Origin of the sequence: Burkholderia sp. 22313, assembly GCF_052045245.1 — a bacterium.
In the GTDB taxonomy this organism is placed as follows: Bacteria; Pseudomonadota; Gammaproteobacteria; order Burkholderiales; family Burkholderiaceae; genus Burkholderia.
The window spans coordinates 1-57671 of record NZ_JBQEON010000029.1; the positions used below are offsets into that span (position 1 = coordinate 1).

The window sequence follows — 57671 nt, forward strand, 5'->3', positions numbered from 1 at the left end:
GCAATACGGCCCGCGCGAATCGATGGAATACGACGTCGTGATCGTCGGCGGCGGCCCCGCCGGGCTGTCGGCCGCGATCCGGCTCAAGCAGCTGGCTGCCGAGAAAGGCACCGAGATCGGCGTGTGCGTGCTCGAGAAGGGTTCCGAGATCGGCGCGCACATCCTGTCGGGCGCGGTGATGGATCCGCGCGCGATCAACGAACTGTTCCCCGACTGGAAGGAACGCGGCGCACCGCTCGACGTCGAGGTGACCGAAGACCGCTTCCTGTTCCTGTCCGAGAAGAGCGCGGTCACGACGCCCAACTGGGCGCTGCCCGCCAACTTCCAGAATCACGGCAACTACGTGATTTCGTTGGGCAATGTCACGCGCTGGCTTGGCCAGCAGGCTGAGGCGCTCGGTGTGGAAATATTCCCGGGCTTCCCGGCCGCGGAGATTCTCTACAACGACGACGGCTCGGTCAAAGGCGTCGCCACCGGCAACATGGGCGTGGGCAAGGACGGCGAGCCGACCGAGAACTTCCAGCTCGGCATGGAGCTGCACGCGAAGTACACGCTGTTCGCCGAAGGCTGCCGCGGCCACCTGGGCCGCCAGTTGATCTCGAAGTTCAAGCTCGACGCGAACGCGGATCCGCAGGCGTACGGGATCGGCATCAAGGAACTGTGGGAAATCGATCCGGCCAAGCACAAGCCGGGCCTCGTGATCCACACGGCCGGCTGGCCGCTGAAGTCCGATACGTACGGCGGCTCGTTCCTGTATCACATGGACAACAATCAGGTGGTGGTCGGCTTCGTGGTGGGCCTGGGCTATACGAACCCGTACCTGTCGCCGTTCGAGGAATTCCAGCGCTACAAGACGCACCCGTCGATCCGCGCGTTCCTGGAAGGTGGCAAGCGCGTGTCGTACGGCGCGCGCGCGATCACCGCGGGCGGCCTGCTGTCGCTGCCGAAGACGGTGTTCCCGGGCGGCGCGCTGATCGGCGACGATGCGGGCTTCCTGAACGCATCGCGGATCAAGGGCAGCCACGCGGCGATCAAGACCGGCATGCTGGCGGCCGACGCCGCGTTCGACGCGGTGCAGGCCGGCCGTCAGAGCGATGAACTCAATGCCTACCCGGACGCGTTCAAGCAATCGTGGCTGTACACGGAGCTGTACCGCGCACGTAACTTCAAGCAGTGGATGGCCAAGGGTCTGTACCTGGGCACGCTGATGGTCGGGCTCGAGCAGAAGGTGATGGGCGGCAATGTGCCGTGGACGCTGCACCACAAGCATGCGGACCACGAGACGCTGAAGCCGGCGTCGCAATGCACGCCGATCGAGTATCCGAAGCCGGACGGCAAGCTGACGTTCGACCGGCTGTCGTCGGTGTTCATCTCGAACACGAACCATGAGGAGAACCAGCCGGCGCACCTGACGCTGAAGGATGCGAACGTGCCGGTGAACGTGAACCTGCGGACCTACGCGGGCCCCGAGGGGCGCTTCTGCCCGGCGGCGGTGTATGAGTTCGTGAAGAACGACGACGGCAGCGATCGCCTCGTGATCAACGCGCAGAACTGCGTGCACTGCAAGACCTGCGACATCAAGGACCCGACGCAAAACATCGTGTGGGTCACGCCGGAAGGCGGCGGCGGGCCGAATTACCCGAACATGTAACCTGCGGAAAACGCCGCCTCGCGCGGCGTTTTTTTTCGTCCGTTCGACGCTCGATGCCGCCCTGCTCGTGATCCGGCGTGCGACTCACGCACGGCACGCCGGCCCCGCCTCGTCAGCGCGCCGCGATCCGCCGACGGAAGTGCTCGGTACCGGACACGATCTTGTCGAGCACCGCGTCGAGCGCCCAGAACCGCTCGCGTACGTCGTAGTCGATCGCGCGGCAGCGAATCGACGCGAACGTGCCGATCCGCTGGTGATAGATCTTCGCAAGCGCGGGGTAGCCCAGGACTTCCGACACCGCCGAGACCACCAGGAAGGTCGACAACTCGTCAGCGAGCGCCGGATCCGAGTCGCCCTGCGTGCGCAACCATCGATACAGATCCGGATGGAAGTTGGTGAACACGCCGTTGAAGCCGGCGGAGCCCGCCTTCATCGCCTCCCACGCGATCGCGGCGTTCGCATTCAGGATCTTCAGCGGCGATCCCGCGGCGAGCGCAACGCGCCGCTTCACCGTCTCCAGGTCGCAACTCACGTCCTTGAGCATCACGAAGCGGCCGGTGTCGATGCACGCCCGAAGTTCGTCATCGGACAGCAATCGGCGGTAAGGTGCCGGACATTCGTACAAGCCGAGCGGCAGATCCGACGGCAGTCGCGCGAGCAGCTTGTGAAGATGGTCGAGCAACGCGGCGCTGCCTTTGCGCTGCGGGTCGAGGCGGTTGGTCACGAGCACGACGCCCTGCGCCCCCGATTCCGCCGCCGCGCGCAGCTCGGCGACCTGCGCATCGAGATCGTCGCTGATGTGGCCGGACGCGACGACGGGCACGCGCCCGGCCACGCGTTCGACCACGAAACGCGCGAGCTCCGCCCGTTCGGCCAGACTCAGGAATTGCATCTCGCTCGATTGCGCGACCGCGAACAGCGCATCCGAGCCGTGCGCCAGATACCATTCGATGAGCCGTTCGAGGCCCGCGTAATCGATCGCGCCGGCGTCGTCGAACGGCGTCAGCATCACCGGTACGATCCCCTCGACGGTCGCGCTCGACTGCTGATGGTGTTGCATCTGTTTCTCCTTCCTTCAGTAAATGCGTGATGCCGGCACGGCGCTCAGGCCGGCAGCACGCCGGACGCGGCACTCGCGGCCTGCTCGGGAATCGGCTTGCGAACCAGCAGCAGGTAGGCCATCGCACCGGCAAATGCGATTGCCGCCGCCGTCAGCAGCGCCGGCACGAACGACCACTTCTGCGCGATGACACCCGTCAGGATCGGCGCGAGCGCCCCGCCGATGAAACCGCCGAAATTCTGGATCGCGCCGAGCGATGCGATCCGGCTCGGCGGCGCGGCCGCCGTCGCGAGCGCCCACGAACACGCCGATGCCGCATTGGCGAGAAAGATCACGACCGAAATGCACGCGAGCGCGACCGTGTTGCTCTGCACGAGCGCGGCCGGAATCGTGAACGCGACCATTCCGAGCATCGCGACGACGACCGCGTTGCGTCGACTCACGACCGGCGAGCGGCTGCGGCGCGTGACCAGATCCGACAGCCAGCCGGCGACCAGCGAGCCGACGAACCCGCACAGGAACGGCACCGACGCCGCAAATCCGGTGCGAATGAGGCTCATGTGACGCTCCATCGTCAGGTACCCCGGCAACCAGGTCAGGTAGACCCAGTTCAGATACACGGAACCGAAGAATCCGATCAGCATGCCCCAGGTCGTCCCGTGCGAGAACAGGCTGCGCCAGTCGGCGAAGGTCAGCTTCGGCGCCGCGACGGCAGTCTGCGCGTCGGCATCGAGATACGCGCGTTCCGTCGCAGTCAATTGCGCACGCGCCGGGTCGCGGTACAAGGCAAACCAGACGACGGCGACGACGAGGCCGAGCGCCCCCGTCGCGACAAATGCCCAGCGCCAGTCGAACGAGGCAACGAGCACCGCCAGCAGCAACGGCGCGAGCGCGGTGCCGAGCGGCGATGCCGCGTTGAAGATGCCGGTCGGCGTACCGCGCGCGCGCAGCGGAAACCAGTTGCTCACCACCCGCGCCGCCGACGGGAACTGAGGCGCCTCACCGATGCCGAGCACGATACGCGCGACGATGAACCAGCCGAAGGTGGCGACGATCCCGCCCGCCGCCTGCGCGAGCGACCAGACGATCAGCCCGACGCCCAGCAACCGGCGCGGTCCGATGCGATCGACGAGTCCGCCGACCGGGAACTGGCACAGCGCGTAGCTCCACGAAAACGCCGACAACAGCAAGCCCATCTCGGAGAGCGACAGACCGAGGTCGTTGCGGATGGCCGAACTCGCGACGGCCAGCGTGCCGCGGTCGAGATAGTTGACGATCCCGCTCACCATCAGCAGCGCGAGCGCGATACGTTGTCCGCGCCGAATGCGTGGGGGCGCGGTCGGAACAGCCTGATTCTCGTTCATTGCGATTGTCTCCGTTGTCCTGAATGGTTGCCGGGCTCCGGCCCGTTCCGTCGTCGCGGAATCTATACGGCCGCACGCTCCACTTCTTCGCGTGTCGGAATCGAGGTCTGTGCGCCGTGACGCGTCACGCTGACCGCGGCCGCGCGCTGGCCGAACGCGATTGCGTCGTCCATCGACGCACCGCTCGCCCGGGCCGCCGCGAACCCGCCGACGAAGGTGTCGCCGGCTGCGGTCGTATCGACGGCGACCACCGCCATCGCCCGATGGCGGCCGTGCCCGGCCGCCCCACGCCAGCAGACACCGCGCGCACCGAGCGTGACCAGCACGTTGCCGACGCCCTTCGCGCACAGCGCATCGGCGGCCTGCACCGCCGATGCGTCGTCGCCGACGGCGATGCCGGTCAGCGCCTCCGCTTCCGTCTCGTTGACGACGAGGTAGTCGATTCGGGCCAGCAACGCGTCGAACAGCGGCCGGGCAGGCGCCGGATTGAGCAGCACGGGCGTCCGATGCGCGATGGCACTCCCGATGGCGCGCGCAACGGTCTCGATCGGCACCTCGAGCTGGCACACCATCAGCGCCGCGCCGGCGATCACGTCGCGCGACGCGTCGATCAATGCGGCATCGAGGCATGCGTTCGCACCGGGCACGACGACGATGCTGTTCGCCCCGTGTGCGTCGACCGTGATCGTGGCGACGCCGGTTGCCTCGCCGTCAATCCGGTGCAGGTGCGTCACGTCGATGCGCTCCGCCGCAAGCGCGTCGTGCAGGCGTGCCCCGAACGCGTCGTTGCCGACGCAGCCGATCATCGCGACCGACGCACCGAGGCGCGCGGCGGCCACCGCCTGGTTCGCCCCCTTGCCGCCGTGGACGGTCTGGAACGACGTGCCGAGCAGCGTTTCTCCCGGGACGGGCAGACGCGGCGCGCGTGTGACGAGATCGACGTTGACGCTGCCGACGACGGCGATTCGGGGTGGCTTTGCGTGATTCATCATCGAATGTAACCGCTTACATTTGCGACCGACAAAATGGCCGGAAAGGCCGACGTCGACGAAAACTTCACAATGCAGCTGCAATCTGTGTCTGACATAATACGGATTGGCATCAAGATAGCGCTTACATTCTCACAGGCGAGAATCGAAATGCAAGCGGAACCACGCCGAATCGAGGGTAAACGATGGCGCTTTTGAACATGGGCGGCGTCCGCGCGACAGCCGCAGCCGGGGATCGCCGATGAGCACGCCTTCCTCCAGCGGCGGCGCGGCGCGCGCACGCCGCGGCAGCGGCCGGTCGGTGCTCGGCGATGTCGCGAAGCTTGCCGGCGTGTCGACCGCGACCGTCTCGCGCGTGTACAACGACCCCGGCAAGGTATCGGCCGACGTGCAGCAGCGCGTGCGCGACGCCGCGCGCGCGCTGAACTGGATTCCGAACGCCGCCGGCCGTGCACTCGCCTCCACGCGCACCCACATCACGGGGGCGATCATCCCGACGCTCGACGATCAAGTGTTCGCGTCCCAGGTAGCGGGGATGCAGGCGGTCATGGCCGAACACGGCATCACCCTCTTCCTCGGCTGCTCGAACTACGATCCGGCGCAAGCGCTGGCGCAGGTGCGCGCGATGCTGTCGCGCGGCGTGGAAGCCGTGTCGCTGGTCGGTGAAGCGTATCCGCCGGAAGTATTCGAACTGCTCGACCAGCATCGCGTGCCGTATGTCGTGACCTACGCGTATCGCGACGACAGCCCGCACTGCTGCATCGGCTTCGACAACCGCGCGGCATTCGCGCGGCTGACCACGCACCTGCTCGACCTCGGCCATCGCGATTTCGCGGTCATCATGCAGCCTTGCGCGGACAACGACCGCGTGCAGGCCCGCCTGCGCGGCATTCACGACACGCTTGCCGCGCGCGGTCTCGCGGTTCGCCCGGTCCACCAGCACGAGGGCGCGGCCACGATCGCGTTCGGGCGAGCGAGCCTGCGCGCGATCGCCGACAGCGGCGCCCCGCGCCCGACGGCCGTGATGTGCGGCAACGACGCCCTCGCGCTCGGCGCATTGCTCGAGGCGCAGGCCCTGGGCCTCGAGGTGCCGTCGCAACTGTCGATCACCGGATTCGACGACGTCGCACTGGCTCGCGAAATCCGGCCGTCACTGACGACGATGTGGGTCGACACCGCCGCGATCGGGCGCAAGGCCGCCCACGCGTTGCTCGGCGCGCTCGAGAACGGCGAAGCCGGGCCCGGTTGCGCGGTACTGCCCGAACTGCGGGTGCGTGAATCGGCTGCGCCGCCGCTGCCCGCAGCCCAATGAAACGGGGCGCCCCAGGCGCCCCGTTTCGCATCGCATCGGTCGAGCCGGCAAGTGCCGGCCCGCTCGCATCAGGTCGCGCTGCCGGCGATCTTCGGCGTCGAAGTCTCGACGTCGCCGCATTGCGCGCGATGGCGCAGCGCATGGTCGATCAGCACCAGCGCGAGCATCGACTCGGCGATCGGCGTCGCGCGGATGCCGACGCACGGGTCGTGGCGACCGAAGGTTTCGACGGTCGCCTCTTCGCCGGCCCGCGTGATCGAACGGCGCGGCGTGCGGATGCTCGACGTCGGCTTGATCGCCATCGACACGGTGATGTCCTGCCCGGTCGAAATCCCGCCGAGCACGCCGCCCGCATGATTGCCGACGAAGCCGGCCGGCGTCAGTTCGTCGCCGTGCACCGAGCCGCGCTGCGCGACGCTGTCGAAGCCCGCGCCGATCTCGACGCCCTTCACCGCGTTGATGCTCATCATCGCCTTCGCGATGTCCGCGTCGAGCCGGTCGAACACCGGCTCGCCCCAGCCGACCGGCACGCCCGACGCGACGACGTCGATGCGCGCGCCGATCGAATCGCCGTCCTTGCGCAACGCGTCCATGTAGGCTTCCAGCTGCGGAACGATCGCCGCGTTCGGCGCGAAGAACGGGTTTTCGCGCACGTGCGACCAGTCGACGAACGGCACGTCGATTTCGCCGAGGCCGCTCATGTAACCGCGCACCTCGACACCGAAGCGCTCGCGCAGCCACTTCTTCGCGACCGCGCCCGCCCCGACGATCGGCGCGGTCAGGCGAGCCGACGAGCGGCCGCCGCCACGATAGTCGCGGATGCCGTACTTCTGCCAGTAGGTATAGTCGGCATGGCCGGGACGGAACGTCTCGACGATGTTGCCGTAATCCTTGCTGCGTTGATCGGTGTTGCGGATCAGCAGCGCGATCGGTGTGCCGGTCGTCATGCCTTCGAACACGCCGGACAGGATCTCGACCTCGTCGGCCTCCTGGCGCTGCGTCACGTGCCGCGACGTGCCGGGCTTGCGGCGATCGAGCTCGACCTGGATGTCGGCTTCGGTCAGCCCCATCCCCGGCGGGCAGCCGTCGATCACGCAGCCGATCGCGGGGCCGTGCGATTCGCCGAAGGTCGTGACAGTGAAAAGCGTGCCAAGGGTATTGCCGGACATGATGGAACCGCCCAAAGAGAAATGGACAAACCGATGCGCTGCCAGGCCACAGGCAGGCCGATCGTTTGCCGGTCGAGAAAATGAGGTAAACCGCTATTATGCCAGCCGTCCCGGGCCCGCGGGCCGCGTGAACCGTTCGGACCACACGGACCGGCGACGGATCCGGCTCGGCGCGGCGCCTCGCGACCCGCGCCGTCGCGCTCGCGGCCGGCCGATGCGCGGTCGTCATCGCGGCCCGGCGTGGCGATCGTCAACCCGCGCCGGGGCCGCCCCCGTTTACTTCCGCGCGCCGCGCAGTTCCGTCACCGCGGCCTGCAGCACGTCGGGCGTTGCGACCGAGGCCGCGATCGGCTCGCCGACCGCGAGCGTCAGCCGGCTCATCACGCCGCGCTTGATGGGCCGCGGCATCCGCGCATCGGCATGACGGGAGAAATAGCTGCCCCACAGCCCGCGCAGCGCCATCGGGATCACGGGGGCCGGCGTGCGGCCGAGGATCTCCGTGATGCCGTGGTGGAACGTGTTGATGTCGCCCGTCTTGGTCAGCTTGCCCTCGGGGAAGATGCATACCAGCTCGCCGTCCTTCAGCGCGGCCTCGCACGCGTCGTAGGCGCGCGCGAGCATCTCGGGATCCTCATGGCGCGGCGCGATCGGGATCGCCTTCGCATGCCGGAACACCCAGCTCGCGAAGCGCGTCTTGAAGATCCGGTGATCCATCACGAACCGGATCGGCCGGGGGCTCGCGGCGGCCAGCACGAGCGCATCGACGTAGCTCACGTGGTTGCACACGAGCACGGCCGCGCCCTCTTCCGGAATTCGCTCCGCATGCACGAGTCGAATCCGGTAGAACGTGTGCACCAGCACCCACGCGACGAAGCGCAGCAGGAATTCGGGGACGAGCAGATAGATATACGTCGCGACGACGACATTCAGCAGCGCGGTGACGAGGAACAGGCCCGGGATGCCGACGCCGGCCTTGGTCAGTCCCATCGCCATCAGCGCCGACAGGATCATGAACAGCGCGTTCAGGATGTTGTTCGCGGCGATGATCCGCGCACGGTGGGTCGGCGCGCTGCGGCTCTGGATCAGCGCATACAGCGGCACGCTGTAGAAGCCGCCGAACATCGCGAGCAGGAACAGGTCGGCCAGGATCCGCCAGTGCCGCGCACTGGCCAGGAACTCCCCGACCGACAGCAGATGGCCGGGCGACGGCAGCGAACGGCTCGCGAAATACAGCTCGATCGCGAACACGCTGATGCCGATCGAGCCGAGCGGCACAAGACCGATCTCGACGCGCCGCTGCGACAGGCGCTCGCACAGCAGCGAGCCGAGGCCGATCCCGACCGAGAATGTCGCGAGCAGGACGGTGACGACGTCGGGGCTGGCGGACAGCACGTCCTTCGCGAAATTGAAGAACGACGTGAGGAACGTCGCGCCAACGAACCACAGCCACGAGATGCCGAGCAGGCTCAGGAACACGGTGCGGTTCTGCCGCGCGAGCCCGAGGTTGCGCCAGGTCTCGCTGAACGGGTTCCAGTTGATCACGAGATCGGGCTGCGGCGCCGGCGTCGACGGCACGCGCTGCGCGACGAGCCGCCCGGCGAGCGCGACGACGACGACGCTGACGGCCAGCACGCGCTCGCCGCTGCCCTCGATGCCCGCGGCCGCGCCGCCGATGATCGTCCCGATCAGGATCGCGATGAACGTGCCCATCTCGACGAGGCCGTTGCCGCCGACCAGTTCATGATCGTCGAGATGCTGCGGCAGGTACGAATACTTGACGGGGCCGAACAGCGTCGAGTGCATGCCCATCATGAACGTGCACAGATACAGCAGCGTCGCGCCGTGCGTGACGAAACCGGCCGCGCCGACCAGCATCAGCGCGATCTCGAAGGTCTTCACGAAACGCGTGAGCGTCGCCTTGTCGTATTTGTCGGCGATCTGGCCGGAGGTAGCCGAGAACAGCACGAACGGCAGGATGAAGATCGCGGAAATCAGGAACGCGGCCGTCTTCGCATCGACGCCGGAGAAGCGCGCGGTGTGATAGGTGACGAGCGACGTGAAACCGATCTTGAACACGTTGTCGTTCAGCGCGCCCAGGAACTGGGTCGTGAAGAACGGCGCAAAACGACGCTGGCGCAGCAGGTCGAACTGCGACGCGTGGGCGCGCCGTTCGCCGCGCGACGCGGAAGAGACTTGCGTGTGATCGCTCATGCGGAATACGCGCGCGTCGTCTGGGCGACGCTGCGCGGGCCTTGGGTTGTTGTTGAAAAAAAGGCGGCGCAGGCCGAGCCTGCGCCGCCGTGCGCCGAGTGGCAGCGCCCGCGCGTCATCGCAACGGGCGCGACACGTTTCACGGCTTGTGCGTTTCGGTTTCGGCTTCCGGCCAGTCGCGGATATATGCCTTCAGCATCCGGTTCTCGAAGCTCTGCGCCTCGACGACCGTCTTCGCGACGTCGTAGAACGAGATGACGCCCATCAGCACCTTCTTGTCCAGCACCGGCATGTAGCGCGCGTGGCGCTCGAGCATCATCCGGCGCACTTCGTTGACGTCGGTTTCGGGCGTGCACGTGAGCGGCTCGTCCATCACCTTGCGCACCTGCACGTCGCCGATCGCGCCGCCGTTCACGTGCAGGCGCAGGATGATCTCGCGGAACGTCAGCATCCCGACGAGATCGCCGTACTCCATCACGACGAGCGAACCGATATCGTGCTCGGCCATCGTATCGACCGCTTCGCGCAGCGGCTTATCGGGCGTCACTGTAAACAGCGTGTTGCCCTTCACTTTCAGAATATCGCTGACGCGCATCGTAGTCCCCTCATGCTTGAATGCAAATCCGCTTTCGATCCTATCGGAAAGCCCGTCAAAAGGAAAGCGCGGGCCCGCGCGGCGCGGCCGCCCCCGCTTGCGGACGCGGGCCGCCCGCCGCACAATGACCGTATGGACGGCGGCCCGAGGAGACGGCCATGGCGCATACGCATACGGAGCAATTCGCCAGCTTCGCTGATTTCTATCCGTACTACCTGAACGAACACCAGAACCTCACGTCGCGGCGCCTGCATTTCATCGGCTCGCTCGGCGTGATCGGCTGCGTCGCGATGGCGATCGCGACGGGCTACTGGCTGTGGCTGCCGGCTGCCATCGTGTGCGGCTACGGCTTCGCGTGGGTCGGACACTTCTTCTTCGAGAAGAACCGCCCCGCCACGTTCCGGCACCCGATCTACAGCCTGATGGGCGACTGGGTGATGTTCAAGGACATCTGCACCGGCAAGATTCCGCTGTAACGCCCGCCCGGCCGCGCGTCACGCCGTCTTCGGCGGCCGCGCGTGCGGATCGGGCGCCCCGCCCGTCGCGGGCCCGTGCCCGGGTAACGCCGGCTGCGCGCCCGCCAGCCGGTGTGCGGCGATCAGCGACGCCAGCGATACGTCGAAGCGGTCGTTCGACAGCACGTCGAGCAGTGCCGCGCCGTCGACGTGGCTACGGCGCCGCTGCAGCTGGTAGGTCAGCTCCGTGCGGTCGATCACCAGCACGTCGAACAACTGCGCCAGCGTCAGGTGCTCCGGGTTCGCCAGCAGGATGTAGCGCGGCGCCGGTTCGCCGCTATCGAGCCGCGCGATCCATTCCCGCTCCTCCAGCGTCAGCAGCAGCCGCTGCGCGGTTTCCATGTCGCAGCGCAGCATGGTCGCGAGCCGCATCGCCGTATAGCCGGCCTTGCCGACCGCACGCGCCTCGGCCAGCCGCGCGAGCAATTCGAGCGCGTCGAGCAGGTCGCTGCCCGGATAGTGGATGCGATGGAACTGGCCGACGCGGATCGCCGGCAGCGCGGATGCGACCATCGCGCCGAGCAGCGCGATGAACCAGCTCAGGTACACCCACAGCAGGAACACCGGGAGCGCCGCGAACGCGCCATACACGGCCGTATAGGTCGGAATGCGCCGCACGTAATAGCCGAAGCCGCGCTTTGCGAGCTCGAACGCGATGGCCGCGAACAGCCCGCCGATCACCGCGTCGCGCCAGGCGACCGTGCAGTTCGGCAGATACACGTATAGCAGCGTGAACGCGAGCACGGTCAGCGGCAGCGACGCGAGCGCGAGCAGCCACTCGATGATCGACGTCGACGGCGCGGCGCCGGTGAACGCGAGCGACTGCGTAAACAGATACGACGAGATCGACAGGCTCACGCCGAACAGCAGCGGGCCGAGCGTGATCAGCGCCCAGTACGCGAGCACGCGCTGCGCGAACGGCCGCGGCTTGCGCACCCGCCAGATCAGGTTGAACGCGGACTCGATCGTCATCATCGTCATCACCGACGTGACGACGAGCACGATCAGGCCGGCCGTCGTCAGCCCCTTGGCCTTCGACGCGAACTGGTTCAGGTACTTGAAGATCTGGACGTTGAACTGCGCGGGCATCAGGTGGTCCGCGAGGAACCCCTGCAGCGAGATCTGGAACGACGCGAACATCGGGAACGCGGTGAACAGCGCGAACGCGACCGTCACGAGTGGCACGAGGGCCAGCATCGTCGTGAACGTGAGGCTGCCCGCCACTTGCGGGATGCGATCCTCGGCGCTGCGCCGGGCCGCGAATTGCGCGAGGCGCTTGAGGGTGTCGAGATCGACGCTCAACTTCGGCAAACGGCTTCTCCTTCTTGATGCCGCGCGCCCGATGGCGCGCCGCCGCCGCGCTGCGCGACGGCTCCAGCCCCTATAATAGCCGCTCGATCCAGCAGGGGCCGACTGCACCGGGCATGCGCGCGGCCGCATGCGGCTCCGCCGCCCATGAAAGACATTCTCGTCCTCTATTACAGCCGCCACGGCGCCACGCGCGATCTCGCGCTCGCGATCGCGAACGGCATCGACAGCGTGCCGGGCACGCAGGCGCGCATCCGCACCGTGCCGCCCGTCTCGACGGTCTGCGAAGCCACCGCCCCCGACATCCCCGCCGACGGCCCGCCCTACGCGGAACTGCGCGATCTCGAGGAATGCGCGGGCCTCGCGCTCGGCTCGCCGACCCGCTTCGGCAACATGGCCGCGGCACTCAAGTATTTCCTCGACGGCACGACCCCGCAATGGCTGTCGGGCGCACTGACCGGCAAGCCGGCCAGCGTGTTCACGTCGACCGGCAGCCTGCACGGCGGCCAGGAATCGACGCTGCTGTCGATGATGCTGCCGCTGCTGCATCACGGGATGATGATCGTCGGGATCCCGTATACGGAAGCCGCCCTCAGCACGACGCGCACCGGCGGCACGCCGTACGGCGCGTCGCACGTGTCGCAGCACGATCGCAGCGCGCCCGCGGGGCTGTCGGCGGACGAAAAGGCGCTCGCGGCCGCGCTCGGCGTGCGGCTCGCCCGCGCCGCCGCGGCACTGGCCGACGCCCAGGTCGCCGGGGCCGCATGAACGCCCCCGCCCGCCCCGCCGTCGCGGCCCGGCCGCGCCTTGCGCTGGCCGCCGTCGCGTGCCTGATCGCGCTGATCGCGCTGTCGCTCGCATGGGAACTGTGGCTCGCGCCGCTGCGCCCGGGCGGCTCGGCGCTGATGCTCAAGGCCGTGCCGCTGGCGCTCGCGCTGCCCGGCGTATGGCGGCGTAACATCTATACGATGCAGTGGGCGAGCATGCTGATCCTCGTCTATTTGGCCGAAGGCATCGTGCGCGGCATGTCCGACCGCGGGCTGTCCGCGACGCTCGGCTGGTGCGAGACCGCGCTCGCCGTCGGCTTCTTCGTGGCCGCGCTTGCGTACGTCGCGCCGTTCAAGCGCGCGGCGAAGCAGCGGCGCGCTGCGTCCTGACCCTTACGCGACCGAACCTGATGATTTCTTCCGAAGCCTTCGTATCCGCCTGCCGCGACGCCATCGGCGCCGCCCATGTGCTGACCGATCCGCACGACACCGAACCGTTCCTGACCGACTGGCGCCGCCGCTACAAAGGCAGCGCGTGCGCGGTGCTGAAGCCGGCCGATACGGCCGAAGTCGCCGCGCTCGTCCGGCTCGCGAACACGCACGGCGTCGCGCTCGTGCCGCAAGGCGGCAACACGGGCCTCGCCGGCGGCGCGACGCCCGACGGGAGCGGCGGCCAGGCCGTGCTGAGCCTCGCGCGCCTGAACCGCGTGCGCGCGCTCGATCCGCACAACAACACGATCACCGTCGAAGCCGGCGTGATCCTGGCCGACGTGCAGACGCGCGCCCGCGAAGGCGGCCGGCTGTTCGCGCTGAGCCTCGCGGCCGAAGGCAGCTGCACGATCGGCGGCAACCTGTCGACCAACGCGGGTGGCACCGCGGTGCTGCGCTATGGCAACGCGCGCGAGCTGTGCCTCGGGCTCGAGGTCGTGACGCCGCAGGGCGAAATCTGGGACGGCCTGCGCGGACTGCGCAAGGACAACACCGGCTACGATCTGCGCGACCTGTTCATCGGCGCGGAAGGCACGCTCGGGATCATCACGGCCGCCGTGATGAAGCTGCATCCGCTGCCGGCCGCGCAGGTCACCGCGCTGGCCGCGCTCGAGTCGCCGCACGCGGCGCTCGACTTTCTCGCGCTCGCGCAGCGCGCGGCCGGCCCGCTGCTGACCGGCTTCGAGCTGATGTCGGACTTCTGCATGCAGCTCGTCGGCAAGCACTATCCTCAATTGCGCTACCCGTTCGACCGCACGCACGCGCAGACGGTGCTGCTCGAGCTGTCGGACAACGAAAGCGAAACGCATGCGCGCGCGCTGTTCGAGAAGCTGATGGAAGAGGCGTTCGAGGCCGGGCTCGTGGTCGACGCGGTGGTCGCGGAAAATCTCGCGCAGTCCCGCGCATTCTGGGACCTGCGGGAACACATCCCGCTCGCGCAGGCCGACGAGGGGCTGAACATCAAGCACGATATCGCGGTGCCGATCTCGTCGATCGCGCGCTTCATCGACGAAACCGACGCGGCGATCCAGCAAGCCGCGCCGGGCGCGCGGATGGTCACGTTCGGCCATCTCGGCGACGGCAACCTGCACTACAACGTGCAGACGCCCGAAGGCGGCGACGCGAAGGCGTTCCTCGCGGCGTTCCAGGAGCCGGTGAACCGGATCGTCTACGACAACGTACACCGTCACCACGGCACGATCAGCGCCGAACACGGGATCGGCCAGTTGAAGATCGACGATGCGCAGCGCTACAAGTCGCCGGTCGAAACGGCGCTGATGCGCACGCTGAAGACCGCGCTCGACCCGCGCGGCCTGATGAATCCCGGCAAGGTCCTGCGCTGACGCCACCCACCGGAGCGATGTCCATGAGAGTTCGTGTCCTGTCCGACCTGCATCTCGAAAGCAACCAGCCCGACACGATCGCGCATGCCGACGCGGATCTCGTCGTGCTGGCCGGCGACATCCACAACCATGCGGAAGGCCTGCGCTGGGCCGCCGAGACGTTCGACCCCGGCGTGCCGGTGGTCTACGTGCCGGGCAACCACGAGTACTACGACGGGGAATTCGGCGCGCTCGAGACGGCGATGCGCGACGCCGCGCACACGATCGACCACGTGCATTACCTGAACAACGGCGTGTACGTCGATCCGGCGCAGCGCTTTCGCGTGCTGGGCACGACGCTGTGGACCGATTTCTCGCTGTTCGGCGCCGACGATGCGAGCGTCGCACGATCCATCGACGCCGGCTTGCGCGTGATGCTCGATTTCAAGGGATTGATCCAGGTGACGTGGCCGCATGAAGCCTTGCTGCATGCGGGCGGCACGCCGGAGCGGGATTTCACGCCCGCCGATGCGATCGCGCTGCACCGGCAAGGCCGCGCGTGGCTGGAAGCGCGGCTCGCCACGCCGTTCGCGGGCCGCACGATCGTCGTCACCCATCATGCGCCGCACCTGCGCTCGCTGGCGGAGCGCTACGCGGAAGACCTTGCGTCGGCGGGATTCGTCACGGACATGGCGGAACTCGTGCGGCCGCCCGTGGACCTGTGGATCCACGGCCACACGCATACGTCATTCGACTACGTGACCGATAGCGGCACGCACGTGGTGTGCAACCCGCGCGGCTACATCCACCGGCGCACCGGCGAACTGGAAAATCCTGCGTTTGCGTGGGACAAAGTGGTCGAACTCGGCTGAGCGCCGGGCCGACAGCCATCGAGCCGCGCGATGCGGCCCGCGCCGATCTGAAATGCCGCCCGATCAGCGATCGGCGCGGCGCGAACCGTTCGACGACGGGCGCACCCGGACCGGCACCGGCTTCATCCGTGCCTTCATCGCGCGCAGCAGATCGCGCGTCGCCGCGGCGGCGGCGGCCGCACCGAGCAGAACTCCAAGGCCGATCATCAGTTGCGTATCCATTGCGACTCCGGGTGTAGGCAGATCCATCTCTCTATGTTTCTACAGTATCAAACTGTCTGCCGTTCGATGGTAAAAAAATGTTGCGTGAACGACAAATCTCGTCAGATCGCACGCGGCCGCGCTGTCATGTCGCAGCCGTGAACTGCGCGAGCGCGGCTTCGTCAGCTTCCAGCGTGGCCGGCAACTCGTCGCGCAGGAAATCGACCCAGGTGCGGATTTTCGCGTCGAGGTATTGGCGCGACGGATACAGCGCGTAGATGTTCATCGGATGCGACCGGTATTCGGGCATCACACGCACGATGTGGCCGCTGCGCAGCCCGCCGATCGCCGAATAGAGCGGCAATCCGGCGATCCCCATCCCTTCCCGCACGGCCACCGCGAGCGCTTCGGCGACGTTCACGCGAAACGGCGGCGCCGTGATCGGGATCACCTCGTCACCGCGCGGCCCCGACAGCGACCATTCGTCGAAATGAAAACCGGGCGCGACCATTCCGAGACAGACGTGCTGCCCGAGATCCGCCGGCGACTGCGGCGCGCCGTGGGCCTCGACATAGGCGGGTGACGCGCACACGACGCTGTAGCTCCCGCCGAGCCGCTGCGACACGAGCCCCGAGTCGGGCAGGTCGCGGCCGACGACGATCGCGACGTCGTACCCCTCGTCGAGCAGGTCGGGCATCCGCTGCGCGAGCGTCAGCTCGACGTGGACGTCCGGATAGCGTTGCCGGTAGCGCGCGATGGCCGGCACCAGGTAGTGCTGCCCGAGGCTCGTGAAGCAATGAACCTTCAGCTTGCCCGACGGGCGCGCGTGCGCGTCGCCCGCTTCGGCTTCGGCCTGGTCGACGTACGCAAGGATCTGCTCGCAGCGCTGCAGGTAGCGCTCGCCCGCTTCGGTCAGTGCGATCCGGCGTGTCGTCCGGTTGAGGAGGCGCGTGCGCAGATGCGCTTCGAGATCCGACACGGCGCGCGACGCATAGGCGGTCGTCGAATTCATCTGCTGGGCGGCCGCGGTAAAGCTCCCCGCGTCGACCACGCGGACGAAGACCCGCATGTTTTGTAACGTATCCATCCCATTACCCGTTTGAATCCGGACGGATTGTTGCACAGAGGCGGCGCAATATTATCTCAGGATTCGTAAAAATGACTTGCACCGTTGTCCGTTTATTCAGGAATCACTGAAAAATATAATCGTATCCGACTCATCTATATCCGAAAGGGAGAAAATCGTGCAGTCTCCGGCAACAAAAGGGACGCTGGCACTGGCGGTTCTTGCAGTCTCATTAATAATGGCCGGGTGCGCGAGCATGGGCGACAACACAACCCAGTCCACCCGCATCGAGGCGAACACGCTCGACGCCGGTGCCGCGATCCGGGCAGCCGACCGCGATGCCGGCTGGCCCGCGTCCGACTGGTGGCGTGCCTACCGCGATCCGCAGCTCGACGCGTGGATCGCCGCCGCGCAAGCCGGCAATCCGACCCTCGCGGCCGCCGAAGCGCGCGTGCGCGAAGCGCAGGCGATGGCGCGCGTGGCCCGTTCGGCGGAGCTGCCGCAAATCAACGGCAACCTGTCGCTGATGCGCCAGCACTGGCCCGACAACGTGTACTACGGTCCGGGGCCGCTGGCCGACACCGACACGTGGAACAACACCGGCACGCTCGGCCTGTCGTACCACCTCGACCTGTGGGGCAAGGACAAGAACGCGACCGAGCGCGCGCTCGACACCGCGCATGCAACCGCGGCCGACGCCCGGGCGGCAAAGCTCGAGCTCGAGGTCAACGTCGTGCGCGCGTATGTCGGCATGTCGATGAACTACGCGCTGCTCGACCTCGCGCACGAAACGTTCGAACGCCAGCGCTCGCTGGCCGATCTCGCGCGCAAGCGGCTGCAGGCCGGCCTCGGCACGCAGCTCGAAGTCAGCCAGGCCGAATCGACGCTGCCCGACTACGAACGCCAGATCGACAGCTATGAAGAAGCGATCCAGCTCGCGCGCCACCAGCTCGCCGCGCTCGCGGGCAAGGGCCCAGGTGCCGGCGACGCGATCACGCGGCCGAGCCTGTCGCTCGATACGCCGGCCGGCCTGCCGTCCGCGATGCCGGCCGACCTGCTCGGCCGCCGCCCGGACGTCGTCGCGGCCCGCTGGACGGTCGACGCGCAGGCCCGCGGCATCGATGTCGCGAAAGCCGCGTTCTATCCGAACATCGACCTGCTTGCGACGGTCGGCGGCTTCGGCGTGACCGCGCCGTTCGCCGGCTTCCTGCGCGCGATGAACGGCGGCTGGACGGCCGGCCCCGCGCTGTCGCTGCCGATCTTCGAAGGCGGTCGCCTGCGCGCGCAACTCGGCGCGGCCAACGCCGGCTACGACCAGGCGGTCGAACGCTACAACCAGACGGTCGTCGGCGCGCTCAAGGACATCGCCGACCAGGTGGTGCGGATCCGCTCGCTCGATACGCAGAAGAAGGACGCCGCGCGTTCGGTGGCCGCCAACGACCGCAGCTACCAGCTGTCGCGCGAAGGCTTCCGCCGCGGGCTGACCGATTACGTGAACGTGCTGGTCGCGCAACAGCAGCTGCTGCGCGCACAGGAAACGGCCGCCCGGATCGACGCGGAACGCCTCGCCGCGCACGCGCAGCTGATGGCCGCGCTCGGCGGTGGCGTCGAGACGGGACAGGACGTGCCGAACGACAAATCCGCCGCCGGCGCAGCCGCGCCGGCCGCCGCCTCGGGTGCGAAGCCCGTCGCAGCCAGCGCCCGGCCCGCGCAGGTCGCGACGGCCGGGGCCGGGGCCGACGCCACGCCGGCCGCACGGTAACGCGGAGCGACCGCCATGTCAGCCTCCTCCCCCGCTTCCACGCACGCCGGCGGCCCGCTCGCGGCCTGGTACGCCGCGTTCGGCGACTGGGCCCGCAGCGACGGCGCCGCGTGGCTCTATCTGTTCAAGGCGCTGCTCGCCGCGTTCATCGCGACCGGCGTGTCGATGCGGCTCGACCTGCCGGCGCCGAAGACGGCGATGACCACGGTGTTCATCGTGATGCAGCCGCAAAGCGGCGCCGTGCTCGCGAAGAGCTTCTACCGGGTCGCCGGCACGATCTTCGGGCTGATCGCGACGCTCACGTTCGTCGGCCTGTTCCCGCAGCAGCCGCAGCTGTTCCTGCTGGCGGTCGCGCTGTGGGTCGCGCTGTGCACGGCCGGCGCCGCGCGCAACCGCAACTTCCGCAGCTACGGCTTCCTGCTCGCCGGCTACACGACCGCGCTGATCGGGCTGCCGGCGTCGCAACACCCGGACGGCGCGTTCATGAGCGCGATGACGCGGGTCGCCGAAATCATGGTCGGCATCGTGTCGGCGGGCGTGGTCAGCGCGCTGGTGTTTCCGCAGACCACCGGCGAGCAGATGCGCACGACGGTGCGCAAGCGCTTCGGCAGCTTCGTCGACTACGTCGCGGCGGCGCTGTCGGGCCAGCTCGATCGCGCGCACATCGAAACCATCCATACGCGCTTCGTCGCGGACGTGGTCGGCTTCGAAGCGGCGCGCAGCATGGCGGTGTTCGAGGATCCGGACACGCGCATGCGCAGCGGCCGTCTGGCACGCCTGAACAGCGAGTTCATGAGCGTATCGAGCCGCTTCCACGCGCTGCACCAGTTGATGAACCGGCTGCGGGCGGCCGGCGCGCAGGCCGCGATCGACGCGATCGAGCCGTATTTCCGCGAGATCGCGCCGCTCCTGACGCGCAACGGCGAACCGGTGCGCTCGTCGGCCGACGCCGCGCTCGCGGCCGAACAGCTGCTCGCCTGGCGCAACGAACTGCCGCGCCGCGTCCGCGCGACACGTGCGTCCCTGGAGACGCAACCGGACTTTCCGCTGCTCGACTTCGACACGGCCGCCGAGCTGCTGTACCGCTTCATCACCGACCTGCACGAATACGCGGCGACCTATGCGTCGCTGTCGACCGCGACGCACGAGCGCGAACGCTGGATCGAGCGCTACGAGCCGCGCACCAACGTGACGGCGATGGTGATCGCGGCGATTCGCACCGCGACCGTGATCCTCGTGCTCGGCGGGTTCTGGATCGAAACCGCGTGGCCGAGCGGCGTGACGATGACGCTGACGGCGGCGGCCACCTGCGCGCTTGCATCGTCGACGCCGCGCCCGACCGCGATGTCCGCGCAGATGGGCATGGGTACCGCACTGGCCGTCTGCACGGGTTTCCTGCTGACGTTCGGCATCTACCCGCACATCGACGGCTTCCCGCTGCTGTGCGTGGCGCTCGCGCCGCTGCTCGCGATCGGCATCTACATGACGCTGAAGCCGAAGCTCGCGGGCTACGGGATGGGCTACCTGATCTTCTTCTGCTTCCTCGCCGGCCCGGACAGCGTCACGCACTACGACCCGACGAGCTTCATGAACGATGCGCTCGCGCTGGTGCTGTCGATGCTGGTCTCGGCAATCGCGTTCGCGGTGCTGTTCCCGCCGACCGCGCCGTGGCTGAAGAAGCGGCTGTTCGCCGACCTGCGCCATCAGGTGGTCGCGGCGTGTCACGCCCGGCTTGCCGGATTGCGCACGCGCTTCGAGAGCGGCGCGCGTGACCTGATGTACCAGGCGCACACGCTGTCGGCCGACCAGCCCGACGTGCAGCGCGACGCGCTGCGCTGGATGTTCGCGGTGCTGGAAACGGGCAATGCGGCACTCGACCTGCGCACCGAGCTGGCGACGCTGCCGTCCGACCCGCGCTATGCGCCGGCGACGCCGTGGCGGCGTGCGATCGAGACGATGCGCACCGCGTTGTCCGCGCTGTTTGCCCGGCCGAGCGCCGAGCGCTTCGATGCGACGCTGGCCGCGGTCAACGCCGCGATCGACGCGACCCGGCAAACGCTCGATGCGTTCACGCCGTCGCGCGACGAGCGCCACCGGCTGCAGCGCATCCTGAGCCATCTGCATTTCGTACGCACGGCGCTGCTCGATCCGCAATCGCCGCTCGAGCCGCTCAACCGCAACCGCCCCGTGCGTCCCCAACAAGGAGCCTCGTCATGATGCCGCGTGAAATCGCCATTCTCGATGCCTACATGCCCACGGTGGTCCTGATGTTCGTCCTGGGCGCGCTGGCGACCTGGGCCGTCGACCGCCTGCTCGCCTATACGGGCCTCTACCGTCTCGTCTGGCACCCGTCGCTGTTTCGCGCGTGCCTTCTCGTCTGCATTTGCGGCGGACTGAGTCTTGCCGTTTACCGTTGATTCCGAACCATCATGATTCTCAGAAAACTCTTCGGCTTCGTCGCGACCGCCGTCATCCTTCTCGTCGCGATCCTGATCGGGCGCTCGCTGTGGGTGCACTACATGGACGATCCGTGGACGCGCGACGGGCGCGTGCGCGCCGAGATCGTCAACGTCGCGCCGGACGTGTCGGGCGCGATCGTCGAGCTGCCCGTGCATGACAACCAGCTCGTGAAAAAGGGCGACCTGATCATGCAGATCGACCCGTCGCACTACCAGATCGCGGTCGAGCAGGCGCAAGCGGCCGTCGCCGCCCGCCGCGCGGAACTGCAGATGCGCCGCGACGACGCGGCCCGCCGTGCCGACCTCGACGCGCTCGTCGTGTCGAAGGAAAACCGCGAGAACGCGGCGCACAGCGCGTCGAGCGCCGATGCGCAGTACCAGCAGGCGATCGCCGCGCTCGACGCCGCGAAGCTCAATCTCGAACGCACGCGCGTGGTCGCGCCGGTCGACGGCTACATCACGAACCTGCAGACGTTCAAGGGCAACTACGCGGTGGCCGGCCAGGCCAAGCTCGCGATCGTCGACAGCCATTCGTTCTGGGTCTACGGCTACTTCGAGGAAACCAAGCTGCCGCGCGTGAAGGTCGGCGCGCCGGCCGAAATGCGGCTGATGAGCGGCGGCGTGATGAAGGGCCACGTCGAGAGCATCTCGCGCGGCATCTACGATCGCGACAACCCGCAAAGCCGCGACCTCGTCGCCGATGTGAACCCGACCTTCAACTGGGTGCGTCTCGCGCAGCGCGTGCCGGTGCGGATCCGCATCGACGAAGTGCCGGCCGACGTGGTGCTGTCGGCGGGCACGACCTGCACGGTCATCGTCGATCCGGACAAGCAGAAGAAGTCGTAAGCGCCGGCCTGCCGGCCGGACGCTCACGCCGCGATGTGGAAGCGTCCGACCAGCAACTTGAGCGCCTGCGCCTGCTCGTCGAGCGCATTCGCCGCGGCGGCCGCCTGTTCGACGAGCGCCGCATTCTGCTGGGTGCCGGCATCCATCTGCGTGACGGCGCGGCCGATCTCGTCGATCCCCGCGCTCTGCTCGTCCGACGCCGCGGAGATCTCGCCGATGATGTCGGTCACGCGCTTCACTGCCCGCACCACGTCGCCCATCGTCCGGCCCGCATCGTGCGCGAGCGCCGCGCCGTTCGCGACGCGCTCGACCGACGCGCCGATCAGCTCGCGAATCTCCTTTGCCGCGGTGGCCGAGCGCTGCGCGAGCAGCCGCACCTCTGCCGCGACCACCGAGAAACCCCGCCCCTGTTCACCCGCCCGGGCGGCCTCGACCGCCGCGTTCAGCGCGAGAATATTGGTCTGAAACGCGATCCCCTCGATCGTGCCGATGATGTCGCGAATGTTCTTCGCGCTGTCGTCGATCTCGCTCATCGTCGCGACCACGCGGCCGACCACGTCCCCGCCCGCCTCCGCGACGGCCGACGCATTGGCCGCCAGCGCGCTCGCCTGACGCGCGTTTTCGGCGTTCTGCCGCACGGTCGACGTGAGCTCCTCCATGCTGGCCGCGGTGCGTTCGAGCGCGACGGCCTGCTGCTCGGTGCGGCGCGACAGGTCCAGGTTCCCCGTTGAAATCTCGCCGGACGCGGCCGCGATCGCCTCCGCGCTGACGGCGATCTCGCCGACCGTCGCCGCGAGCCCGGTCTGCATGTCGGACAGCGCGCGCACCATGCTGCCGCGGTCGTGCCGGGCGAGCGGAATCGGCCGCGTCAGGTCGCCGCGCGCGATGTCGGCGGCAATCGCCTTCGCATCGGCCGGCTCGCCGCCGAGCTGCGACGCGAGGCGGCGCACGACCCGTTCGGCGATCGCGATCGCCAGCACGATCAGCGCGGCCGTCATCGCCGCGATCATCCCGAACGACGACGAGAAGATCGTTGCGGACGCATCGAGCGTCGCCTTCGACTTCGCGCCGCGCGTCTTCACGAGCATCGCGACGAGCTTCTCGAGCTTGCCGGTCTCGACCAGCAGCGACACGTCCTGCGTGCCGACCTGCCAGTTCATCTGCGACAGGTCGAGCGGCTGCGCCTGCACCAGCGCGACGAAATCGCGCAGATGGCCGCTCCACGTGCCGACCGCCATCGAGAATGCGCGCAGCCGCGCGGAATCGTCCGCATCGGCCGGATCCGCGTAGCGCTGCAGCGTCGCGAGCGCCTGGCCGATCGACGCGAGCCCCGCGCCGACCTCGGCGCCCAGATCGTCGCGCTCCTTCGCGGTGGTCGCGGTCAGCAGCATCTTCTGCGCGCGGCTCGCGCGCAACACCTCGGCCCGCACCTCCTCGGCCGCCCGGCTCGCGACGTGGCCCTGCTCGTAGACCGACGCGATCGACGCGTTCAGCCGGCTGATCTGCCACAGCGAAAACACGCCGATCGCGAGCGTGCCGGCCAGCAGGATCGCAAACGCGGCGCGCAAGGTCGCCTTGACGCTCCACGGCCGGCGTTCGCGCCAGACTGCGCGCGGACGTCGCGCGGCGGGCTTGGCGGCTGCGCCGGTTGCGGTAGTGGCCGCACCCGGCTGCGGATGCAATGATGCTGCTTTCATCGATATATCCCCGTATTGATCACGCCGCCGGAAAGGTCGGTTCCGGCAGTCCCCGCGATGGCTGGCCAGGCCGCGCGTCCCGTGCCCGCCCGGCTCGTGGCCAGTGGCGGGCGGGGCGCACCTCTGTTGTCGTTGCGTCGTTCTACGGCCGCCATCGGCCGACCTTGAGTCGGGACTAACACCGAGCCGGCCCCGCGCGCCCCTCTCGACAGGCGGATGCGCCGCCTGCGTTATACCCGGCCAAAAAAGGGAGGAATGGCCGAATCGTCATATCAATGTCCGAATCGCGATAAAACTTGGCCTGACATTCTTGATACGCCACATTACACTTCTTTGACGCAACAACGATTCAAACGCGCCGATCCCCCTCAGAGCGCGTCCTGCCACCTCAACTCGCTCAGCTCACATGGAAACCAGCCTCGATCCGGGCGCCGGCACCGCCGCCGCGGCCCAGCCGTCTGCTCCACCCGCCCCGCGCACCGTCTACCCGGTGCTCGGCGCGATCAGCTTCTCGCACATGCTCAACGACATGATCCAGTCGTTGATCCTCGCGATCTATCCGATGCTCAAGAGCCAGTTCGCGCTGTCGTTCGCGCAGATCGGGCTGATCACGCTGACCTACCAGATCACCGCATCGCTGCTGCAGCCGCTCGTCGGCCTGTATACCGACAAGCGGCCGAAGCCCTATTCGCTGCCGGTCGGGATGGGCTTCACGCTCGCGGGGCTGCTGCTGATGTCGGCCGCCCGGAACTTCCCGACGCTGCTGGCGGCGGCGGCACTGGTCGGGTGCGGTTCGTCGGTGTTCCATCCGGAATCGTCGCGCGTCGCGCGGATGGCATCGGGCGGCCGTCACGGGCTCGCGCAGTCGCTGTTCCAGGTCGGCGGCAACGCCGGCTCGGCGCTCGGGCCGCTGCTCGCCGCGCTGGTCATCATCCCGCACGGCCAGCACAGCATCGCGTGGTTCTCGGCCGCCGCGCTCGTCGCGATGGTCGTGCTCACGCAGATCGGCCACTGGTACAAGCAGCATCCGTCGATGAAGAAGAAGGCCGCGGCGGCCGGCCATCCGACGCTGTCGCAGGGCCGCGTGCTCGCCGCGATCGGCGTGCTGGTGCTGCTGGTGTTCTCGAAATACTTCTACCTCGCGAGCATCAACAGCTATTTCACGTTCTATCTGATCGACAAGTTCCACCTGTCGGTGCAGGCCGCGCAGATCCACCTGTTCGTGTTCCTCGCGGCCGTGGCCGCCGGCACGCTGATCGGCGGGCCGGTCGGCGACCGGATCGGCCGCAAGTACGTGATCTGGGTATCGATTCTCGGCGTCGCGCCGTTCACGCTGCTGTTGCCGTACGCGAACCTGTTCTGGACCAGCGTGCTGAGCGTGATCATCGGCATCGTGCTGGCCTCGGCGTTCGCCGCGATCCTCGTCTATGCGACGGAGCTGATGCCCGGCAAGGTCGGGATGGTCGCGGGGCTGTTCTTCGGCTTCGCGTTCGGCCTGGGCGGCGTGGGCGCCGCCGTGCTCGGCCAGCTCGCGGACGCGACGAGCATCACGTTCGTGTACAAGGTGTGCTCGTTCCTGCCGCTGATCGGCGTGCTGACGGTGTTCCTGCCGAACCTCGAAAGCAACCGGCGCAAGCAGGCGTGACGAACCGGCCGCGGCGGGCGCGCCGCGGCCGGTCGATCGAAAAACGTTATGAAGCGTTTCGCCAAACGGCTATCGGTGCCGGGACTCTCGCGTTCCACGATCAAGCATTCGAGCGCCCAGCCAGACCAACGCCAATGCGATCACAGTCGTTCAACCACCCCATGCGTCCACCGCTCTGGCGATCCACGATGTATAAACACCGGCCGGCAACGGTCCGTCGTCGGGAACGGTTGTCGAGTTCGGATCATTGACATATCGACCGTTGCCGCCAAATGCGGAGACCGCCCCGAAACCCGCGCAATGCAGGACGGACGAGCGTTGACGGTTCAACGAGAAAACACATTCGGCAGGTATTCGGACCCTCTCTGGATCGCTATTTTTTATACAACCGCGTGCGACGTGCGGTCGTCCTGACTGCCTCAACTTCCCCGGCAGCCGTGCGAGCTTAATCCATCGTGGTTTCGTCGTCATTGCTGCGCCCAGGCGCAGCGAGCGTCACTATACGCCTGCCGCGTCACGCTTCGTCGCATGCAGCGTCAGGAAACGCTTGAGGATGCCGGACGAATAGCTGCTCGCGATGGCCGACAGGAAGTGCGAGAACGACTGCGTCGCGTGGTCGTCGGCCGTGTCGGAGATGGTGCGCACGAGCGCGAACGGCACGTCGTGTTCGGCGCACACCTGCGCGATCGCCGCGCCTTCCATCTCGACCGCGAGCGCGTCCGGCAGTGCGTCGCGCAGCGCGACGACCTCGGGTTCGCTCGACACGAAGCGGTCGCCGCTGATGATCAGCCCGCCGTGCAGCGCCGCGCCGGCCAGCCCGAAGCGCTCGGCGAACTGCGCGCCCTCCTCCGCGACGAACAGCGTGCACGCGGCCTTCAGGCGGGCCGTGAGTGCCGCATCGGTCGCGAAGCGCGTGATGCCGAGCAGCGGCACCTCGTAGCGCGGAAACAGCGGCGACGCATCGAGATCGTGCTGCAGCAGCGTATCCGCGACGACGACGTCGCCCACGCGCACCGTGCGCGACACGCCGCCGGCCACGCCGGTGAACACGACACCGGACACGCCGAACACGTGGATCAGCGCGCTGACCGTCGCGGCGGCCGCGACCTTGCCGACCCGCGCGAGCGTGACGACGCAGGCCGCGCCGTGCACGGTGCCGACGTGGTAATCGCGGCGGCCGAGCGTGACCGTGTTCATCGCGCCCTCGGCGCGCATCGCGGCGATCAGGTCGCCGAGTTCCTCGGGCAGCGCGGCCAGAATGCCGAGCGGACGCGTCGCAACCGTTTCAACCCTGTCGATGCCCATCATTCCACCGCCTGCAGTTTCGCGACCGCCAGCGCGAGCCACTTCTCGCCGTGCCGCTTGAATTTCACCTGCGCCTTCGCATCGGCGCCGCTGCCTTCGAGCGCGGTGACCGTGCCCTCGCCGAACTTGGTATGGAACACCGGCTGGCCGACGCGGAAACCGGTGTCGGCCGCGCGCTGCTTGTTCGCGAACGCCGGCAGCGGCGCGGTGACCGCCGCATCGACGACCTGCTCGCGACTGCCGCCGCCCGGCCGCGCGAACCAGTCGCGCCCCCAGCCGGCATTGTCCGAGCGGCCGCCCCAGCGCGACCCCGCCTCGACCTTCGGCGTCAGCCACTTCAGCACGTGCTCCGGCAATTCGTCGAAGAAGCGCGAGCGCACGTTGTAGCGCGTCTGGCCGTGCAGCATCCGGCTCTGCGCGAACGACAGGTAGAGCCGCTCCTTCGCACGCGTGATCGCGACGTACATCAGCCGGCGCTCTTCCTCGAGGCCGTCGGACTCGAGCACGCTGTTCTCGTGCGGGAACAGCCCTTCCTCGAGGCCGGTGATGAACACGGCCGAGAATTCCAGGCCCTTCGCCGCATGCACCGTCATCAGTTGCACCGCGTCCTGGCCGGCCTGCGCCTGGTTGTCGCCGGCCTCCAGCGACGCGTGCGACAGGAAGCCCGCGAGCGGCGTCATCGTGTCGGGGTTCTGGGCCGGGTCGGCGGGCGAGACCGCATCGAGCACGTCGACCGCCGGATCGTCCGTCGCGGCGCCGAGCGCGGGCGCCGCGATCGCGCCGGCGCGCAGCGGGATTGAACGGGCCGGCGTATCGAGCCCGTAGCCTTCCTCGGCAATGAACGCGGTGGCCGCGTTCACGAGTTCCTGCAAGTTCTCGAGACGATCCTGGCCTTCGCGCTCGCCCTGGTAGAAATCGGCGAGACCGCTGGCGCGCACGATGTGCTCGACGGTGTCGGGCAAGTTCATCTGCTGCGTATCGGCACGCATCTTCGCGACCAGGTTCGCGAACCCGCCGAGGCTCGTGCCGGCCTTGCCCGTCACGTACGGAATCGCGGCGGCCATCGAGCAGCCGTACAGGCGCGCGGCGTCGGCCAGCTGCTCGATCGAGCGCGCGCCGATCCCGCGGGTCGGGAAGTTCACGACGCGCACGAACGCGGTGTCGTCGTTCGGGTTGTCGATCAGGCGCAGGTAGGCGAGTGCGTGCTTCACTTCCTGGCGCTCGAAGAAGCGCAGGCCGCCGTACACGCGATACGGGATGCCCGACGACATCAGCGTGTGCTCGATCGAGCGCGACTGCGCGTTGCTGCGGTACAGGACGGCCACTTCGCTGCGTGCCATCCCGGTGTTGATCAGCGAACGGATCTCCTCGACGATCCAGCCGGCTTCCTGCGAATCGGTGCTCGCCTCGTACACGCGCACGGGCTCGCCGTGGCCGGCGTCGGTGCGCAGGTTCTTGCCGAGGCGGTGCGCGTTGTTCGAGATCAGCTGGTTCGCGGCATCGAGGATGTTGCCGTGCGACCGGTAGTTCTGCTCGAGCTTGATCAGGTTGCGCACGCGGAATTCGTCTTCGAAGTCGCGCATGTTGCCGACGTTCGCGCCGCGGAACGCGTAGATCGACTGGTCGTCGTCGCCGACCGCGAAGATCGCGTTCTGGCCGCCCGCGAGCATCTTGAGCCACGCGTACTGCAGCTTGTTGGTGTCCTGGAACTCGTCGACGAGGATGTGCTTGAAGCGCGCCTGGTAATGCGCGCGCAGCGGCGCGTTGTACGCGAGCAGTTCGTAGCAGCGCAGCAGCAGCTCGGGGAAATCGACGACGCCCTCGCGCTGGCACTGCTGGTCGTACGCCTGGTACAGCTCGACGAACTTGCGGTTGAAGCTGTCGGTCGCGTCGACCTTGTCCGGGCGCAGCCCTTGCTCCTTCGCGTTGTTGATGAAGTACTGGACGTTCTTCGGCGGGTACTTCTCGTCGTCGACGTTCGCCGCCTTCATCAGCCGCTTGATCGCGGACAGCTGGTCGGCCGTATCGAGGATCTGGAAGGTCTGCGGCAGGCCGGCGTCGCGCCAGTGCGTGCGCAGCATCCGGTTGCACAGGCCGTGGAACGTGCCGATCCACATCCCGCGCGTGTCGATCGGCATCATCGCCGACAGGCGCGCCATCATCTCGCGCGCGGCCTTGTTGGTGAAGGTCACGGCAAGCACGGTGGGCGGCGACGCGTAGCCCTGCTGGATCAGCCACGCGATGCGGGTGATCAGCACGCGGGTCTTGCCGCTGCCCGCCCCTGCGAGGATCAGCGCCGGTTCGTTCGGCAACGTGACGGCGGCGAGTTGTTCGGGGTTCAGATTGGCGAGCAGGTCGGGCATGGAGCGGCAGCGAACGGGCGAGAAAAATGCGGACCCGACATTATAAGTCGGCCGCGCGATGCCGTTCCCGATCCGTTCGACTGCACGTCGCAGGCGTGTTGCCGGCGAGCGGCGCCCGTGTCGCGACGGGCCCGCACCGGCAAGGCGATGGCTGGTCGATGTGCATCCATTTATAATTGTCGGATTCGGCATCCAATTCACGCATTTTTCGGCAGATTTCCAACATGAGCGACAACACGCTTGCGAAGAGTTTCGAGCCCCACACCATCGAGTCCCAATGGGGGCCGGAGTGGGAAAAACGCGGCTATGCGGCTCCGGCCTTCGACCCGGCCCGCCCCGATTTCTCGATCCAGTTGCCGCCGCCGAACGTGACGGGCACGCTGCACATGGGCCACGCGTTCAACCAGACGATCATGGACGGCCTCACCCGCTACCACCGGATGCTCGGCGAGAACACGCTGTGGGTGCCCGGCACCGACCACGCGGGGATCGCGACCCAGATCGTCGTCGAGCGCCAGCTCGACGCGCAGGGCGTGTCGCGCCACGACCTCGGCCGCGAGAAATTCGTCGAGCGCGTGTGGGAATGGAAGGAAAAATCGGGGTCGACGATCACCGGCCAGGTCCGCCGTCTCGGCGCGTCGCCCGACTGGTCGCGCGAATACTTCACGATGGACGACAAGATGTCGGCCGCCGTGCGCGACGTGTTCGTCACGCTCCATGAACAGGGCCTGATCTATCGCGGCAAGCGTCTCGTCAACTGGGATCCGGTGCTGCTGACCGCCGTGTCGGACCTCGAAGTCGTGAGCGAAGAGGAAAACGGCCACCTGTGGCACATCCGCTACCCGCTCGTCGACGGTTCGGGCTCGCTCACCGTCGCCACGACGCGTCCGGAAACGATGCTCGGCGACGTCGCGCTGATGGTGCACCCGGAAGACGAGCGCTACGCGCACCTGATCGGCAAGCTCGTCACGCTGCCGCTGACGGGCCGTGAAATTCCGGTGATCGCCGACGACTACGTCGACCGCGAGTTCGGCACGGGCGTCGTGAAGGTCACGCCCGCGCACGACTTCAACGACTACCAGGTCGGCCAGCGCCACAAGCTCGCGCCGATCGAGATCCTGACGCTCGACGCGAAGATCAACGACAACGGCCCCGAGCAGTATCGCGGCCTCGATCGCTTCGACGCGCGCAAGGCGATCGTCGCCGACCTCGACGCAGAGGGGTTCCTCGACTCGGTGAAGCCGCACAAGCTGATGGTGCCGCGCGGCGACCGCACGGGCGTCGTGATCGAGCCGATGCTGACCGACCAGTGGTTCGTCGCGATGACGAAGCCGGCGCCGGAAGGCACATTCAATCCCGGCAAGTCGATCACGGAAACGTCGCTCGACGTCGTACGCAACGGCCAGATCAAGTTCATCCCGGAAAACTGGACGACCACCTATTACCAGTGGCTCGAGAACATCCAGGACTGGTGCATCTCGCGCCAGCTGTGGTGGGGCCACCAGATTCCCGCGTGGTACGGCGAGAACGGCGAGGTGTTCGTCGCGCGCAACGAGGAAGATGCGCGCGCGAAGGCGGCAGCGCAGGGTTACACGGGTGCGCTCAAGCGCGACGAAGACGTGCTCGACACGTGGTTCTCGTCGGCGCTCGTGCCGTTCTCGTCGCTCGGCTGGCCGAACCAAACACCTGAACTGAAGCACTTCCTGCCGTCGTCCGTGCTCGTCACGGGCTTCGACATCATCTTCTTCTGGGTCGCCCGGATGGTGATGATGACCACGCATTTCACGGGCCAGGTGCCGTTCCACACCGTGTACGTGCACGGCCTCGTGCGTGACGCGGAAGGCCAGAAGATGTCGAAGAGCAAGGGCAACACGCTCGACCCGATCGACATCGTCGACGGCATCGACCTCGACACGCTCGTCGCGAAACGCACGACGGGCCTGATGAACCCGAAGCAGGCCGCGACGATCGAGAAGAAGACGCGCAAGGAATTCCCGGACGGCATCGCCGCGTTCGGCACCGACGCGCTGCGCTTCACGATGGCGTCGATGGCGACGCTCGGCCGCAACGTGAACTTCGACCTCGCGCGCTGCGAAGGCTATCGCAACTTCTGCAACAAGCTGTGGAACGCCACGCGCTTCGTGCTGATGAACTGCGAAGGCCACGACTGCGGCAGCGACAAGCCGGAAGTCTGCGGCGCGGGCGATTGCGGCCCGGGCGGCTACCTCGACTTCTCGGCGGCCGACCGCTGGATCGTGTCGCTCCTGCAGCGCACCGAGGCCGACATCGCGAAGGGCTTCGCCGATTACCGCTTCGACAACATCGCCAGCAGCATCTACAAGTTCGTGTGGGACGAGTACTGCGACTGGTATCTCGAACTCGCGAAGGTGCAGATCCAGAACGGCACGCCGGAACAGCAGCGCGCGACGCGCCGCACGCTGCTGCGCGTGCTGGAAACGGTGCTGCGCCTCGCGCATCCGATCATCCCGTTCATCACCGAAGCGCTCTGGCAGAAGGTCGCGCCGCTCGCCGGCCGCTATCCGCAAGGCCAGGCCGAGGGCGAAGCGTCGCTGATGACGCAGGCGTATCCGCTCGCGAACCTGCAGAAGATCGACGAAGCGTCCGAACAATGGGCGGCCGACCTGAAGGCGATCGTCGACGCGTGCCGCAACCTGCGCGGCGAGATGAACCTGTCGCCGGCGACCAAGGTGCCGCTGCTGGCGGCCGGCGACGCCGAGCGCCTGCGCTCGTTCGCGCCGTACGTGCAGGCCCTCGCCCGCCTGTCCGAAGTGCAGATTCTCGCGGACGAAGCGACGCTCGACAAGGAAGCGCACGGCGCCCCGATCGCGATCGTGGGCCCGAACAAGCTGGTGTTGAAGGTGGAAATCGACGTCGCGGCCGAACGCGAGCGCCTGTCGAAGGAAATCGCGCGCCTGACCGGCGAGATCGCGAAGTGCAATGCGAAGCTGGGCAACGAGGCGTTCGTCGCGAAAGCGCCGCCGGCCGTGGTCGAGCAGGAGCAGAAGCGCGTCGCGGAATTCCAGAGCACGCTCGAAAAACTGCGTGCGCAGCTCGATCGGTTGCCTGCGTAACAAACGGTAAGGTCGTTTGCGTTCACTATAATCGGAACGTGAACATAGACTGTCTGACAAGTCGATTACAGGAATAAAGGTTCGATCATGTTGAAAGTTACCAAGGCGGTATTCCCCGTCGCCGGTCTCGGCACGCGGTTCCTGCCGGCAACGAAGGCGAGCCCGAAGGAAATGCTGCCGGTCGTCGACAAGCCGCTGATCCAGTACGCGGTCGAGGAAGCGATCGCCGCGGGCATCACCGAGATGATCTTCGTGACCGGGCGCAGCAAGCGCGCGATCGAGGACCACTTCGACAAGTCGTACGAGGTCGAGGCCGAACTCGAGGCGCGCGGCAAGGAGAAGCTGCTCGAGCTCGTGCGCAGCATCAAGCCGAGCCATGTCGACTGCTTCTACGTGCGCCAGCCGGAAGCGCTCGGCCTCGGCCATGCGGTGCTGTGCGCGGAAAAGCTGGTGGCCGACAACCCGTTCGCGGTGATCCTCGCGGACGACCTGCTCGACGGCAACCCGCCCGTGATGAAGCAGATGGTCGACGTGTTCGACCACTATCACAGCTCGGTGATCGGCGTGGAAGAGATCCCGCCATCGGAGACGAAGTCGTACGGGATCGTCGACGGCAAGGAGTGGGAAGAATCGATCGTCAAGATGTCGGCGATCGTCGAGAAGCCGGCGCCGGAAGTCGCGCCGTCGAACCTCGGCGTGGTCGGCCGCTACATCCTGAAGCCGCGGATCTTCGAACACCTGCGTGCGCTGAAGCCAGGCGCGGGCGGCGAACTGCAGCTCACCGACGCGATCCAGGCGCTGCTCGCCGACGAGCAGGTGCTGGCCTACAAGTACCAGGGCACGCGTTACGACTGCGGCAGCAAGCTCGGCTACCTGAAGGCGACGGTCGAGTTCGCACTGCGCCACCCGGAAGTCGGCACCGAGTTCGACGCGTACCTGCGCGCGCGCGGCAACCCGCAACCGATCGCCTGAACGCGGCACGGGCCGGCCTCGCCTCGTCGGCGGGCCTGCCCTCACCTCACGGCCGGCGCGTCAGCGCGTCGTGGCCGGCTTCACCGAGACGACGCCCGGCATTGCGCCCGCGTCGTCTTTTTTCGTCTTCACGAGCCAGCCGCCACCCGGTTCGAACGGCAGCTTCGCCAGCGCGCTCTTCACGAGCGTCGGTGCGGCCTGCCGGGTGCCCGCGTCGCGATCGCGCAGCGAGGCCGATACGCGATAGACGTCAGCCCCCGACTTCGCGTCGACGAAACGCAGCGTCAGCACGTGGCGGTATACCTTGCCCGCGAACGGCAGCGCGAACGGCGCCGGCCCGTCGACCGTCACGCACGCGCTGCTCGCGGCGCCGCACTGGTCGGCCGTCGTTGCAACCGACGCCGGCTGCGTCGCATAGGCGATCGACAACCGGTAGTCCGCGGCCTTGCCCGGCTGCGCGGCGAAACCGCGGTGCGCGAGTTCGTCGCGCACGAGCGTCTCGATCTGGCGGTATTCGGCATCGTCGGCCTGAGCGGCCGTGCGCACGAAATCGTAGCCGTGCGTGCCGGACGCGAACACATTCGGCTGCCCGAGCGTGCTCACGCCGGTCGTGACACCGGCGCAACCCGTCAACAGCGAGACGGCCAGCGCGGTCGCTGCCCATTCCTTTCTCATGACTTCCCCCAAATGCCTGCCGTCGTGCCCGGCCCTGTCAGGCGAACGGCTCGTCGATCGCGGGCAGCGACACCGTCACCGCGGTGCCGACCCCCACTTCGCTGTCGACCGTCACGCTGCCGCCGTGGCGCGTGACGACCGTCTTCACGAATGCCATGCCGAGCCCGGAACCCGAGATCTCGGGCCGCTCGCCGGCATGGAACCGCTTGAAACGCTCGAACAGATGCCGCTGATCTTCCGGCGCGATACCGTACCCCTGGTCGCGAATCGTACAGAACATCCGCTTCGATGCATGCTCGACCGTCAGCGTACACGCGATCACCGTGTCGGACGGACTGTATTTGACCGCGTTGTTCAGCAGGTTGACGAACGCACGCGTGATCAGCGAGCGATCGGCGCGCGTCCAGCACATGTCGGTACCGACGTCGGTATCGATGCGGATGCGCTTCGCCTGCGCCTGCGGCCACACTTCGTCGCTCGCGTCGATCAGCACGTCGACGAGACCGGTCGGTTCGAGCTGGTAGGCCTGCGACTCCGCGCGCGCCAGCTGCACGAACTCGTCGGCCAGCGACAGCGCACGGTGCGCATAGCGCTCGATCCGCGCGAGCAGCCCGCGCATCGCATCGGTTTCGACGCGATCGCGCTCGATCTCGACGAGCGCGAGGATCGACGATTGCGGCGAGCGCATGTCGTGCGACAGCAGGTGCAGCGCCTCCTCGCGCTGCCGCTCGGCCGCATGCAGCTCGGTCACGTCGACGAGGCCGGCAATCCAGCCGGTCACGCGACCCTGCGCGTTGGTACACGGGGCGTAGCGTAACAGATGGTCGAGCCCGTCGCGGTCGCGCACCTCGATGCCGCGCGCCATCGCGTCGTGCTCGGCCTCGAGCGTCGGGTCAAGCGCGGCCGGCCAGTGTTCGCGGATCGTGACGTCGTGTTCGGCGTTGCCGTCGACGGTCTTCATGAAGGTCAGCTCGCCGAGCGCCGCCTGCAGTTGACGCCCCTCCGGCAGCGGCAGCGCGAGCCGCGACCCGTAGCGCTTGGCCGCATGGTTCGCGATCAGCACGGTGCCGGCCAGGTCGGTGACGAAGATCGGCTCCGGCATGCTGTCGAGGCTGTCCCACACGAAGCGCTTCATGTCCTGCACGCGCTGCGCGGCCTGCGCCATCAGCGCCATCTGCCGCTCGAGCACGTCGCCACCGACGCTGCGCGTGCGCGGCGCCTCGGGCAGCAGGTGCGGCTCGTCGGCGAGCCGCTGCAGCTCGCGGCGCAGGTACGACATCGTCATTTCCAGGCGCCGCCAGTTCCAGATCGGGTACACGGCGATCAGCCCGAAGATCGCGGGCGCGGGCGACAGCCACACGCGCGCCTCGAACAGCAGCGCCAGGCTCGCGACGGCGGCCAGCGCGGCGAGACTCAGCGTCAGCAGCAGCGCGCGCCATGGCGACAGCATCAGGAAGCCGCCCAGCAGCACGGCGAGCGGCAGCAGCGACGCGGCGAACAGCCCCGCGCGCGACGCGGGCAGGATCGCGCTGCCGGTCGTCAGCATGTCGAGCACGTTCGCGTGGATGTACACGCCGGCGAGCGGGCCGAAATCCCCCGACACCGGTGTCGCGAAACGGTCGTAGAGGCCCGACGCCGTCACGCCGACGACGACGATCTTGCCGCGCAGCGCGTCGGGCTTCACGCGCCCTTCGAGCACGTCGTCGAACGACAGCGTCGGATACGCGGGCGTATTGCGGCTGAACGGAATCAGGTAGCGGCCCTCGCCCGCCGCATCGCGCGACAGGTCGTGCGCTCGCGCGCCGGGCGCGCCGCCGACCGGATGCAACCGGCCGGCCTGGATCGCGCGGTAGACGGGCACCATCAGCTGCGGCCAGCGCACGCGCCCGTCGCTTTCGAACAGCGCGACGCTGCGCACGATGCCGTCGGGATCGACTTCGAGATTGATGTGGCCGAGCCCCATCGCACGCGCCGAGAGCTCGGCCACCGGCGGATCGACGGCACGCGTGCCGTCCGCCTGCTCGGGGCTCAGCAAGACGGGCAGGAAGGTCGGCACATGGGCCATCGCGTCGGCGAACGCGCGATCGTCGGACGATGGCTCGGTAAACAGCACGTCGTAGACGACGGCGGCCGGCTGCGCGCGCGCGAGCGTGTCGAGCAGCCGCGCATGCACGGTGCGCGGCCACGGCCAGCGGCCGAGTGCGGACACGCTCTGGTTGTCGATATCGACGACGACGACGTCGGGCGACAGCGGCAGGCTGCGCAGCATCAGCAGCCGGTCGTAGATCAGCCCGTCGACGCTCGACGACAGCCGGCCGAGCGCGCACACGAGAATCACCGCGACCCCGAGGCAGCCGATCGCGATCCACTCGATCAGGAAGCGGCGGCCGAGGCGCCGCCGCGGAGAAATGGCATCCGGTTTCATGCGCCGCGGGTCAGCGCGACAGCGTGAACGCGCTGACCGGACTCGTCTTCTGATAGAACTTGCCGCCTTCGAATTCCTCGACCGTCACCGCCCAGTAGTAGTCGCCGGGCGGCAGGTGCGCGACGGCGATCTTGCGCGCCTGCAGGCCCACCTGGTCGACGACCGGCGCGCTCAGGTCCTTCGAGCGCGACAGCACGAACCGGTAGCGCGCATCCTTGCCCGAGCCGTTCGGCGACCAGCGGAACTCGTAGCCATCCGCGCCGGGCGACGCAGTTGCGTCGAGCCCCATCTGGCGCCGCTCGAACGCATAGGTGCGCGGCAGCCCTTCGAGGCCGCTGGCATCGATCGCGGCGACCCGCACGAAGTACGTGCCGTTCGGCACGTCGCGGAACACCGCGCGCGGCGCGTCGGTACGCGTTTCGCGGAACAGGTCGAGCATGCCCGCGTCGTGCGCGAGTTCCAGGCGGTACGCGTGCGCATCGGCCAGCGGCGCGATGTCGAACGCGACGTCGGGCTCGTCCTGCACCTTGTCGGGGTGCGCGAGCGCCGGTGCAGGCAGCAGCTGGACCGGCGCGCCGACCGCGCCGGACGACGTCGCGACACTGCCGAAGCTCGCATGCACGAGCGTCGGATCGGCCGGCCGCCGCTTGCCCGCGACGCCGACGGTGCCGTCAAGCACTTCGACGCGCGTCGCCGCGTTGCCGGCGGCGTCGTAGTTCACGCGGAACCGCGTGCCGCGCACGCCGGCCACGACCGACGGCGAACGGATCTGGAAGCGGTCGTCGCGTTTCTTCAGATGCGTGACTTCGCTGTCGACCGAGCCGCGCGAGAGTTCGAACTCGCGATCGAGCGTGCCGGTCAGCACGGTGCGGCGCAATGTCTTCAGGTCGAGCTGGCTGTCGGGCGGCAGGCTCATGTGCGTGCCGTCGGCAAGCTCGAGCGTGACGAAGCCGTTCGCGCCGGTGCGCACGCGGTCGCCCTCGTTGAGCGTCGCATCGTTCGCAAGCGGCGTGTAGGCCTCGGCGCTCGCGCGCTCGGCCGTGCCCTGCACGGCGACGACGCGGGCGGTCAGCTTTTCCTTGCGCAGCCGCGCGACCGGCAGCTTCAGCGCGATGCCGGGCTGCAGGTGCTTCGGCGCGGGCACGCCATTGATCTGCTGCAGCAGTTGCCAGTCGTCCGGGCCCTGCAGATAGCGCGCGGCGACGTCGTACAGCGTGTCGCCGGCCTGCGTGCGGTAGACGATCGTCTTGCCCGCGGCCGCCGGCGGCTGCGCGGCGGCCTGCTGGGCCGCGCCAGCGAACGCAAACGCGCCCGCGCACGCCGCGCGCAGCGCGGCCGTGCGCAAGCTCGCGGTGCGCTGCGTGATTCCCGTGGTCACTCCGGTTCTCCCTGGCCGACCCGCTCGAGCCGGTAGCCGTAGCCGTAGATCGGCGCGAGCCGATAGCCGTTTTCCGGCCGCAGGCCGAGCTTCGTGCGCAGCATCGAGATGTGCGTGTCCATCGTGCGCGACGGAATGTCGGTCGCCTGCTTCCACACGAGATCGAGAATGTGCGCGCGCGACAGCGGCCGGTCGAGATGCTGGAACAGCAGCAGTGCGAGCTCGAATTCCTTCTGCGTGAGGCTCACGGCCTTGTCGCCGACATACGCCTGCTTCAGGTTCACGTCGAAACGGAACTGGTCGAACTCGCGAACGGCCGCCTCGGCATTGACCGGATACGCACGGCGCAGCAGCGAACCGATGCGTGCCCGCAGGATCGGGCCCGACACGGGCTTGACCACGTAATCGTCGGCGCCGGCGTTGAGGATCTGCGTGATCCCCGCCTCGTCGTCGCGGCTCGTCATGAAGATGATCGGCAGGCTGTGCTCGGTCTGGTTCGCACGCACCCACTTGAGCACTTCCTCGCCGGACATGTCCGGCACATTCCAGTCGAGCACGAGCAGATCGAACGTCTCGCGTTGCAGACGCTTCTTCAGGGCCTTGCCTTCCTTGAACGAATAGCACGTATGGCCGGCGGCCGTCAGCGTTTGACTGACGAAATCCGTCTGGGCCGGATCGTCATCCAGTACAGCAATTCTCATAGCACCCCGCAAAACGAAATCGATTCGTCCAGTTCAGCTCCCCGCGCTCACCCCGCCACGCGCCATGCGCGCGACGCCAACACCAGCCGGCGAGCCGTCGTTTGCCGCCCGCGCAACCTGCGCGATGCGGCACCCCGGCCAATATCTCAAAAACGGGGCACGGACGAACCGGCGATTTCATCATAGTAGTATGAAATTCGCCAAGAAATTGCGCGGACTACGGTCCTTTATTCGAATAATCCTTCCCGTCGCGCGTTCGCGCCTAGTCGGCGTCTGCCATTCCGGCCACCGGCTCGCCCCAGTCGTCGGCCGGCACGCGCCCGCGCCGCACGGCGGGCGACTGCTCCGGCTGCTCCAGCATGCGCCGCAGCTGGCCGCGCACGCGCTCCCACGCCGGCGCCGCATAATCGGGCTGGCTCGCCGCCCACGCCTGGGCGAACTCGAACACGCGCTCGACCGTTGCTCCGCAATACGTGAAGCCCGCGCCGTCGTGCCGCGCGGCGTCGCGCAGCCGCTCGCCGAGCGATTCGGCCAGCCACGGCATCTCGGCCGCCGCCGAATCCGCATACGCCTCCAGCGCGGCACGCGCGTGGCGATCCTGCTGCGGGTCGAGCTCGATCCGGCTCAACCCCGCCGCGCGTGCGGGCGCACTGCATTCCGCCGCGGCCGGACTTCGAATGGTCCCTGGTCTGAAGGACATGTCCTTTCCCCGTTTGTACGACGGCAGCGTCAGGCATGGCCCCCGTGCCCGCCTCGTATGACGTACCGTGGCCGGCGCATCCATCCGAGACGGACGACCGGCCGGTCAGTATACGCAGCCGGTCGTGCAACGAGGTTTAAGAATTGTCAGGGGCGGCAGAGTACTGAGGAGCGGCGGGGCCGCAACGGGCGCCGTGCCCGCGCGGGTGCCGCAAGCGGCGCGTGATGCGGGCCGTCAGCGGCGGCGCATCAGGAACACGAATGTCTTGTCCTGGGTCGTCACGTCGACGATCTCGTTGCCCGTCTGCTTCGCGAACGCGGCGAAATCGCGCTGCGAGCCCGGATCGGTCGCGAGCACCTTGAGGATCTGCCCGCTCTCCATATCGGCGAGCGCTTTCTTGGCGCGCAGGATCGGCAACGGGCAATTGAGCCCGCGCGCGTCCACTTCCTTGTGAATCTGCATCGGCTGTCGACCTTCGAATGACGCGCCACACGGGCGCGGGAGGAAGCGGCGATTTTACCGCAGCGCGGCCGCGGCTGCCCGTGCGGCCGGGGCCCTGTCCTGCCGACGCGGCATGGCCGCGCCCGCTCCGTCAGACGGTTGTCACGCGCCCGGGAAGCCGCCCGCGAGCCGCTCGCGCAGGTGCCGCACGAGCGCGCGCACCGCGCTCGGCACGACCGGGCTGTACGGCCGGATCGCGAAGATGTGGTCGCCGAACGCGCCCGACGGCCGCCAGCCGTCGAGCAGCGCGACGAGCCGCCCGGCGTCGAGATCGCGCTGCGCACTGAAATCCGGCAGCAGCGCGATGCCGAGCCCGCCGAGCGCGGCCTCGCGCATCGCCTCGCTGTTGTTCGCCGCGAAGCTGCCGCGCACCGGCACGCTCACGCGTTCGCGCCGCCGGCCGTCCGGCTCGAAGCTCCAGGCGGCCGGCTCGTGCTCGCGCAGGTAGCACAGGCAGCTGTGGTCGACGAGTTCGTTCGGATGGCGCGGCGCGCCGCGCGCGTCGAGGTACTCGCGGCTCGCGACCAGCAACGAACGCGTGTCGCACAGCTTCCACGCGACGTGGGTTTGCGGCGCGGTCGTCGTATGACGGATCGCGAGGTCGAAGCCCTCCTGCGTCAGCGAATGCAGCCGGTCGGACAGGTCGAGCTCGATATGCACGCCCGGATGCTGCCGCAGGAAATCCGGCAGGTGCGGCACGACCTGCTGGCGCCCGAGCGCGACGGGCACGGTCACGCGCAGCAGCCCGCGCGGTTCGCCGGCCAGGTCCTTCACGCGCGAGAAATGCTGGCCGATCGACTCGAACGCGTCGCGCGTGCTGTCGACCAGCGTCTGCCCGGCGTCGGTGAGCCGCACGCTGCGGGTGGTGCGCCGGACGAGCGGCACGCCGGCCGCCTTCTCGAGATCGGCGATGCGCTGGCTCATCGCGGCCTTGCTGATGCCGAGCCGTTGCGCGGCGGCCGTGAAACTGCCGGCCGCGGCCAGCACCGTCAGCGAATGGATATGCGGCCAAAGCGCCTGGACATTTTGCTGATTCATCCGGTGATTATTCAGAATTCTGAACAGTGAATCAAGCTGCGCGGCCTTCTCCCGCCCCGCCGCTTTGCCTAGACTAGGTTCCGTCCACCCCCATCCCCCAGGAGACACGATGAATACGGTTCCCGCCTACACCTCCGACGCCGACGTCGGCCACTATGTCGACGGCGCGCCGGTTGCCGGCCGCAGCGGCCGCTTCCAGGACGTGCTCAACCCGGCGCTCGGCCGCGCGGTGCGCCGCGTCGCGCTCGCCGACGGCGACGAAGTGCAGCGGGCCGTCGCCTCCGCCCATGCCGCGTTCCCGGCCTGGGCCGCCACGCCGCCGATCCGCCGCGCCCGCGTGCTGCACCGCTTCCTGCAGCTGATGAACGAGCACCGCGACACGCTCGCGGCGATGATCACTGCCGAGCACGGCAAGGTGTTCTCCGACGCGCAGGGCGAAGTCGCGCGCGGCATCGACATCATCGAATTCGCGTGCGGCGTGCCGCAACTGCTGAAGGGCGACTTCACCGACCAGGTCAGCACCGGCATCGACAACTGGACGATGCGCCAGCCGCTCGGCGTCGTCGCGGGCATCACGCCGTTCAACTTCCCGTGCATGGTGCCGTGCTGGATGTTCCCGGTCGCGCTCGCGACGGGCAACACGTTCGTGCTGAAGCCGAGCGAGCGCGACCCGTCGGCGGCACTGTTCATCGCCGACCTGCTCACGCAGGCCGGGCTGCCGGCCGGCGTGTTCAACGTCGTGCAGGGCGACAAGGGCGCGGTCGACGCGCTGCTCGACCACCCGGACGTGCAGGCCGTCAGCTTCGTCGGCTCGACGCCGATCGCGGCCTACGTGCAGCAGCGCGCGGTGCAGTCGGGCAAGCGCGTGCAGGCGCTCGGCGGCGCGAAGAACCACCTCGTCGTGATGCCCGACGCGAACCTCGACCAGGCGGTCGACGCGCTGATCGGCGCCGCGTATGGCTCGGCCGGCGAGCGCTGCATGGCGATCAGCATCGCGGTGCTGGTCGGCGACGTGGCCGACAAGATCGTGCCGGCGGTCGCCGAACGCGCGCGCAAGCTGGTGATCGGCGACGGGATGTCGCCGGAAGTCGAGATGGGCCCGATCGTCACCGGCGAAGCGCTCAAGCGCATCGAAGGCTATATCGAGCAAGGCGTCGGCGAAGGCGCGCAACTGGTGGTCGACGGCCGCGGGCTGCGCGTGCCGGGCCGCGAGGCAGGCTTCTTCACCGGCGGCACGCTGTTCGATCACGTGCGCCCCGACATGCGCATCTACAAGGAAGAGATCTTCGGGCCGGTGCTCGGCTGCGTGCGCGTGAAGGACTTCGGCGAAGCGGTCGACCTGATCAACGCGCACGAGTTCGGCAACGGCGTCGCGTGCTTCACGAGCGATGGCGGCATCGCGCGCGAATTCGCGCGGCGCATCCAGGTCGGCATGGTCGGCATCAACGTGCCGATTCCGGTGCCGATGGCCTGGCACGGCTTCGGCGGCTGGAAGAAGAGCCTGTTCGGCGACATGCACGCATACGGCGAGGAAGGCGTGCGCTTCTATACGCGCCAGAAGTCGGTGATGCAGCGCTGGTCGTCGAGCATCGGCAAGGGCGCCGAGTTCGCGATGCCGACCGCGAAGTAAGCGTGGTCGACGCACTGCCGGCCGCTTCGCGCCGCAGGCGGCGGGCACATGAAAGGCCGGCGTCAGCCGGCCTTCGTGCCGTGTGCGCCGTCGGCGGTCGGCAGGTACGACAGCTCGAGCCGGTACGCGAGCGCGACGAACAGGCTCTGCGCAAGGCCCATCGTCGCGGTCAGCGCGCGGAACCCGAAGGTCGCGCTGTCCTGCACCATCAGCGTCACCTCGGCCTCCCGCGCGAGCGGGCTCATCCGGCTGTCGGTGATCGCGATCAGGCGCGCGCCGCGCTGCACGGCCTGCTGCGCAACCTGCACCGTCTCGTCCGCATACGGCATGAACGAGATCACGATCATCACGTCGCCCTCGCGCACCGACCGGATCTGCCCGAGATGCATGCTGCCGAGCGCGCTGAACAGCCCGATGCGCTTGTCGGTGTGCTGCAGCGCATAGTCGAGATACACGGCGATCGGAAACGCGCGGCGCGAACCGGCGATCCAGATCGCCTGCGTGTCGGCGAGCAGATCGACGGCCTGCGCGAGCGCCTGCGGGTCGAGCGTCTGCCGCAGCTGCTGCATGCCGGCAATGCTGCCCTTGATGAATTCGTCGGCGATCTGCTCGGGCTGCAGGCTCGACGAACCCGATTCGATCACGTCGCGCAGCCGCAGGTTGTACGCGCGGCCCGGCGCGATCTGCTGCGCCAGCCCCTCGCGGAACAGCCGCTGCATCTCGGAGAAACCGGAGAAGCCGAAGTGCTTCGCGAACCGCACGACGGCCGACGGCTGGACGCCGCACGCCTCCGCGAGCGACTGGATCCCCTCCAGCCCAAGCTGGTCCCGATGCGTTTCGACGTGACGCGCGATCACCTTCAGGCGATTACTGAGGCCGTCGTACTCCTGCGTCAGATGCTGCAGGAACTGCTCGACGGTGGCGGGAGGTTTCTCGGATGAGCTCATCGGATAGCGCGAAGTTGACGGCCCCGATGCGCGCTCGGCTTGCGGACGCGCCCGGGGCTCACCTGTAGACATGCATGAAGGGCGAATTTAATCACGTTTGCGGCATGGCTCGTGCCGCACGCTCGCTCCCACGCGCTCGATCATCACCTGCACACGCTCCACGGCGATACGGGAAACGATTTTCCAACGTGCTTGCCGCGTCGTAAAGATTAGGGCGTTTACCGACGCCGATACCGACGCCGATGCGGGCGCCAACGCCGGCGGCCGCTGGCCGATGCCGTGCGTCGCCCCTCCCCCGCTCAACGATAGTCGACCCACACGCCGCCCGCATCGGCGGACCGCACGCAGTTCTCGACCCACCGCACGCCCTCGACGCCCGCGTGGACGTCCGGAAAATGGATGCCCTTCAACGCTTGCGCGTCGCCGCGATCGGCCGCGTCCATCGCGAGCGCGAAGCGCGCATACAGGTTCGACCACGCGTCGAACAGCCCTTCCGGATGCCCGGCGCCGATGCGATCCTCGCGCAGCGCGTGCGGATGCAGATACCCCATCCCGCGATCGAGCACCTGCGCCGGCTGCCCCTGGATCTCGTAGCGCAACTGGTTCGGATGCTCGTCCCACCATTCGACGCTCGCCCTCGAGCCGATCACGCGCACCTTCTGCCCGTGCATCGAGCCCGCGTTCACCGCGCTCGACCACACGTAGCCGATCGCACCCGTGTCGTATTCCATGATCGTGAACGCGTTGTCCTCCAGCGGCGCGCGGCTCTTCACGAAGCTTTGCCGCGAGCACATCAGCCGGCGAATCTTCAACTCGGGCGCCATCACTTCCGAGATGTACAGCGGATGCGTGCCGATGTCGCCGAGCACATAGCTCGGGCCGGCGAACTTCGGATCGACGCGCCAGCGTGCCGCCGCGCTCGCGGCCTCGACGCCCACGCTGTGGAAGCCGTGCGCGAACTGCATCTGCACGATGCGGATCTCGCCGAGATCGCCGCGCGCGATCATCTCGCGCGCCTGTTCAATCATCTGGTGTCCGGAATAACCGTACGCGACGCCGACGACGCGGTTCTGCTCGACCGACAGCCGCTGCAGCGCCTCGGCCTCCTCGGTCGTGAAGCACAGCGGCTTCTCGCAGACCACGTGGAGCCCCGCGTTCAGCGCCGCGCGGCAGATCTCGAAGTGCGTGTTGTTCGGCGTCGCGATCGACACCGCGCGGATGCCGTCCGCGCGCTTCGCCTCGGCATCGAACATCGTCCGGTAGTCCGGATAGCAGCGCCCGCCATCGACGCCGAGCTTCATGCCGAACTGCCGGCCGCGCTCGGCATCGATGTCGAATGCGCCGGCGACCAGCTGGAAGCTGCCGTCCCGCAGCGCTGCCGACCGGTGGCTATAGCCGATCTGGCTGCCGAGCCCGCCGCCGACCATGCCCCAGGGAATCGAATGCCCGAGCAGAATCTGTCCGTCGATCATGATTGTCGTGTTCCTGTCCGTTTTCAGGTGTTCAGCGTGTGTTCAGGGGTACGCGTCGGCCGTTCACGCGAATCCGGCCGACGCGAGAAACGCGCGGCTCGCCGCGACGTCGCGCAGGCTCGTACCGGCATTGCGCGGATCGCGCTCCTGCTCGATCGTGATATAGCCGGCATAGCCGATGTCGTCGAGCGTGCGGCGAATCGCGCGGTAGTCGAGCACGCCGCTGCCGATCGGGCACATCACGCCGCGCGCGCAGGCCGCGAAGAATGCGATGTGCTCGCCCATCACCGCGTCGTACACGGCAGCGTCGATGTCCTTGAAATGCACGTAGTCGAGCCGCGCCGCGTGGCGGCGCAGCCACGTCTCGGGATCCATCCCCGAGTAGTACAGGTGGCCGGTATCGAGACAGAGGCCGGCCGTTTCGGCCGCGATGTCGGCAACGATCCGGTCGATCTCGTCCGCGAACTCGATATAGCCGCCCGCATGCGGATGGATCACCACGCGCACGCCGAATTCGTCGCGCGCGATCGTCGCGATCTGGCGGATGTGGTCGATCATCCGCGCCCAGCTTTCGTCGGACAGGCGCGGCGCGCGCTCGGCGTGGCCGGCCGCGTAATCGCGTTCCTCGTGCCCCCAGTCCATCACGACCAGGTACGGCGCCGCGTAGCGCTGGCCGTGCTGCGTCGGCAGCTTCGGCAGGCGCGTGATCAGTGCGCAGATCTCGCGCGTCTGGCGCAGCAGGTTCGGCAGGTTCTCCGGCGACACCAGGTCGTCGAAGATCGTGCCGGCGGTGATGCTCAGCCGCTGCCGCGCGAGTTCCGCGCTCACCACGTCGAGGTCGAGCGGGATATAGCCGTACGGCCCGAGCTCGATGCCCGAGTAGCCGGCCTGCGCCGCTTCGGCGAGCACGTGCCGCCACGGCGGCAGGTGCGGGTTGTTCACGTCGTCGACGCCCCAGCAACAGGGCGCGCAGCCGATCTTCATCGTCATGTCGGTCGTCCGAAAGGAAAGCGGCACGCGGCCGTGAGCGTGGCCACGCGGCCCAGGTGTCGGCCGGTCAGCCGCGATAGAACGCCGGGCGTTCGGCCATCGCGATCGGCTCGACCGCCCCGCTCTTTTGCGCGCGCACGCAGGCGTCGGCCGCGACCGCCGCCGCGTAGCCGTCCCACGCCGACGGGCCGGTCAGCGCACCCTGGCGCACACCGTCGATGAACGCCTGCAGCTCGACGTCGTAGGACGCGATGAAGCGCTCCTTCCAGTCGGTCATGATCTCGACCGATTGCCGCGCCGCATGCTTCAGCCCGACGGCCGGCGGATCGGGCAGCTTCGCGATGCCCTGCTCGCCGACCACCTCGCACTGGATGTCATAGCCGTACTGGCAGTTCACGAAGATCTCGACGTCGATACGCACGCCGCTCGCGGTTTCGAGCAGCACGATCTGCGGATCGGCAAGATGGGCGCTCGCGTGGCGCGTCTTCTTCGGGTACACGACCTGCGCGCTCGCATAGTCCTCGCCGAGCAGCCAGCGCAGCACGTCGAGCTCGTGGATCAGCGTGTCGGTGATCGCCATGTCGGTGGTGTAGCGCTCGCCGACCGACTGGTTGCGGTGCGCGCAATGCAGCATCAGCGGCGCGCCGATCGCGCCGCTGTCGATCACGCGCTTCAGCGCGCGATAGCCTTCGTCGTACGGCCGCATGAAGCCGACCTGCACGAGCCGCTTGCCGTGCGCGACTTCGGCTTCGACGATCCGCATGCAGCCCTCGGCCGTGACGGCGAGCGGCTTCTCGCAGAACACCGGCTTGCCGTGCGCGATCGCGTCGAGCACGAACGCTTCGTGCGTCGGCCCCCATGACGTGACGAGCACGGCCTGCACGTCGGCGGCCGCGACGACTTCGTGGCCGTCGCCGTAGATTTCCGCGTCGAGCCCGTATTTCGTCACCGCGTCGCGCGCCTGCTGCGGATCGATGTCGTTGACGGCCACCACGCGCGCGCCGGAGAGCGTGCGCGTGAGCCTGCGGATATGGTCCTGGCCGATCGCGCCGCAGCCGATCACGCCGATTTGCAAGGTCATCCGGATATCTCCAGTCTTTCGTTCATCAACGGCGCGGCCCGTGCCGCGCCGATCGGTCATGGGTCAGCGCGTTGGCGCCCGCTCGAAATGGCGATCGACGTAGCGCTGGATCGTGTCGCGCATGTAGCGCGACGACGCCTCCGCGCGGTCCTCCCACGCGAACACGCACGACGACATCACACCGTCGAAACCGGCCTCGCCGAGCGCGCGGAAAAACCTGTCCCAGTCGATTTCGCCCTGCCCGATGTCGAGATGCTGGTGCACGCGAATCTGGTTCGAGCCGGGCGGGTTCACGATGTAGCGCAGCTGGCTGCTCTTGCGGTGGTCGAAGGTGTCGGCCACGCGCACGTGCGCGAGGATCGGCGCGGCCTGCGCGATCATCGCGGCCAGGTCGTCGCCGTAGTAGAACGTGTGCGGCGCGATGTACGACAGCTTCAGCGACGGCGAGCCGATATTGGTGACGATGTCGATCGCCGGCTGCAGCTGCTCGATCCAGTCTTCCGGATGCGGCTCGACCGACAGCACGATGCGTTCGCGCTCGAGGATCGGCAACAGCTCGTCCATCGAACGGAACCATGCGGCCTCGCACAGCGCCTGAGGGTTCGCGCCCGGACGCTCGCCGACCGAGCGCTCCGGCGACGCACCGCGCCCGAACTCGGATACCATCAGCGGGCACTCCATCTCGACCGCGACCTCGATCGCCTTCTTCCAGCAGCGCATCGCCCATTGCCGCTCGTCCTCGAACGGGCTGGCCCAGCGGTACATCGGCTGCAGCGACGCGAGGCCGACGCCACTGGCGCGCAGCGCGTGCCGGAACGCGGCCATGCGCTCGCGCGTCGCGCGCGGCATCACCCACCAGTCGAGAAAATCGCTGCGCGGCGACAACTCGATCTGGTCGTAGCCGAGCTCGGCGACCGCGTGCGGCAGCCGGTCGAGCGGCAGGTGGCGAATCATGTAGGGATCCAGAGCGATCTTCATGTTGTTCCCGGTCGATGAATCAGCGGCGCGACTTCTTGTTGCGGTACTGGTCGGCGATCACGGCCGCGACGATGATCGCGCCCTTGACCATCTCCTGGTAGTACGCGTCGATCCGGATGAACGTGAAGCCCGACGTCATCACGCCGAGGATCAGCACGCCGATCACGGTGCCCGTCACGCGCCCGAGGCCGCCCGACAGCGACGTGCCGCCGATCACGACGGCCGCGATCGCATCGAGTTCGTACATCACGCCCATGCCCGACTGGCCGGAAATCGCACGCGCGGCCGTCACGGTGCCGGCGATGCCGCTCAACAGGCCCGCGATCGCGTAGACGAACACCAGGTGGCGCGTCACGTTGATGCCCGACACGACGGCCGCATGGCGGTTCGCGCCGATCGCATAGGTGTACTTGCCGAAGCGCGTGTAGCGCAGCACCACGTGGAAGATCGCGGCGACGACCAGGAAGATGATCACCGGGTTCGCACCCGCGCCGATTGCCGCGAACGGATCGGTCAGCATCGACACCGGCATCCCGTTGGTGAACCACTTCGCGAAGCCGCGCGCGGCAACCATCGTGCCGAGCGTCGCGATGAACGGCGGGATGCCCGTCAGCGCGATCAGCGAACCGTTCAGCAGGCCGACCAGCAACCCGACGCACACGCCCGCCAGCACCGGCCAGATCACCGGCAGGTCGGTCAGGTGCGGGAACACCGCGCGCGGAAAATCGGATACCTGCGCGAGGCTGGCCGACACGACCGCCGCCGCGGCGACGACCGACCCGGACGACAGGTCGATCCCGCTCGTGATGATCACGAGGTTCACGCCGACCGCGATGATGCCGATCACGGCCATCTGCAGCACGATGATCTCGAGCCGCTCCGCGTTGAACAGGAAGCTCTGGCCGACCACGAGCCAGCCGATCACCTCGAAGAACAGGCTGATGCCCACCAGCACCAGGAAGATGCTCAGTTCGGGCGGCCACTTCGCGTGCCGCGTCTTGATCGTCAGGGACTGCGCGTCCGCGACCGGATTCAGGTTGCCCATTGCTTTGTCTCCATGCTTGTTGCGGCTCAGCGCGAGGCCAGGTCCATGATGCGGACCTGGTCGGCGTCCTTGCGTTCGACGATGCCGGTCATCCGGCCTTCGTGCATCACCATCACGCGGTCGCTCATGCCGAGCACCTCCGGCATCTCCGACGAGATCATCATCACCGCGACGCCCTTGCCGGCGAGCGCGCTGACGAGCCGGTGAATCTCGGCCTTCGCGCCGACGTCGATCCCGCGCGTCGGTTCGTCGAGGATCAGGATGCGCGGCTGCGTCAGCAGCCACCGGCCGATCAGCACCTTCTGCTGGTTGCCGCCCGACAGGTTCTGGATTTCCTCGTGCAGCCCGGGCGTCTTCACGCGCAGCATCCGGCTCATTTCCTCGCAGTCGCGCTTGAGCTGCGTCTGCCGCACGAAATTGAACTTCACGTAGCGGTTGCTGAGCACCGCCGCTTCCATGTTCGCGAGCAGGTCGAGATTCAGGAAGCAGCCGGTGTCCTTGCGATCCTCGGTGAGGAACGCCATCCCGTGCTTCATCGCCTGCGCGGGCGTGGCGATGCGCACCGGCTTGCCGTCGATGCGGATCTCGCCGGACGTCGCCGGCACGACACCGAACAACGCCTCCGCGACGTTCGAGCGCCCGGAGCCGACGAGGCCCGCGACGCCGAGGATCTCGCCCGCGCGCAGCTCGAAGCTGACGTCGCGGAACACGCCGTCGACGCCGAGATTCTTCACGGCCAGCACGACGTCGCCGATCGGTACCGCCTCCTTCGGGAACATCTGCGTGATCTCGCGGCCGACCATCATCCGGATGATGTCGTCGCGCGTGACGTCGGTCGACGCATGCGTGCCGATGTACTTGCCGTCGCGAAACACCGAGAACTCGTCGGCGATCTCGAACAGCTCGTTCATCTTGTGCGTGATGTAGACGATGCCCTTTCCCTGCTCGCGCAGCTGGCGAATGATCCGGAACAGGTGCGTGACTTCCTTCTCGGTCAGCGCGGAGGTCGGCTCGTCCATGATCAGCACGTCGGAGTCGAACGACACGGCCTTCGCGATCTCGACCATCTGGCGGCTCGCGACCGTCAGCGTGCGCACGTCGGCTTCCGGATCGATGTCGATCGACAGCCGCTCGAACAGCGCGGCGGTGCGCCGGCGCAGTTCGGCGTGATCGATCAGGCCGAAGCGGTTCTTCGGTTCGCGGCGGATCCAGATGTTCTCCGCGACCGTCATGTACGGCATCAGGTTGAGCTCCTGGTGGATCATCGCGATCCCGCGATCGAGCGCGTCGAGCGGACCGTTCAGCACGACCGGCTCGCCGTTGATCAGGATCTCGCCCTGATCGGGCGTGTAGACGCCGGCGATGATCTTCATCAGCGTCGACTTGCCGGCGCCGTTCTCGCCCATCAGCGCATGCACGGTGCCGCGGCGCACGCGGAACTGCACGCCGTCGAGCGCGACGACGCCGGGAAACGACTTGCCGACGCCGCGCACCTCGAGCAGGCAATCGGCAACGGGCGCGGCAAACGACGCGGCCGGCGCGCTTTCGCTGGCCATCGAGCGCGCGATCCTGGCTGTAAACATGGACGTTCCTCGAAAGTCGCACGCGAACCCGGACGGGCCGGGCTCGCGCGGTTCAGCGCAAACGCGGTCAGTGCTTCGCGTACTGGCTCATGTTCTCCGGCGTGACGAGCTCGAACGGCACGTTCACGTAGCGGTCGACGGGCTGCTTCTTCGCGAGCTTCAGCGCCGCGGCCACCGCCTGCGCGCCCTGCCCGGCCGCGTTCTGGTACACGGACACCTTCAGCTCGCCGCTCTTCATCGCCGCGAGCCCGTCCGGCGTCGCGTCGATGCCCGCGACGACCGTCTTCGGCGTCAACTTGCGCGCGGCCTTCAGCGCGTTGATCGCGCCGATCGCCATTTCGTCGTTGTTCGACACGATCGCGTCGAACTTCGTCCCGGAGCTCAGCCAGTTCATCGTGATGTCCTGGCCCTGCGTGCGGCTCCACTTGCCTTCGCGCTTGTCGACGATCTTCATGCCGGAACAGTCCTTGGTCGCGATCACGTCCTCGATGTCCTGGGTACGCGCACGCGCCGACTCGTTGGACAGCTCGCCCATCAGCACGAGGATGTCGCCCTTGCCGCCGAGCAGCTTGCACACCTGGCGCGCCTGCAGCGTGCCCGACTGCTTCTCGTCGGACGCGACCACCGCGACGCCGGCCGGCAGCTTGTCGAAATCGACCGGCTTGCGGTTCACGTAGACGAGCGGAATCTTCGCGGCGGCCACCATCCTGGTGATCTTCGGCGTCGCGTCGGTATCGACCGCATTCACGATGATCGCGTCGACCTTCTGCGCGATCATGTTCTGGACCTGGCTCAACTGCTTGCCGACGTCGTTGCCGCCGTCCTCGATCTGCACGGTCGCGCCGTCCTTCTTCGCCGCATCACTGATGCTGTTGCGCAGGATCGTCAGGAACGTGTCGTCGAACGATGCCATCGTCACGCCGATCTTCTCGGCATGCGCGAGCGGCATGGCGAGGATTGCGGCGGCCGCGGCGGCCATCAGCTTGGTCTTCATGATCACTCTGTCTCCTCATCTCCGGGGGCGGAAAGCGGCGCGTTGCGCGCCGCCGGGCCGAGTCCGATATGGACTGAAGCATCCGGATGAAACTGTAGATCACTTCCTCGAGAATTTGGAAATTTATTTCTACGTGATTTCACCTAGGGAACTGGATTTCCAAAAAGTCTAGACTCCGTTCCGTAGCCCGATTCCTTGCGGCAGGCATTCTCGTGTCGTGCCGCCCCCGTGACGGACAACCGTCGCGACATCGGTCCCCAAACCGCCGGCAGCGCCCATCGCCGGCCGCGAGCGTGATACATGATATGAGCCCGTTGAATTTTCCGACTGACCGCCCCATCGATCTCGCCTGCCTCGGCCGTGTCGCCGTGGATCTTTACGCGCAGCAGTACGGCAGCCGCCTGGAGGATGCGCGCAGCTTCCAGATGTATCTCGGCGGCTCGTCGGGCAACGTCGCGTTCGGCGTCGCCCGGCTCGGGCTGAAGACCGCGATGATCTCGCGCGTCGGCGACGAGCAGATGGGCCGCTTCGTGCGCGAGACGCTCGAGCGCGAAGGCTGCGACACGAGCCAGCTGCAGACCGACCCCGAGCGCCTGACCGCGCTGGTGCTGCTCGGGCTCAAGGATCGCGACGCGTTCCCGCTGCTGTTCGTGCGCGAGAACTGCGCGGACATGGCCGTGCGCGCCGACGAGATCCGCGAGGACTTCATCGCCGGCTGCCGCGCGCTCGCGATCACCGGCACGCACCTTTCGACGCCGGCCGCCCGCGAAGCCTCGCTGACCGCGCTCGGCTACGCGCGCCGCCACGGCGTCGTGCGGATCCTCGACATCGACTACCGGCCGGTGCTGTGGGGGCTGACCGCGCGCGGCGCGGGCGAGAACCGCTACGTGCCGGACGCGCAGGTCACGCGGCAGTTGCAGCAGGTGCTCGGCGAATTCGACCTGCTGGTCGGCACCGAAGAGGAATTCCTGATCGCGGGCGGCGTGCCGCACGACCTGATCGCGTCGCTCGAGGCCGTGCGCCGTGCGAGCAACGCGGCGCTGGTGGTCAAGCGCGGCGCGCTCGGCTGCTGCGTGATCGACGGCGACATCCCCGCGCGCATCGACGATGCGCCGACCTTCCACGGCGAACGCGTGGAAGTGCTGAACGTGCTCGGCGCGGGCGACGCGTTCCTGGCGGGCCTGCTGTCCGGGCTGCTGCGCGGGCGCGACTGGGCGGAAGCGACACGCATCGCGAATGCGTGCGGCGCGATCGTCGTGTCGCGCCACGCGTGTTCGGCCGCGATGCCGACGCCGGCCGAACTCGCGCACTGGTTCGGCGGCAGCCGCAACCCGCAGGTGGACGCCGATCGCACGCTCGCGCACCTGCATCGCGTGACTGTGCCGCGCCGCGCATGGGACGACCTGTGCGTGATGGCGTTCGACCATCGCAGCCAGTTCTACGAACTCGCGATGCAGGCCGGCGCAGACGAAGCGCGGATCAAGACGCTGAAGCGCCTGCTCGTGCGCGCGGCCGAACAGGTCGAGCGCGAGCGCCATCTCGACGGGCACGTCGGCGTGCTGATCGACGGCGGTGCGTACGGTCGCGACGCGCTCGCGTCGGCCACCGGCCGCGGCTGGTGGGTCGGCCGCCCGGTCGAACTGCCCGGCTCGCGGCCACTGTGCTTCGACGACACGCGCTCGGTCGGCTCGTCGCTCGCGCACTGGCCGACCGAACAGGTCGTGAAGTGCCTCGTCCACTACCACCCCGACGACGACGTCGACCTGCGCGTCGCGCAGGAGCAGCGCGTGCTGGAGCTGTGGGAAGCCACGCGCGCGAGCGGCAACGAACTGCTGCTGGAAATCATCCCGCCGCGCGCGGTCACGCCGGCCGGCACCGAGGACGACGCGGTGCTGCGCACGGTCGCGCGCTTCTACAACCTCGGCGTGCTGCCCGAGTGGTGGAAGCTCGCGCCGATGAGCGCCGACGGCTGGGCGCGGCTCGAGACGCTGGTGGCCGAACGCGATCCGCACTGCCGCGGCGCGGTGATCCTCGGGCTGAACCAGCCGCTGCAGTATCTCGTCGACAGCTTCCGCTCGGCGACCAATCCGATCGTCAAGGGCTTCATGGTGGGGCGCACGCTGTGGGCGGATGCGTCGCTGCACTGGCTCGCCGGCCGGATCGACGACCAGGCGCTGATCGACGAAGTGGCCGGCAATTTCGTGCAGCTGGTCGACGCGTGGCTCGGCCGCCGGGCCGCGGCGCGCGCCGCCGCTGCCGCCTGAGGCCTGGGGCTGCCGCCTGATGCCGATGCCCGTGACGACCACCCGACTCTTCCTGAACGACAGACGATGACCACCACCGTGAGACTGACCGTCAGCCAGGCGCTCGTGCGCTATCTGGCCGCCCTGCGCGCCGAAGTCGTCCAGCCGGACGGCCGCACCGAGATCCTGCCCTATTGCGGCGGCGTATTCGCGATCTTCGGCCACGGCAACGTGGCCGGGCTCGGCGAGGCGCTGCACGCCGAGCGAAACCGGCTGCCGACCTTCCGCGCGCACAACGAGCAAGGGATGGCGAATGCGGCCGTCGCGTTCGCGAAAGCGAATTTCCGCCAGCGGATGATGGCCGCGACGTCGAGCATCGGCCCCGGCGCGACCAACATGCTCACCTCCGCCGCGCTCGCGCACGTCGGCCGGCTGCCGCTGTTGCTGCTGCCCGGCGACGTGTTCGTGTCGCGGCTGCCCGACCCGGTGCTGCAGCAGGTCGAGGATTTCGAACAGGGCGACGTCAGCGCGAACGACTGCTTCCGGCCGGTCACGCGCTACTTCGATCGCATCACGTCGCCCGAGCAACTGCTGGTCGCGCTGCCGCGCGCGATCCAGGTGATGACCGATCCCGCGCAGTGCGGGCCCGTCTGCCTCGCGTTGCCGCAGGACGTGCAGACCTTCGCGTACGACTGGCCCGAGGATTTCTTCGCGCCGCCGGTGATCCGGATGCGCCGGCCGCCGGCCGACGCGCTCGAGCTCGCCGATGCGCTCGACGTGCTGAAAGCCGCGAAGAAGCCGCTGATCGTCGCCGGCGGCGGCGTGCTGTACAGCCAGGCGTGGGACGCGCTGCGCGCGTTCGCCGACACGCACGGCGTGCCGGTCGCCGAATCGCAGGCCGGCAAGGGCAGCCTCGCGTGGGACCATCCGCTGAACCTCGGGTCGATCGGCGTGACGGGCTCGCCCGCCGCCAATCGCGCGGCCGCGCAGGCCGACGTGGTGTTCGCGGTCGGCACGCGGCTGCAGGACTTCACGACCGGCTCGCATGCGCTGTTCGGCAACGCGACGCTGCTGAGCCTGAACGTGCAGTCGTTCGATGCGGGCAAGAAACGCGGCCGGCAATTGATCGCGGATGCGCGCACGGGCCTCGGCCAGTTGTCGGCCGCGCTCGCGGGCTGGCACGCCGATGCGGCGTGGAGCGCCGCGAACCGCGACCGGGCCGCCGCATGGAACGCGCGCGTGACCGAGCTGACCACTCGCATCCCGAAGGACACGCTGCCCTACGACGCGGAAGTGATCGGTGCGGTGCGCGATTCCGCGGCCGACGCGGGACGCGACAGCGCGCGCGACGATCTCGTCGTGTGCGCGGCCGGCACGCTGCCGGCCGAGCTCCACAAGCTGTGGCGCAGCGGCGTGCCGGGCAACTATCACATGGACTATGCGTACTCGTGCATGGGCTACGAGGTCGCGGGCGGCCTCGGCGCGAAGCTCGCGCGGCCCGGGCGCGAAGTGATCGTGATCGTCGGCGACGGCTCGTACATGATGCTCAACGCGGAACTCGCGACGTCCGTGATGCTCGGCCGCAAGCTCATCGTCGTGATCCTCGACAACCGCGGCTACGGCTGCATCGAGCGGCTGCAGCTGAATTGCGGCGGCGCGAGCTTCAACAACATGCTCGACGACTGCGTGCCCGAAGGCGGCGAGCGCTCGACGATCGACTTCGCGATGCATGCGCGCGCGATGGGCGCCGAAGCCGTGTACGTGCGCGACGTCGCCGAGTTGCGCAGCGAGATGAAGCGTGCGCGTGCGGCCAGGACGAGCCAGGTGCTCGTGATCGACACGACCCACGAACGCACGACCGCGGACGGCGGCGCGTGGTGGGAAGTCGCGGTGCCGCAGGTGTCCGCGCGCGCCGGTGTCGAGCGCGCGCACCAGACGTATCTCGACGAGAAAACCCGGCAGCGGCGCTAATGCCCTTTCGCCTTCGATCAACCGTCCCGCGATAACAACATTCGAACCAAGGAAGCACAAGCCATGAGCTGGAACGTTCGCATCGGTATCAATCCCCTGTCGTGGATGAACGACGACCTGCCGTCGCTCGGCGGCGAGACGCCGCTCGAGACGGCGCTGAAGGAAGGCGCCGAGATCGGCTATGCGGGCTTCGAGCTCGGCAACAAGTTTCCGAAGACGGGCCCGGAACTGAAAGCGAAGCTCGCCGAGTTCGGGCTCGTGTGCGTGTCGGGCTGGTATTCCGGATTCCTTGCGGAAGTCGAACCGGGCATGACCGACGCCGACTCGGTCGCCGCCGAAATCGAGCGCTGCCGTGCGCACCTGACGAAGCTGCAGTTCAACGACGTGAAGGTCGTCGTGTACGGCGAATGCGCGGGTACGGTCCAGGGCAACATCGACACACCGGTCGCGAAGCGGCCGCGCTTCGTCGACGACGAAACGTGGCGGCGCTACGCGGCGCGCCTCGACGCCTTCGGCGCGCATCTGCTCGACACGTACGGGATCAAGCTCGCCTACCATCACCACATGGGCGCCTACGTCGAATCGCCGGACGACGTCGACCGGCTGATGGCGCTGACCGATCCCGCGAAGGTGTTCCTGCTGTTCGATACCGGCCACGCGTATTTCGGCGGCGCGGCCGATCCGGTCGCGCTGCTGAAGAAGCACGTCGCGCGTGTCGTGCACGTGCACTGCAAGGACGTGCGGCCGCAGGTCGTCATGCAGGCGCGCAACGGCGGCTGGAGCTTCCTGAACGGCGTGATCAACGGCACCTTCACGGTGCCGGGCGACGGCGCGCTCGACTACGAAGCGACGCTGCGCACGCTGAAGGACGCCGGCTACGAAGGCTGGCTGGTCGTCGAGGCCGAGCAGGACCCGGCCGTCGCGCCGAGCTACCCGTATGCGAAGAAGGGCTACGAGTCGCTGCGCGCGATCGTCGACCGATTGAGCGCGTAAGCGCTGCCACCCCGCCGTCACCTCATTGCGGAGCCCCACTCCATGACGATTTCTCCCCTGCTGGTCAAGGCGTCGCCCGAGCGTGAAATCTGCAACGTCACACCGGAGTCGGCCGGCTGGCAACACGTCGGCTTTCGCGCGCTGCGCCTGAAGGCCGGCGACACCGAAACGGTCGATACCGGCACGCGCGAACTGTGCGTCGTCGTGCTCACGGGCACGCTGCGCGCGGAAGTCGACGGCGCAACCTACGATGCGCTCGGCAAGCGCGACAGCGTGTTCGAGGAAGTGTCGCCGGATGCGCTGTACGTGCCGGGCGGCAAGACCGTCACGCTGGTCGCGACGCGCGACGCGGAAGTCGCGCTGTGCACCGCGCCTTACGCGAGCGGCGACAAGCGCGTACAGCGCCTCGACGGCGAACGGATGCGCCGCGCGGTGCGCGGGCAAGGCACCAACACGCGCTACGTGTGCGACATCCTGATGGGCGACAACCCGGCCGCGGACCGGCTGCTCGTCGTCGAGGTGATCACGCCCGCGAGCCATTCGAGCAGCTATCCGCCGCACAAGCACGATCGCGACGCGGCTCCGGACGAAACGTCGCTCGAGGAAACCTATTACCACCGGATCGATCCGCCGCAGGGCTTCGCGTTCCAGCGCGTGTACACGGACGATCGCAGCCTCGACGAAGCGTGCGCGGTCGAGAACCACGACGTGGTGATGGTGCCGCGCGGCTACCACCCGGTGGTCGCGCCGCACGGCTACAACCTGTACTACCTGAACGTGATGGCCGGGCCGACCCGCGCGTGGGCGTTCAGGAACGATCCCGCGCACGCGTGGATGCTCGACGCGGCGCCGAAGCGCTGAAGCGTCGATGCGCTGAACGATCGACGGCGCGGCACGCGACGCACGACGCACGACGCGCGCGATCATGCGCTCGTCGTCGAGAGCCCGTGCTGGCACGCCGGCACGAACGCGCTCGCGATGATCGCGTAGCGGTGCGCGCCTTGCTGCTCGTTCAGCCGACATCGGCTCGATGAGAATCGACTGGCGGGGTTTGCCGAACCATCGGCCGGTGCGAGGTCAGGCGGCACTCAACCACGCACTGACGACGTCGCCGCCGAGCGCGTCGAGCGCGCCGTCGTAGACGATCCGCCCCCGGCCCATGACCGCGACGCGCTGCGCAAGCCGCGGCGCGAGCTGCAGCCGCTGTTCGATCAGCAGGATCGCGACGCCGTCGGCCCGCAGCGCGGCGAGACACGCGGCGACCTCGTCGACCGCCAGCGGCGCAAGCCCTTCG

General features: G+C 68.1%; 47 protein-coding genes and 1 pseudogene (1 of these 48 running past the window's edge). 19 read left to right on the top strand and 29 right to left on the bottom strand.

Annotated features, from left to right (window positions below; genetic code table 11):
- On the top strand, positions 1-1651 hold a 1651-nt coding region (locus tag ACTJKF_RS22370; RefSeq protein ID WP_440626189.1), incomplete at its 5' end, for an electron transfer flavoprotein-ubiquinone oxidoreductase.
- A gap of 112 nt (positions 1652-1763) precedes the next feature.
- Here the strand turns inward: ACTJKF_RS22370 and ACTJKF_RS22375 are convergent.
- From ACTJKF_RS22375 to rbsK, 3 genes are all read right to left on the bottom strand, one after another.
- Positions 1764-2711 (bottom strand): dihydrodipicolinate synthase family protein, encoded by a 948-nt coding sequence (locus tag ACTJKF_RS22375; protein ID WP_440626191.1) that lies wholly within the window; start codon positions 2709-2711, stop codon positions 1764-1766.
- Between the two features lie 44 nt (positions 2712-2755).
- Positions 2756-4075: an MFS transporter gene (locus ACTJKF_RS22380; RefSeq protein WP_440626192.1), complete on the bottom strand. Its 1320-nt coding sequence runs from the start codon at positions 4073-4075 to the stop codon at positions 2756-2758.
- Between the two features lie 62 nt (positions 4076-4137).
- A complete protein-coding gene (gene rbsK / locus ACTJKF_RS22385; protein WP_440626193.1) occupies positions 4138-5067 on the bottom strand; it encodes a ribokinase in 930 nt (309 codons plus the stop codon).
- 238 nt (positions 5068-5305) lie between these two features.
- Here rbsK and ACTJKF_RS22390 point away from each other — a divergent pair, with 238 nt between their 5' ends.
- Positions 5306-6376: a LacI family DNA-binding transcriptional regulator gene (locus tag ACTJKF_RS22390; RefSeq protein ID WP_440626195.1), complete on the top strand. Its 1071-nt coding sequence runs from the start codon at positions 5306-5308 to the stop codon at positions 6374-6376.
- Between the two features lie 68 nt (positions 6377-6444).
- Here the strand turns inward: ACTJKF_RS22390 and aroC are convergent, their stop codons facing one another.
- The 3 genes from aroC to ACTJKF_RS22405 form a co-directional block, all read right to left on the bottom strand.
- Complete coding sequence (gene aroC / locus ACTJKF_RS22395; protein WP_440626197.1) at positions 6445-7545, bottom strand: chorismate synthase; 1101 nt, start codon at positions 7543-7545, stop codon at positions 6445-6447.
- Between the two features lie 276 nt (positions 7546-7821).
- The gene (locus tag ACTJKF_RS22400; protein ID WP_440626199.1) at positions 7822-9756 is read right to left on the bottom strand and encodes an MFS transporter; all 1935 of its coding nucleotides are present in this window, start codon (positions 9754-9756) and stop codon (positions 7822-7824) included.
- 139 nt (positions 9757-9895) lie between these two features.
- A complete protein-coding gene (locus tag ACTJKF_RS22405) occupies positions 9896-10351 on the bottom strand; it encodes a CBS domain-containing protein (protein WP_440626201.1) in 456 nt (151 codons plus the stop codon).
- Positions 10352-10509: 158 nt separating this feature from the next.
- Between ACTJKF_RS22405 and ACTJKF_RS22410 the strand changes: the two genes are divergently transcribed.
- Complete coding sequence (locus ACTJKF_RS22410) at positions 10510-10827, top strand: Mpo1-like protein (protein ID WP_440626203.1); 318 nt, start codon at positions 10510-10512, stop codon at positions 10825-10827.
- An 18-nt stretch (positions 10828-10845) separates the two neighbouring features.
- On the opposite strand, the gene ACTJKF_RS22415 is transcribed toward ACTJKF_RS22410, so the two are convergent.
- Positions 10846-12177: a YihY family inner membrane protein gene (locus ACTJKF_RS22415; RefSeq protein ID WP_440626205.1), complete on the bottom strand. Its 1332-nt coding sequence runs from the start codon at positions 12175-12177 to the stop codon at positions 10846-10848.
- Positions 12178-12321: 144 nt separating this feature from the next.
- Between ACTJKF_RS22415 and wrbA the strand changes: the two genes are divergently transcribed.
- Genes wrbA through ACTJKF_RS22435 form a run of 4 tightly spaced genes read left to right on the top strand, consistent with a single transcriptional unit; the run spans position 12322 to position 15624 of the window.
- The gene (wrbA, locus tag ACTJKF_RS22420) at positions 12322-12942 is read left to right on the top strand and encodes an NAD(P)H:quinone oxidoreductase (RefSeq protein WP_440626208.1); all 621 of its coding nucleotides are present in this window, start codon (positions 12322-12324) and stop codon (positions 12940-12942) included.
- Positions 12939-13331 carry a DUF2069 domain-containing protein gene (locus ACTJKF_RS22425; RefSeq protein WP_440626210.1) on the top strand — a complete coding sequence of 131 codons (393 nt, stop codon included), beginning with the start codon at positions 12939-12941 and terminating at the stop codon, positions 13329-13331. Before wrbA ends, ACTJKF_RS22425 begins: the two co-directional genes overlap by 4 nt.
- A 20-nt stretch (positions 13332-13351) precedes the next feature.
- Complete coding sequence (locus ACTJKF_RS22430; protein WP_440626212.1) at positions 13352-14773, top strand: FAD-binding oxidoreductase; 1422 nt, start codon at positions 13352-13354, stop codon at positions 14771-14773.
- A 23-nt stretch (positions 14774-14796) separates the two neighbouring features.
- Positions 14797-15624, top strand: coding sequence for a metallophosphoesterase (locus ACTJKF_RS22435; RefSeq protein WP_440626214.1), 828 nt, complete (start codon positions 14797-14799; stop codon positions 15622-15624).
- Positions 15625-15687: 63 nt separating this feature from the next.
- On the opposite strand, the gene ACTJKF_RS22440 is transcribed toward ACTJKF_RS22435, so the two are convergent.
- Together ACTJKF_RS22440 and ACTJKF_RS22445 are read right to left on the bottom strand one after the other, a co-directional pair.
- Entirely contained in the window at positions 15688-15846 is a 159-nt protein-coding gene (locus tag ACTJKF_RS22440; RefSeq protein ID WP_170296438.1) for a hypothetical protein, read from the bottom strand.
- Positions 15847-15970: 124 nt separating this feature from the next.
- Positions 15971-16912 carry a LysR family transcriptional regulator gene (locus tag ACTJKF_RS22445; RefSeq protein WP_440626215.1) on the bottom strand — a complete coding sequence of 314 codons (942 nt, stop codon included), beginning with the start codon at positions 16910-16912 and terminating at the stop codon, positions 15971-15973.
- Positions 16913-17069: 157 nt separating this feature from the next.
- Here ACTJKF_RS22445 and ACTJKF_RS22450 point away from each other — a divergent pair, with 157 nt between their 5' ends.
- The 4 genes from ACTJKF_RS22450 to ACTJKF_RS22465 are packed head-to-tail and all read left to right on the top strand — an operon-like array spanning position 17070 to position 21958.
- Complete coding sequence (locus ACTJKF_RS22450) at positions 17070-18653, top strand: efflux transporter outer membrane subunit (protein WP_440626217.1); 1584 nt, start codon at positions 17070-17072, stop codon at positions 18651-18653.
- A 15-nt stretch (positions 18654-18668) separates the two neighbouring features.
- Positions 18669-20870 carry an FUSC family protein gene (locus tag ACTJKF_RS22455; protein ID WP_440626219.1) on the top strand — a complete coding sequence of 734 codons (2202 nt, stop codon included), beginning with the start codon at positions 18669-18671 and terminating at the stop codon, positions 20868-20870.
- The gene (locus ACTJKF_RS22460; RefSeq protein ID WP_011351756.1) at positions 20867-21070 is read left to right on the top strand and encodes a DUF1656 domain-containing protein; all 204 of its coding nucleotides are present in this window, start codon (positions 20867-20869) and stop codon (positions 21068-21070) included. The genes ACTJKF_RS22455 and ACTJKF_RS22460 overlap by 4 nt, the downstream gene beginning before the upstream one ends.
- Positions 21071-21082: 12 nt before the next feature.
- The gene (locus ACTJKF_RS22465; RefSeq protein WP_440626221.1) at positions 21083-21958 is read left to right on the top strand and encodes an efflux RND transporter periplasmic adaptor subunit; all 876 of its coding nucleotides are present in this window, start codon (positions 21083-21085) and stop codon (positions 21956-21958) included.
- A 23-nt stretch (positions 21959-21981) separates the two neighbouring features.
- Here the strand turns inward: ACTJKF_RS22465 and ACTJKF_RS22470 are convergent, their stop codons facing one another.
- Positions 21982-23655, bottom strand: coding sequence for a methyl-accepting chemotaxis protein (locus ACTJKF_RS22470; protein ID WP_440626223.1), 1674 nt, complete (start codon positions 23653-23655; stop codon positions 21982-21984).
- A 406-nt stretch (positions 23656-24061) separates the two neighbouring features.
- Between ACTJKF_RS22470 and ACTJKF_RS22475 the strand changes: the two genes are divergently transcribed.
- A complete protein-coding gene (locus tag ACTJKF_RS22475) occupies positions 24062-25300 on the top strand; it encodes an MFS transporter (protein WP_440626225.1) in 1239 nt (412 codons plus the stop codon).
- A 145-nt stretch (positions 25301-25445) separates the two neighbouring features.
- Here ACTJKF_RS22475 and ACTJKF_RS22480 read toward each other — a convergent pair.
- From ACTJKF_RS22480 to ACTJKF_RS22490, 3 genes and pseudogenes are all read right to left on the bottom strand, one after another.
- Positions 25446-25654: pseudogene (locus tag ACTJKF_RS22480) on the bottom strand (tlde1 domain-containing protein); the annotation flags it as partial.
- A 144-nt stretch (positions 25655-25798) separates the two neighbouring features.
- Positions 25799-26608, bottom strand: coding sequence for a 5'-methylthioadenosine/adenosylhomocysteine nucleosidase (locus tag ACTJKF_RS22485; protein WP_440626227.1), 810 nt, complete (start codon positions 26606-26608; stop codon positions 25799-25801).
- Positions 26605-28968 (bottom strand): UvrD-helicase domain-containing protein, encoded by a 2364-nt coding sequence (locus tag ACTJKF_RS22490; RefSeq protein ID WP_440626229.1) that lies wholly within the window; start codon positions 28966-28968, stop codon positions 26605-26607. Before ACTJKF_RS22490 ends, ACTJKF_RS22485 begins: the two co-directional genes overlap by 4 nt.
- Before the next feature lie 224 nt (positions 28969-29192).
- On the opposite strand from ACTJKF_RS22490, the gene ACTJKF_RS22495 reads away from it, so the two are divergent.
- Together ACTJKF_RS22495 and galU are read left to right on the top strand one after the other, a co-directional pair.
- A complete protein-coding gene (locus tag ACTJKF_RS22495) occupies positions 29193-32060 on the top strand; it encodes a valine--tRNA ligase (RefSeq protein ID WP_440626231.1) in 2868 nt (955 codons plus the stop codon).
- 87 nt (positions 32061-32147) lie between these two features.
- Positions 32148-33032: a UTP--glucose-1-phosphate uridylyltransferase GalU gene (galU, locus tag ACTJKF_RS22500; RefSeq protein WP_440626233.1), complete on the top strand. Its 885-nt coding sequence runs from the start codon at positions 32148-32150 to the stop codon at positions 33030-33032.
- 60 nt (positions 33033-33092) lie between these two features.
- Here galU and ACTJKF_RS22505 read toward each other — a convergent pair whose 3' ends face one another.
- The 7 genes from ACTJKF_RS22505 to ACTJKF_RS22535 form a co-directional block, all read right to left on the bottom strand.
- Positions 33093-33707 carry a DUF4136 domain-containing protein gene (locus tag ACTJKF_RS22505; protein WP_440626235.1) on the bottom strand — a complete coding sequence of 205 codons (615 nt, stop codon included), beginning with the start codon at positions 33705-33707 and terminating at the stop codon, positions 33093-33095.
- Positions 33708-33744: 37 nt separating this feature from the next.
- Positions 33745-36132 carry a CHASE2 domain-containing protein gene (locus ACTJKF_RS22510; protein ID WP_440626237.1) on the bottom strand — a complete coding sequence of 796 codons (2388 nt, stop codon included), beginning with the start codon at positions 36130-36132 and terminating at the stop codon, positions 33745-33747.
- Positions 36133-36142: 10 nt separating this feature from the next.
- Positions 36143-37510 carry a FecR domain-containing protein gene (locus ACTJKF_RS22515; RefSeq protein ID WP_440626239.1) on the bottom strand — a complete coding sequence of 456 codons (1368 nt, stop codon included), beginning with the start codon at positions 37508-37510 and terminating at the stop codon, positions 36143-36145.
- Positions 37507-38211 (bottom strand): response regulator transcription factor, encoded by a 705-nt coding sequence (locus tag ACTJKF_RS22520; RefSeq protein ID WP_440626241.1) that lies wholly within the window; start codon positions 38209-38211, stop codon positions 37507-37509. The genes ACTJKF_RS22515 and ACTJKF_RS22520 overlap by 4 nt, the downstream gene beginning before the upstream one ends.
- 262 nt (positions 38212-38473) lie before the next feature.
- Positions 38474-38911 carry a peptidase gene (locus tag ACTJKF_RS22525; RefSeq protein ID WP_440626242.1) on the bottom strand — a complete coding sequence of 146 codons (438 nt, stop codon included), beginning with the start codon at positions 38909-38911 and terminating at the stop codon, positions 38474-38476.
- A 234-nt stretch (positions 38912-39145) separates the two neighbouring features.
- On the bottom strand, positions 39146-39373 hold the full coding sequence (locus ACTJKF_RS22530) for a sulfurtransferase TusA family protein (protein ID WP_011884475.1): 228 nt from the start codon (positions 39371-39373) through the stop codon (positions 39146-39148).
- Between the two features lie 141 nt (positions 39374-39514).
- On the bottom strand, positions 39515-40450 hold the full coding sequence (locus ACTJKF_RS22535; protein WP_440626245.1) for a LysR substrate-binding domain-containing protein: 936 nt from the start codon (positions 40448-40450) through the stop codon (positions 39515-39517).
- Between the two features lie 109 nt (positions 40451-40559).
- Between ACTJKF_RS22535 and ACTJKF_RS22540 the strand changes: the two genes are divergently transcribed.
- Entirely contained in the window at positions 40560-42080 is a 1521-nt protein-coding gene (locus ACTJKF_RS22540; RefSeq protein ID WP_440626247.1) for a CoA-acylating methylmalonate-semialdehyde dehydrogenase, read from the top strand.
- Between the two features lie 62 nt (positions 42081-42142).
- Here the strand turns inward: ACTJKF_RS22540 and ACTJKF_RS22545 are convergent, their stop codons facing one another.
- The 8 genes from ACTJKF_RS22545 to ACTJKF_RS22580 all read right to left on the bottom strand — a co-directional run bounded on the left by ACTJKF_RS22545 (position 42143) and on the right by ACTJKF_RS22580 (position 51170).
- Positions 42143-43027, bottom strand: coding sequence for a MurR/RpiR family transcriptional regulator (locus ACTJKF_RS22545; RefSeq protein ID WP_410730542.1), 885 nt, complete (start codon positions 43025-43027; stop codon positions 42143-42145).
- 299 nt (positions 43028-43326) lie between these two features.
- The gene (locus ACTJKF_RS22550; protein ID WP_440626249.1) at positions 43327-44499 is read right to left on the bottom strand and encodes a Gfo/Idh/MocA family protein; all 1173 of its coding nucleotides are present in this window, start codon (positions 44497-44499) and stop codon (positions 43327-43329) included.
- A gap of 63 nt (positions 44500-44562) precedes the next feature.
- Complete coding sequence (locus tag ACTJKF_RS22555; protein WP_440626251.1) at positions 44563-45489, bottom strand: TIM barrel protein; 927 nt, start codon at positions 45487-45489, stop codon at positions 44563-44565.
- A 67-nt stretch (positions 45490-45556) separates the two neighbouring features.
- Entirely contained in the window at positions 45557-46570 is a 1014-nt protein-coding gene (locus tag ACTJKF_RS22560) for a Gfo/Idh/MocA family protein (RefSeq protein ID WP_440626253.1), read from the bottom strand.
- Between the two features lie 63 nt (positions 46571-46633).
- Positions 46634-47548 carry a sugar phosphate isomerase/epimerase family protein gene (locus ACTJKF_RS22565; protein WP_440626255.1) on the bottom strand — a complete coding sequence of 305 codons (915 nt, stop codon included), beginning with the start codon at positions 47546-47548 and terminating at the stop codon, positions 46634-46636.
- A 19-nt stretch (positions 47549-47567) separates the two neighbouring features.
- Positions 47568-48593 (bottom strand): ABC transporter permease, encoded by a 1026-nt coding sequence (locus tag ACTJKF_RS22570; RefSeq protein WP_006753148.1) that lies wholly within the window; start codon positions 48591-48593, stop codon positions 47568-47570.
- A 26-nt stretch (positions 48594-48619) separates the two neighbouring features.
- Positions 48620-50176, bottom strand: coding sequence for a sugar ABC transporter ATP-binding protein (locus ACTJKF_RS22575; RefSeq protein ID WP_440626258.1), 1557 nt, complete (start codon positions 50174-50176; stop codon positions 48620-48622).
- Between the two features lie 67 nt (positions 50177-50243).
- Positions 50244-51170, bottom strand: a complete 927-nt coding sequence (locus ACTJKF_RS22580; RefSeq protein ID WP_440626260.1) for a sugar ABC transporter substrate-binding protein — start codon at positions 51168-51170, stop codon at positions 50244-50246.
- A gap of 305 nt (positions 51171-51475) precedes the next feature.
- Here ACTJKF_RS22580 and ACTJKF_RS22585 point away from each other — a divergent pair, with 305 nt between their 5' ends.
- The 4 genes from ACTJKF_RS22585 to iolB all read left to right on the top strand — a co-directional run bounded on the left by ACTJKF_RS22585 (position 51476) and on the right by iolB (position 57238).
- Complete coding sequence (locus ACTJKF_RS22585) at positions 51476-53434, top strand: bifunctional 5-dehydro-2-deoxygluconokinase/5-dehydro-2-deoxyphosphogluconate aldolase (RefSeq protein ID WP_440626262.1); 1959 nt, start codon at positions 51476-51478, stop codon at positions 53432-53434.
- Positions 53435-53500: 66 nt separating this feature from the next.
- Positions 53501-55384: a 3D-(3,5/4)-trihydroxycyclohexane-1,2-dione acylhydrolase (decyclizing) gene (iolD, locus tag ACTJKF_RS22590; RefSeq protein WP_440626264.1), complete on the top strand. Its 1884-nt coding sequence runs from the start codon at positions 53501-53503 to the stop codon at positions 55382-55384.
- 63 nt (positions 55385-55447) lie between these two features.
- Positions 55448-56377, top strand: coding sequence for a myo-inosose-2 dehydratase (gene iolE / locus ACTJKF_RS22595; protein WP_440626266.1), 930 nt, complete (start codon positions 55448-55450; stop codon positions 56375-56377).
- A 42-nt stretch (positions 56378-56419) separates the two neighbouring features.
- Positions 56420-57238 carry a 5-deoxy-glucuronate isomerase gene (iolB, locus tag ACTJKF_RS22600; RefSeq protein WP_440626268.1) on the top strand — a complete coding sequence of 273 codons (819 nt, stop codon included), beginning with the start codon at positions 56420-56422 and terminating at the stop codon, positions 57236-57238.
- Positions 57239-57454: 216 nt separating this feature from the next.
- Here iolB and ACTJKF_RS22605 read toward each other — a convergent pair whose 3' ends face one another.
- On the bottom strand, positions 57455-57671 hold the 3' end of the coding sequence (locus tag ACTJKF_RS22605) for an ABC transporter ATP-binding protein (RefSeq protein WP_440626270.1). The gene runs 488 nt beyond the window's last position; 217 of the gene's 705 nt are visible here — the last part of the coding sequence; the start codon falls outside the window, past its right edge — the gene reads right to left on this strand; it ends in the stop codon at positions 57455-57457.

Bases quoted from the DNA above. Each gene is read 5' to 3' on its own strand.
- ACTJKF_RS22555 (WP_440626251.1), bottom strand. From the start codon at position 45,489: ATGACGATGAAGATCGGCTGCGCGCCCTGTTGCTGGGGCGTCGACGAC.
- ACTJKF_RS22570 (WP_006753148.1), bottom strand. From the start codon at position 48,593: ATGGGCAACCTGAATCCGGTCGCGGACGCGCAGTCCCTGACGATCAAG.
- ACTJKF_RS22410 (WP_440626203.1), top strand. From the start codon at position 10,510: ATGGCGCATACGCATACGGAGCAATTCGCCAGCTTCGCTGATTTCTAT.
- galU (WP_440626233.1), top strand. From the start codon at position 32,148: ATGTTGAAAGTTACCAAGGCGGTATTCCCCGTCGCCGGTCTCGGCACG.
- ACTJKF_RS22435 (WP_440626214.1), top strand. From the start codon at position 14,797: ATGAGAGTTCGTGTCCTGTCCGACCTGCATCTCGAAAGCAACCAGCCC.
- ACTJKF_RS22540 (WP_440626247.1), top strand. From the start codon at position 40,560: ATGAATACGGTTCCCGCCTACACCTCCGACGCCGACGTCGGCCACTAT.
- ACTJKF_RS22485 (WP_440626227.1), bottom strand. From the start codon at position 26,608: ATGATGGGCATCGACAGGGTTGAAACGGTTGCGACGCGTCCGCTCGGC.
- ACTJKF_RS22405 (WP_440626201.1), bottom strand. From the start codon at position 10,351: ATGCGCGTCAGCGATATTCTGAAAGTGAAGGGCAACACGCTGTTTACA.
- ACTJKF_RS22585 (WP_440626262.1), top strand. From the start codon at position 51,476: ATGAGCCCGTTGAATTTTCCGACTGACCGCCCCATCGATCTCGCCTGC.
- ACTJKF_RS22425 (WP_440626210.1), top strand. From the start codon at position 12,939: ATGAACGCCCCCGCCCGCCCCGCCGTCGCGGCCCGGCCGCGCCTTGCG.
- ACTJKF_RS22550 (WP_440626249.1), bottom strand. From the start codon at position 44,499: ATGATCGACGGACAGATTCTGCTCGGGCATTCGATTCCCTGGGGCATG.
- ACTJKF_RS22390 (WP_440626195.1), top strand. From the start codon at position 5,306: ATGAGCACGCCTTCCTCCAGCGGCGGCGCGGCGCGCGCACGCCGCGGC.
- ACTJKF_RS22440 (WP_170296438.1), bottom strand. From the start codon at position 15,846: ATGGATACGCAACTGATGATCGGCCTTGGAGTTCTGCTCGGTGCGGCC.
- ACTJKF_RS22525 (WP_440626242.1), bottom strand. From the start codon at position 38,911: ATGTCCTTCAGACCAGGGACCATTCGAAGTCCGGCCGCGGCGGAATGC.
- ACTJKF_RS22375 (WP_440626191.1), bottom strand. From the start codon at position 2,711: ATGCAACACCATCAGCAGTCGAGCGCGACCGTCGAGGGGATCGTACCG.
- ACTJKF_RS22535 (WP_440626245.1), bottom strand. From the start codon at position 40,450: ATGAATCAGCAAAATGTCCAGGCGCTTTGGCCGCATATCCATTCGCTG.
- ACTJKF_RS22575 (WP_440626258.1), bottom strand. From the start codon at position 50,176: ATGTTTACAGCCAGGATCGCGCGCTCGATGGCCAGCGAAAGCGCGCCG.
- ACTJKF_RS22490 (WP_440626229.1), bottom strand. From the start codon at position 28,968: ATGCCCGACCTGCTCGCCAATCTGAACCCCGAACAACTCGCCGCCGTC.
- ACTJKF_RS22510 (WP_440626237.1), bottom strand. From the start codon at position 36,132: ATGAAACCGGATGCCATTTCTCCGCGGCGGCGCCTCGGCCGCCGCTTC.
- iolE (WP_440626266.1), top strand. From the start codon at position 55,448: ATGAGCTGGAACGTTCGCATCGGTATCAATCCCCTGTCGTGGATGAAC.
- ACTJKF_RS22565 (WP_440626255.1), bottom strand. From the start codon at position 47,548: ATGAAGATCGCTCTGGATCCCTACATGATTCGCCACCTGCCGCTCGAC.
- ACTJKF_RS22470 (WP_440626223.1), bottom strand. From the start codon at position 23,655: ATGAAAGCAGCATCATTGCATCCGCAGCCGGGTGCGGCCACTACCGCA.
- ACTJKF_RS22445 (WP_440626215.1), bottom strand. From the start codon at position 16,912: ATGGATACGTTACAAAACATGCGGGTCTTCGTCCGCGTGGTCGACGCG.
- ACTJKF_RS22545 (WP_410730542.1), bottom strand. From the start codon at position 43,027: ATGAGCTCATCCGAGAAACCTCCCGCCACCGTCGAGCAGTTCCTGCAG.
- ACTJKF_RS22505 (WP_440626235.1), bottom strand. From the start codon at position 33,707: ATGAGAAAGGAATGGGCAGCGACCGCGCTGGCCGTCTCGCTGTTGACG.
- ACTJKF_RS22380 (WP_440626192.1), bottom strand. From the start codon at position 4,075: ATGAACGAGAATCAGGCTGTTCCGACCGCGCCCCCACGCATTCGGCGC.
- ACTJKF_RS22430 (WP_440626212.1), top strand. From the start codon at position 13,352: ATGATTTCTTCCGAAGCCTTCGTATCCGCCTGCCGCGACGCCATCGGC.
- ACTJKF_RS22580 (WP_440626260.1), bottom strand. From the start codon at position 51,170: ATGAAGACCAAGCTGATGGCCGCCGCGGCCGCCGCAATCCTCGCCATG.
- rbsK (WP_440626193.1), bottom strand. From the start codon at position 5,067: ATGATGAATCACGCAAAGCCACCCCGAATCGCCGTCGTCGGCAGCGTC.
- ACTJKF_RS22465 (WP_440626221.1), top strand. From the start codon at position 21,083: ATGATTCTCAGAAAACTCTTCGGCTTCGTCGCGACCGCCGTCATCCTT.
- ACTJKF_RS22495 (WP_440626231.1), top strand. From the start codon at position 29,193: ATGAGCGACAACACGCTTGCGAAGAGTTTCGAGCCCCACACCATCGAG.
- ACTJKF_RS22530 (WP_011884475.1), bottom strand. From the start codon at position 39,373: ATGCAGATTCACAAGGAAGTGGACGCGCGCGGGCTCAATTGCCCGTTG.
- iolD (WP_440626264.1), top strand. From the start codon at position 53,501: ATGACCACCACCGTGAGACTGACCGTCAGCCAGGCGCTCGTGCGCTAT.
- ACTJKF_RS22460 (WP_011351756.1), top strand. From the start codon at position 20,867: ATGATGCCGCGTGAAATCGCCATTCTCGATGCCTACATGCCCACGGTG.
- wrbA (WP_440626208.1), top strand. From the start codon at position 12,322: ATGAAAGACATTCTCGTCCTCTATTACAGCCGCCACGGCGCCACGCGC.
- ACTJKF_RS22455 (WP_440626219.1), top strand. From the start codon at position 18,669: ATGTCAGCCTCCTCCCCCGCTTCCACGCACGCCGGCGGCCCGCTCGCG.
- ACTJKF_RS22475 (WP_440626225.1), top strand. From the start codon at position 24,062: ATGGAAACCAGCCTCGATCCGGGCGCCGGCACCGCCGCCGCGGCCCAG.
- ACTJKF_RS22400 (WP_440626199.1), bottom strand. From the start codon at position 9,756: ATGAGCGATCACACGCAAGTCTCTTCCGCGTCGCGCGGCGAACGGCGC.
- ACTJKF_RS22560 (WP_440626253.1), bottom strand. From the start codon at position 46,570: ATGACCTTGCAAATCGGCGTGATCGGCTGCGGCGCGATCGGCCAGGAC.
- aroC (WP_440626197.1), bottom strand. From the start codon at position 7,545: ATGTCCGGCAATACCCTTGGCACGCTTTTCACTGTCACGACCTTCGGC.
- iolB (WP_440626268.1), top strand. From the start codon at position 56,420: ATGACGATTTCTCCCCTGCTGGTCAAGGCGTCGCCCGAGCGTGAAATC.
- ACTJKF_RS22520 (WP_440626241.1), bottom strand. From the start codon at position 38,211: ATGAGAATTGCTGTACTGGATGACGATCCGGCCCAGACGGATTTCGTC.